Source organism: Bacillus sp. JJ1764 (assembly GCF_036962145.1).
Taxonomy (GTDB): domain Bacteria; phylum Bacillota; class Bacilli; order Bacillales; family Cytobacillaceae; genus Neobacillus.
The window spans coordinates 5,797-57,751 of the sequence record NZ_JBALNY010000035.1 but is presented as its reverse complement, the minus strand read 5'-3'; the positions used below and the strand labels follow the sequence as shown (position 1 = coordinate 57,751).

Sequence of the window (51,955 nt, the reverse complement as noted above, 5' to 3'; positions counted from 1 at the left end):
AACATAGCCTAAGAATTATAAATGAAAAAGATAATAGGTGATAATATGATAGACCATGACTTGATGAAATTAAGCCAATTGATTTATCATTACTGCGGATTAAATTATAGTGGAAGACTTCTGGCACTAAAAGATAAACTTGCGAAAAGGGTAGGCGAGCTTGGTCTTTCTTTTGGGGATTACAGCAGTTATCTTGCAAAATTCCCGGCTGAATGGGATCTACTCGTAGAAATCCTAACCATTAATGAAACATATTTTTATCGTGAAGAACACCAACTAAATGAATGCTGCCATACCGTATTGCCAATGTTAAAAGAAATGAAGGGCAATCGTCCAATAAAAATTTGGAGTGCTGCCTGTTCAACAGGAGAAGAGCCATATACATTAGCCATGTTGATTCAGGAAACCAGAAAATTCCCTCAAGGATCGGTAGAGATTATTGCCACTGATATTAATAAAAAAGTTCTCCAAAAGGCAGAAACAGGCTGGTATCATAAAGGGTCTTTTGCTTTCCGCAGAATCCCTGATTTGTTCATGAAGAAGTACTTTCAGGAACAGAATAATGGTTTTAAAATCGATGATTCCATTCAAAAAATGGTTACTTTTCGACATTTGAATTTATTAGAAACCAGTCGGTCTAGTTTCTTATCAGACATCGACGTTGTATTTTGTCGGAACGTGTTAATTTATTTTGATCAGGATACGACCAAAAAGGTGATTATTCACCTGCATCGTAAATTAGCACCAGGAGGCTTTTTATTTCTTGGCCACGCTGAATCCATTACAGAATTGGGATTAGGGTTCCAAAAGGTGGATTCTCACAAAACTTTTTACTATCGAAAGGATACAGATACTAAATGAAAAAGTTTGGAGTACTAGTTGTTGATGACTCTGCTTTTATGAGACGAGCTCTTAGTCAAATGATTGAAAGTGATTCGCAGCTTTATGTGGTGGGGATTGCCAGAAACGGATTGGACGCAATTGATAAGGTAGAACGATTAAAGCCGGATATTGTTACCATGGATATAGAGATGCCAGAATTAAATGGGATTGGTGCATTGGAGCAGATTATGAAGACCAATCCGGTACCAATTTGTATGATTAGTTCCTTAACAAAAGAAGGGGCTGCAGAAACAATCAAGGCGTTGGAATTGGGTGCTGCTGACTTTATGCTAAAGGACACCCTACTGAAGAGTGAGATTGGCAGTGAACTGGCATTAGAGTTTCTGCAACGATTAAAAAGCATTGCGGAAACTAAATTTGCGAATAAAAGTACGGAAATAAAACCGGTAACAAACACAATCGTGAAACCACCACCCGTCATGAGTGCAAAAAAATTAAATAAATCAAAAACGGATCTTGTTTTTATCGGCTGTTCTACAGGAGGGCCATCTGCTTTACAAGCTATTCTGCCACATTTTCCTAATGACTTTCCGATACCGGTTGTCGTGGCGCAGCATATGCCGCTAGGCTTTACAAAGCCACTCGCAGATCGGTTTAATACGCTATGTCATTTACAAGTAAAGGAAGCACAGAATGGTGAAGTTTTGAAAGCTGGGACGATTTATATCGAACCGTCAGGAAAACAAACGAGATTTGAAAAAAGAGCGGACGGAACCGTTGTTTTCCAAATTGATAATCAGGAAACTCCGAAAGTACTATATAAACCATGTGTAGATATAAGTTTGGCATCGGCTGCACCGATTTATTCGGACCGACTTTTAGCCATTATTTTGACTGGAATGGGAGTAGATGGAACTCAAGGCTGTTCCTACGTGAAAAAATATAATGGAAGAGTTTTGGTTGAGGCAGAAGAGTCATGTGTTGTATACGGCATGCCTAAAGCTGTACTGGAAGCAGGTTTTGCTGATGGGCAATATTTGTTAAGTCGCATGTATCAAGAAATTATCGCAATCATATAATGATTTGCTAAATATTACTATATTTATATATCATTTGTCATAGTTTTGATATACCAATCAAAATGATCCTTTTTTTAAATGTTTCCTATCAAAAAAATGTCATGACGAATCTAGAGCAAATAAGTTATAATGGTTAATAATTGGAGTTTATTAGTTAGAAGGAGGGAAACCTTTTTTGGATGTCACTCAAACAATCAAAATAAATCAAAATAACAACATTGATACAGGGAAAAATAAAGCTGCAGATGTTCCAGTCAATTCCTTTGATCAAATTTTGGCATTGTTTAATATGGGACTTGCATCTAGTACGAGTGACCAGTCAGCTTCCCCTCAGAAGTTAAGTGCGGATACAACTGGAGATGGAAAAATCAATTCACTATTAAATCTAACGGCGAATCAGATTGGTCCAGTTCAACTATCGTCATTAATTAATGGTGGAAATGTGAATCAAGATGTAAGTGAGACTAATCAAAATATAGACCTTGGAAGTACTAAAGCTGATCAATCAACTATTACTGAACAAGATTGGCAACAGTTAGAGATGATTCTTGCGTCCTTACTAGCAAGTTTACAGCAAATCCAAAATTCAGGATCAACATCCCCTGATGGATCAAATATTTCAACATCAAAAGGTGATGAACAAAAGAATAATCCCTTGATTTTAAATAATGTAAATGAACTACAGGAACAACTGACAAAATGGTTTCAGAAGGTAAATAGTCAAAATCAACCACCTATTGATCTTGGTAAGGTGTTTCAGGATGTTTCGCAACTCATGAATCAGACATCGGACACGAACAATTTACATGATATTCAGAAAAAAATTTTACAAAAAATCCAAACAGAATTAAATGGAATTAATTTTGACTCACAAGTTGTAAATGATCAATTGAAAGAGCCGTCAATGAAGGCATTGGATTCATCCAATAGACAAATTAGCTTGGATAAGGACCAATTGTTTTTAACACCGAACAATGGGATTCAAGCTAGTCAGTCTATACAAAATATGAACCATGCAGATTTACCGGAAGCTGGAACACCATCTCCAGTTTTAACTGTATCGGAATTTGCGCCAGAGATTAGTGAATGGATTGGACGATTTGTAAAAATAACGGATGGTCCTGTTGGAAGCACCGAAGCAAAGTTTTCCTTATATCCTGAGCACCTTGGTCATGTTGAAGTGAAAATTACATCACAGCAGGGGATGGTTACGGCGCAAATTGTCACGGATACGTCAATGGCGAAAGAAGCATTAGAAGGTCAGTTACAGCAATTGAAGCAATCCTTACAACAGCAAGGAATCCAATTGCAAAAAATAGACGTCGTTCAAACGCAAACCACATCAGCCAATCAATCAAGTTTATCTTTTGCTCAAAATGGTCATTTTAATTCTCAAAGAGACCAAAGGAATCACGTACCAAGTCAAGAGGATGTAAAGAGAAAGAAAAATTCTGATTCGTCAGAATTTGAATTAAATGCCATTCCAAATTCTAGTCCAAGTCCATATGGCGGATCATACTCTGGGAAAGTTTCTGTATTAGATTTTACTGTCTAGAAAAGGAGTAGAAAATAAATGAGTAATTGGGTTGATGTTACGGCCGCTTCTAATAACAATTCCATCTTCAATAAAACCCAAACCCAGGAAGAAAAAAGTATTTTAGGAAAAGATGACTTTTTGAAAATTTTAACTACACAATTAGCTCATCAAGATCCATCCAATCCTCTACAAGATAAGGATTTTATTGCACAGATGGCAACATTTAGTTCATTGGAACAAATGACCAATCTAAATAAGGCATTCGAGAATTTTGCTAACAGGCAAATCACGCAATATTCAGTATCAATTGGCAAAGATGTTACCTATACACCTACAGGGGGGACAACACCTGTTACTGGTACTGTTACGGGAGTTTCCTATCAGGATGGCAGTTACTACTTTTTAGTTGGAAAAGATAAAGTGTCGGTTGATGATGTGACTGAAATCAAACAAAGCCAAACGGAATCGAAATAACTAATCTCACCTATATTCAAGGAGGAATAATGTAACATGTTAAAATCACTATATTCAGGTGTTTCCGGTATGAAAGGCTTTCAAACAAAATTAGATGTAATTGGAAATAACGTTGCCAATGTCAATACTGTTGGATTTAAGAAAAGCCGTGTTATGTTTCAGGATATTATCAGTCAAAATATTTCTGGTGCAACAGCTCCAACCACATCAACTGGTGGGGTAAATCCTAAGCAAATCGGGCTTGGAACAAAAATTTCAGCAATTGAAACAGTGAATACGCCAGGATCTCCGATGACAACCAACGTAGGAACTGATTTAGCTATTGATGGTGATGCTTATTTCGTTGTTTCCCCAGATGGAGCGAAACAGTATTTAACGAAAGCTGGTAATTTTACCAGAGATCCCAATGGTGATCTTGTTAACTCAAATGGTTATTATGTTCAAGGGGTAATTAATACTGGAGCTACCACGACACCTGTTAATATTAATATAACAGCTGATAGTAAAACCAATAATAGTTTTACATCTTATTCTATTGACCAGTATGGGTATATAAATGTAGTCGATTCCAAAGGTAATTCGGGTAAATTGTCTACTACAGATGGTAAATCCTTCTATCTAGATGATGGAACGGGTAATGCGAATAATAATATTCAAATTGCAACAACTGTTGTTACCAATCCAGGGGGATTAAAAAAGATAGGTAATACCATGTTTGAGGCAACCGGTAACTCAGGCAAAGCTGATGTAAGGCGTGTTACCGAAAATAGTGGAGGAACTATAAACGCAGGTATTCTCGAAATGTCAAACGTTGATTTAACCGAAGAATTTACTGAAATGATTGTGGCACAGCGTGGCTTCCAGGCGAATGCCAGAACTATCTCTACTTCTGATTCGATTTTAGAAGAAATTGTAAACTTAAAACGATAGGTTTTTAGATAAATAGAAATTAGTTTCAATAACTCATGGAAGAGTTAGGGGGATGCCATTTGGCAGATGTATTATCGCAGCAGGAAATCGATGCCTTATTATTGGCCTTAAATAATGGCGACCTGCAAGCATCCGATGTATCAGAACAAAACGATAAAGTGAAGGTATATGATTTTAAACGTGCCATGCGTTATTCGAAGGAACAATTACGAAGCATAACGCGTATTCACGAAAACTTTACCCGGGTGTTAACATCCTATCTATCCGCGCAACTAAGAACATTTGTGCAAATTGAAATCGATTTAGTTGATCAGGTAACCTATAGTGAATTTATTTCATCCATTCCTTCTAAAACGATTCTCAATGTCTTTGACGTAAATCCAATGGATGGAAAAATGGTATTAGAAGCAAACCCTCAAGTTGCCTATGCCATGATCGAGCGTTTACTTGGGGGCCAAGGGGATCCTACTGAACGGGATGGGTCTTTAACAGAAATCGAAACAGCTTTAATCCAAAAGATCATTGCTCGTGGTTTTGAAGTATATGATGATTCGTGGGAAAATATCGAGAACATTCATGTGAAATGGGATGCCATTGAATCTAACCCACAATTTTTGCAGATTTCATCGCCGAATGAAACGGTTATTATTATTGCCTTTCGCACGACCATTGGCGAAGTCTCTGGAAGAATGACATTATGTCTTCCACATATGATCATAGAGCCGGTCTTGCCAAAGCTCTCAGCACAACAATGGCTTACCTCGAAGTCTAAAGCTGATGATCCGCAACAAGATAAAATCAAGCAGAATCTGGATGCCGTTCATGTTCCAGTCATTGCCGAATTGGGAAGTGCCACACTGCCGGTTTCAGAAATAATGAACCTGCAAGTGGGTGATGTGGTAGGGATTGAAACCGGGAAGATCAAATTAAAAATCGGAAAATCCACCAGATTTTTAGGGAATCCAGGTGTTAAAAAGGGACATTACGCTGTCCAGATAGATCAATTGGTCCAAATGGAAGGAGATGAACGATTAGTATGAGCGATATGCAATTGTCTCAAGAAGAGATCGATGCACTATTCAATCAGAATGACAGCAAACCGGCAATATCACTTGAAGATTTCCTAAGTCCAATCGAACAGGATGCACTTGGGGAAATCGGAAATATTGCTTTAGGTAGTTCTACAACAGCTCTTTCCACATTGTTAAATCAAAGAGTTGAAATAACGACTCCCACAATGGCTGTCATTGAACAAAAGAAAATGGAAGAGTTAATCAAAGAGAGTCATGTGGCTGTCCATGTAGATTATACAACGGGAATCCGCGGTAAGAATCTATTCATGATTAAAGAACATGATGCGAAAATTATTGCCAGCTTAATGATGGGTGGAGATGGCACGGTGCTGGAGGATGAATTATCAGAGCTCTCTTTAAGCGCTGTCCAAGAAGCGATGAATCAAATGATGGGTTCTGCCGCTACTTCCATGTCAACTATTTTTCATGAAAAAGTAGATATTTCACCACCTACAGTAGATGTACTTGGATTTCCACCAAAAAAACTTGAAGAACTAGATGAAGAAATTATCATTGAAGTTTCCTTCCATTTGAAAATTGGTACTTTAATTGATTCCAATATGATTCAGTTCATACCACTATCTTTTAGTAAAGAAATGATTCATCGAATACTTTCCGGTGGAAGTCAGCCTGAACCGGCTCCTGTTGTTGAAAAAATGGTGGAAACACCAGTTCGGCCGCAAACTCCGCCACCTGTTCAATCCATGAATGAACAAGGTTATTTAGGAAATGGTTCAACTGCGAATGCTGCTTCGGGAGCAGCTCAATACAGTGCACCACCAGTACAAGCTAATGTTCAAAAAGTTGAATTTACGGCATTTGCAGAAACAAATCCTGCAAGTTCTGCACCAACAAACCTTGATTTGCTTTATGATATTCCATTGAATATAACCGTTGAACTTGGAAGAACCGACATGCAAATTCGTAAAATTCTTGAATTGGGGCCGGGTGCTGTTATTGAATTAGACAAGCTGGCCGGAGAACCGGTAGATATTTTAGCGAATAATAAATTAATTGCCAAAGGTGAAGTTGTTGTCATTGAAGAGAACTTCGGTGTCCGAATTACCGATATCATCAATCCTATGGATCGACTAGCAAGAATGACTAAGTAAAACCATGAAACTGTGGGAGGAGATTTAATTATGACTAAAGTACTAATCGTTGATGATGCTGCATTTATGCGCATGATGTTAAAAGATATTTTAGTAAAAAATGGACTTGAGGTTGTTGGTGAAGCCGTAAATGGTGCAGATGCCATTGAAAAATATAAGGAATTAAAGCCAGATGTGGTAACAATGGATATTACCATGCCGGAAATGGATGGTATTACCGCAGTAAAAAATATTAAAGCTATAGATCCAAAAGCAAATGTCATCATGTGCTCTGCCATGGGACAACAGCCGATGGTATTAGAAGCAATCCAATCAGGGGCAAAAGACTTTGTCGTGAAACCTTTCCAAGCTGATCGGGTAATGGATTCAATTTCAAAAGTTTTAGGCCGGTAGGTTCGTGAATGCACCTCGAACTAACTAAGAATGGAAAGCCTGATTTATATATAGCTGTTCTTAATTAGTGATGAAAGCGAGATGTGTATGGGTCTTTTCCGGTCACTCTCGCTTTTTTTATAAAGATCGTAGGCTAGAAACGGATTCCTATATACAAGGGGAGTTATACATGGATTTTAATAATTATCGAGAGTTGTTTATTGAGGAATCAAAGGAACACTTGCAAGCGATAAACGACCAACTATTAAAATTGGAGGCAGAACCCGAAAATATCCCAATTATTAACGAAATTTTCCGTTCAGCTCATACACTTAAAGGTATGGCCGCTTCCATGGGCTTTGAAGACCTTGCGTCATTAACGCATGAAATGGAAAATGTCCTGGATTTGCTTAGAAATGATAAATTATCAATAAACGAAGAAATCATGGACGTTATATTTATGTGTGTGGACCTCATTGCGAAAATGGTCGACAACATTGAACTAGGTGGAGAAGGAAAGGAAAATGTAACTGACATTGTCGTAAAACTTAAGCAAATTCAGGATCCATCCTTTTCTGCACCAACGGAACAGGCCGCTGCGAAGGATGAAGTAGCAGCTGCGGTGGAAATGGTCGTCGATGAGTATCAATTAGCGGTCATTAATGAGGCTAAGAAAATTGGTAATCATGCTTTTCAAATCACCGTACAATTGAGTGAGAATTGTGTTATGAAATCTGTACGGGCATTTATGGTTTTCCAAGCCCTAGAGGATTTGGGTGAAGTCATTCAAACTGAACCTTCTGTTGAGTTAATTGAAGAAGATCAATTTGGAAATTCATTTTCGATTTTATTACTTTCGGAACTCGATGAACAAAAAATTAAAAGTCCCTTATTAAATATTTCTGAAGTGGATGCTATTTCGATTTCAGAGAAAAAGACGTTAGAAAGTAAACCTGAAATTAAAGCGGAGGCTCCTGCTGCAAAGGCAAAGGCATCAAGCAGTCAAACATCCACAGCCACACAAGCAGAACAGCCAGATGCAAAGAAAAAACAGCGGTCTAAATCAATACGGGTTGATAGTGAAAAATTAGATCATCTAATGAACCTTTTTAGTGAATTAATCATTGATCGCGGCAGATTAGAACAAATCGCCCGTAGAGCACAGCTTACGGACTTAACGGAAACTGTTGAACATATGACACGGATTTCCACTGATTTACAGGGCCTGATATTAAACATGAGAATGGTGCCAGTAGAGCAAGTGTTTAACCGCTTTCCACGTATGGTACGTGATTTAGCGAGGGAACTCAATAAAAAGGTCAATTTGGTAGTTGAGGGCGCCGAAACAGAATTAGACCGTACAGTCATTGATGAAATTGGTGACCCATTAGTCCATTTGCTACGAAATGCCTTGGACCATGGTCTTGAATCTACCGAGGATAGAATCGCTAATAATAAGCCGGAAGAAGGTACCGTATTATTAAAGGCATATCATAGCGGAAATCATGTGTTTATCGAAGTAATTGATGATGGTGCCGGTATTAATCGTGATAAGGTATTAAGTAAAGCAATTGAACGTGGTGTTGTGAAACAAGAGGAAGCTGATTTACTTTTAGATCAACAGGTTTATGAATTAATTTTATCGTCAGGGTTTAGTACCGCTGATAAAATTTCTGATATTTCCGGCCGCGGTGTAGGTCTTGATGTCGTGAAATCTAAAATTGAATCATTAGGCGGTACGATTTCCATTGATTCGACATTGGGAAAAGGTTCAGCCTTCCGAGTTCAACTTCCATTAACTTTATCGATCATTTATTCGATGTTAGTGAAGGTTCAAAAGGAAACGTATGCTGTTCCGTTTAATTCGATCGTTGAAATTACAACTGTTGGAAAGGATGAGGTTTCACTCCTCCATGGGCAAAAAGTGATTCAGTTTAGAGGCCATGTAGTACCATTGGTATTCTTAAATGATGTGTTCCATGTCCCTCAAGTAGAATCGAATTCAGAAAAACACCAATTATATGTTGTCATCGTAAGAAAAGGTGACAAAACGATGGGATTGGTGGTTGATACTGTTCTAGGACAACAAGAAATCGTCTTAAAACCTTTAGGACGCTATTTAAATCAATTATATGCCATTTCCGGAGCAACCATCCTTGGCGATGGAGAAGTTGCCTTAATTATTGATACGAATCAGTTTTTTGTGTAGAAAGGGTGTATTTGGACAATGGAAACATTTAAAATCGTCATTTTTAAATTAGGAGAAGAAGAATATGGTTTAAACATTGACTATGTTCAATCCATTGAGCGGATTCTTCCCATAACAAGGGTTCCAAACACCCATGAGTATGTAAAAGGTGTCATCAATTTACGGGGGAATGTGACTCCGGTTATTGACCTCCGAAAACGATTAAACCAAGGAGAAACCCTTTATTCAGATCATGCTCGCATTATTATTTCAAAATATGATGATATCGAGCTTGGCTTAATTGTCGATCAAACTAGTGATGTGATGGATATCTCCAATGAGGATTTAGAAGAAGCTACAGCCACTGGCATTGATTTTGATGCTTTTGGCGGGGTTGTCAATAAAGACGGACGATTAATTATATTAATCAAATTGGATGAGCTAACAAAAACGGCTCTTATCTAAGAACTTTTTAGATTCTTAGATTCTGTTGAAATGAGGAATGGCTTAATGAAGGATTTTAAAGCATTAGTTTTTAAAATAGGTCAAGAAGAATATGCCGTTCATATTAATCAGGTCATTTCTATTGAACGTATGGCGGAAATGACACCCTATCCTAATCGCTTACCGCATGTAGTAGGAGTAGCAACTATACGTGAAGTCGTAACGCCTATTGTCGATTTACGGGCAGCCTTAACTGGAATAAAGACGGATGTATTAGACGAAGCACGTATAATCGTTGTTCAAGTGGAAGGAAATGAAGTTGGCTTAATCGTCGATGCTGCAACAGATGTATTAGATATCCCTTCAGAGACCGTACAGCATCCCAACCTATTAGAAACGAGAGATGTTTCGTATTTAATTGGAATCTCAAAATTAGCAGACCGACTGTTAATCCTGTTAGATATAAATAAATTATTAAATGAAACAACTAACTTAGAGGAATTAAATCAAATTAAGAATCTAATCTAATCCTCTAATAAAATAAAATCAGGAGTAAAATTGTGAAAAAACAGGAACTATCTGAACTGGCTACACTGATACGAGAATATTGCGGTATTGATTTCAGCAGTAATCTCACCAGCTTGGATTTAAAAGTATCCAGACGGCTAATGGAATTAAACCTAAATATTGATGAATATCTGTTTTATCTGCAAAAAAACCGCACAGAATGGGATAAACTTGTTGAGTATATTACCATTAACGAGACATATTTTTTCCGGGAATTTAACCAGCTTCAGGAATTTCAGAACTTACTTAGGAAGACATCCGGAAAAACCATTCAAGTATGGTGCGTCCCATGCTCTACCGGAGAAGAGGCTTATTCATTAGCTATGCTAGCAAAGGAAATGGAACCTTTAACAGGAAACCGAGTTAGAATCATGGCTTCCGATTTAAATAAAAAGGTGCTGGACCAGGCAAAATCCGGCTTTTATTCTAAGAACTCCTTTTCATTTAGAAGATTTCCTGAAAATAGTAAGTACCTGAATAAATATTTCATTGAACACGAAGATGGTTATGAAGTAAAAAATGAAATTAAGCAAATGATTACTTTTGAGGCATTTAACCTGGCAGATTTTTACCTGTATTCAAAATTTGGCCAATTGGATTTTATCTTCTGCCGTAATGTGTTGATCTACTTTGATGAAGACATGAAAAAATCAATTGTTAATCAATTTTATAGCACTCTGAAAAAAGATGGATATTTATTCCTGGGGCATGCAGAATCTATTTCCAATATTAAGAGCCAGTTTGTTCCAATTTACACCAAAGATACGTTCTATTACACCAAGTCGGAAGAAATGGTTCCAGAAACAGGAATTTCGCGATTGAGTTTTTGATATTTTGATACTGACTCTTATCTTGATGATAAGAGTTTTTTTATTTTTTATGCTTTTTCCTATAAATATTAAATGAATTTTATTGACTTTTAAGGTATAATTACAAGAGATTTTGATATTTTTTGATTGAAGGTAAGAGGTGAATCCCATTTTGAAAATTCAAGATCAGACAAGGTATAATATGGGCGACCTTCGTGTTATCCAAAACGAACGTTCCACGACAAGCTCAACATCTTTTCAAAAAATCATGAGCTCCTATTCAAAAGAGCTTACCCAGGATCACCTGCAGCAGCTTCTAGAAGAAATTGATCAACAGGGTCAGAAATTAAACGACAAACCCACTTTTCAGGAATTAAGAAAATACAAGGACTTAGTTAAAAAGTTTATGGGTGAAGTCACAAACAAAGGCATGAATATTTATCAATCTGAAAGCTGGGACCCGTACAGCGGTAACAAAACCCTCAAAACCGTTCAAGTAATTGACAAAAAATTAGTTGAATTAACGGATCAGGTATTAAATCAACAAAATAACGGTCTGTCTATTTTAGAGCAAATTGGAGAAATTAAAGGATTATTGATTAATTTATACACGTAAATAGTTCAGAAGGGAGATGTCGATTCTGAATTATATATTTATCGGACTATTATCGGTGAATTTAATTGTCCTGTTGATCGTGGTATTAAAAAAGAAACCACAACAGGATACAGGAACACAAATGATTCTGGATCAAAAAATCTTAGAAAATCAAAGAGACATGATGAATGAAATGAATGAGCTGAAGATTGAACTCAGCAAACAGCAGAAAATCCTATTAAAGAAAATGGAGGAGTTAAGGGTCGAGAAACAGGTGACTTATGCTGCTCCGAAACCAGTCGAACCGGTGAAAAAGGAACCTTCCTTATTTTTGAATGACCGCTATAAAGATATTTTTGCATTGCACCAGCAGGGTATGACCATTGATGAAATTGCAAAAAAACTAGAAAAAGGTGTCGGAGAGGTATCATTGATTTTGCAGCTGGCAAATCAAGATGATGCCTAGGAGAGGAGTATACACATGATTCGAGGATTGTATTCTGCTGCTTCCGGGATGTTTTCCCTGGAACGAAAACAAGAGACGCTGGCAGATAATTTAGCCAATGTTCAAACACCAGGTTATAAAAAAGATGATGCAGTACAACGAGCCTTTCCCAAACTACTACTGCAACGGATCAACGACTTCCAAAATGGCAATGTAGGGAAGGTTCCTGGTCAAAAAGCTCAAATCGGCGAACTGGCTAATGGGGTTTATACACAAGAGCGAATTCCTAACTTCACACAAGGAACTCTCGTGCAAACCAGCCAACCACTGGATGTGGCTATTGAGGATTCTGGTCTTCCATTACAGAATGTCAATGGCAAGCTAGTAAAATCATCTGCATTTTTTACCGTACAGTTGGCTAATGGTTCTATTGGGTATACCAGAAATGGGAAATGGGACTTGGATGCAAATGGAAATTTGGTAACTTCTGAAGGGTACAAAATTCTTGGTTCCAACAATCAACCAATTCAAATAACTGATAGCTTTAATAAAGAAGATCTATCTATTAGCAATGACGGACAAGTTACTTTATTTGGGAATGACCCTGCGAAAACGAAAGTAGTAGGGCAAATTGGTGTAGCAATGGCGCAAAATCCAAATGATTTAAAACGAATCGGCGGAAACGTATATCAATCTGACACTCCGCTGCAATATGTTCAAACTGGTGTGACTAATCCCGGTTTTTCGCTGCAGCAGGGTTTTATGGAACAGTCAAATGTTGATGCTGGTCAAACGATTACGGACATGATGACAACAGTCCGTGGCTATGAGGCCAATCAAAAAGTAATCGGAGTCTATGATACATCTTTACAGCAACTGTTTTCAGTAGGAAAAATCAACGGATAAACCGTAGAGAACAGGAGATATGATACTTGAACACTTCACTATATATTTCGTCAGGTGCCTTACAAGCATATCAGCAAAAAATTGATACCGCCGCCAATAACGTAGCTAATGTCAATACCAACGGTTTTAAACGCAAAGACATGAGTTTTTCTGAAGTTCTCGCTTCACAAATCAATAATCAAGGGCGGACTAGTCAAGAGGTGGGCCGAATGACCCCAAATGGAGTTCGTCTGAGTTACGGAGTCCGAGTAGGCCTTACTCAACTTGATACAGCACAAGGTCAAGCAGTCCAAACAGATAACCCGTTCGATTTTATGATTCAAGGCAAAGGTTTTTTTCAAATTGGATATCCCGGTTCTAATGAAGTGAAATACACAAGAGATGGAAGCTTTCATTTAAGCCCGGACCCAACAAGTCCAGGAAACTATCATTTGGTCAATGCGAACGGCGGTTATTTACTTGATCAAACTGGATCCCCTATTGAGCTTAATGGGAACTATGAAGTAAGTTTTGATGATAAGGGACAAATGCAATTGCGCGATAAATCAGGCAATGGCGCACAGTTTATATCACCACAACAGGTTGGTATCGCTGATATTCAAAATCCTCATGTTTTACAAAGTGTTGGCGATAATGAATTTGTGATTGATACTAGTGTGTTGCCTGCAGGAGCGAATCCGGCCAGCTATGTAAGAGTAATGGCACCAGGCGAGGCTCAGATTGCATCTGGCTATTTAGAGGGTTCTAATGTGGATTTAACACAAGAAATGACAGATTTAATGACTGCACAACGCAGTTTCCAGATGAACACACGGGCGATTTCTTATGCAGATCAAATGGTGGGCATTGCGAACGGCATTTTAAAATAACAATTTTGAGGCGAGCACTTCGTCTCTTTTTTTCTATTACGAAACTGGAAAAATTCTCTTAACTTATTTTTTTTTGAGCCGATAATGTTAAATAAATGCTAATTTATATGTTTATGTAGGAGTGATATAAATGGTTAGTACCAATACCAATACCAATACCAGCAATACTTTAAGAGTAACTGGTCTTGCTTCGGGGATGAATACAGATGAAATAGTCTCAAATTTGGTTAAAGTAAAGAGTGCCCGATTATTCAAAATGCAACAGTCTAAAACTTTAGCAACTTGGAAACAGGATGCTTATCGTGATGTGAATAAAAAGATTGATGAATTTCGGAAATCGATGGAATCTTTGCGGTTGCAATCAACATTTAATAAACAGACAGTGACATCAGGTGATTCACGTGTTGAAGTTTCAAGTGGCGGAACAAGTACTCAAACCGATTTTGTCATATCAGAAGTTCAATTGGCTACCTCCGCAAAACCGGCAATGGTTAGTTTTAACAGTGGTGGTGCAGCTCTAAATGAAGACATGACATTATCATTTACCAACGCAGATACATCAGTTGAGAATATTGATCTTACAGCAAATATGTCTTTAGATGATGTGATTTTGGCAATAAACAATCATACTTCAAATACTAAAATAAAAGCAACCAATGTTTCAGGGTCATTAGTACTTACTGCTACAGATAACACAACTGCTATTAATTTATCTACTTCTGATATTGATAATACCAACTCATTAAAGATCGCGAATTCAATTGCGACAAGTAAAAATGCTGAACCGGGTAAAGTTGTCATAAATGATACTACCATTTCTTTATCCTCTAACACCTTTACCTTTCAAGGGGTTACTTTTAATTTAAAAGGGAATGTTGCACCAAATAGCAACATTTCTGTACAGGTTGCTAGTGATACTCAAGGGATTTTTGATAGTATTAAGTCTTTTGTAGATAAATACAATGAACTTATTGCTGACTTAAATGGGAAATTAACAGAAAAAAAATACCGGGATTATCCGCCACTTTTAGATGATCAAAAGAAAGATATGAAAGATGCTGATATCAAACTTTGGGAGGATAAAGCCAAAAGTGGTTTATTTCAGAACGATTCGACTCTTAGTACGTTCCTAACACAAATGCGCAATAGTTTGTCTAACAGTGTTGATAGCGGTTCTGCAGGTTTTACATCATTGAAAGATATCGGGATAAATCTCTCTACCAACTATAAGGATAATGGTAAATTAGTAATTGATGAAGATAAACTTAAAGGGTTCCTTAAAACTAATCTTGAAGATGTGAAAAAATTATTTACAAATAAGGGCACTGGAATCAATAGTACTTCTACCACAGTAACTGATACCGATATGCACAAAAATAGCGGCTTTGCTTGGAGGATATATGATCGGGTAAATGTGACGATTAGTCAGATTAGTGATTTATCTGGCTCATTATATTCAACGGGTGATACGAAAAGTTATTTATATAAACAAATCCAATCATTAGACACTAACATTGATAAAGAACAGGATAAAATTAGTGCCTATGAAAACAGATTATATAAACAATATGGAGAAATGGAAAAGGCAATACAGAAAATGAACTCACAAAGCAGCTGGCTTTCACAACAGTTTAGTTAATAAGACAATATGGCACTGTTGAATTTTGATTTACATAATTCAACAGTGTTTTTTTTTATGAAAATAATTCAAAAAGGACTAAACATTTTATAAAGATGTTCGATAAATATTGATAGATGGTATTTCTAAAATTAAATAGTTTCCAAAAGAAATACTACAATGTGTCCTTCAACGAAGAATAAAAAATTATCGGTAAGAACTAAACTAAATAGTTTAACAACCGATAATTTAAAAAACAAGGAATTCCTTGGATGACACAATTAAGAAAAAATTAAAATTCTTCTAAACCATTCTTGAAATCATCCGATAATAAGAATGTAAGGAAAAAAAGAGTTTGGAGGCTGTTAAGGTGCTCATCGTGGGCAGAGAGATTGGACAAGCTGTGATTATTGGTGACAATATTAAGGTTACCGCACTACAATTAGGTTCAAAGCTTAAACTCGCCATTGAAGCGCCAGAAGACATTCAAATTTCTCGGGTAATACCAAATCAAGATACTCGAGATAAGTTAAAAAAAAGAGCAAGAATCATAGGCGACACTCTTTTAATCGGAGAAATGATAAAAGTAACAATTCTTCAAACTGACTCAGGTTTAGTTCGATTTGCAATCGACGCGCCAAAAGAAATCAGTGTTTATCGGGAAGAATTGTTATACGAGAGAAGACTAACGGAAAATCAAACTGTAATATGAATTGATTTCAAGTTAATTCACTCTTGCTCAGTAAGTTCCTTAATTTAATAGTAGACCCATAGGGTTTATTATAGATAATTCAAAAAAATAAACTTTTTATAATTTAAGGGAGGAAAAATCACCATGCAAATCAATCACAACATTGCGGCACTTAACACTTACCGTCAATTGAACAGTGCATCAAATGCACAAAGCAAATCAATGGAAAAATTATCTTCAGGTCTTCGTATTAACCGTGCAGGAGATGACGCTGCAGGTCTTGCAATCTCTGAAAAAATGCGTGCACAAATTCGTGGTTTAGACCAAGCATCTGCAAATGCTCAAGATGGTATTTCTATGATTCAAACAGCTGAAGGTGCTTTAAACGAAACACATTCAATCCTTCAACGTGTGCGTGAACTTGCTGACCAATCAGCAAACGGAACAAACACTGCTGATGACCGTAAATCGATTCAAGATGAAGTATCTCAATTGAAATCAGAAATCGACCGTATCGGTAATACAACTGAATTTAATACTCAAAAATTATTGAATGGTAATTTAAGAGGAGCGGATGGAGTAGCTTCAACTTCAAATTCTACAATTGGTAGTACAGTTGCAAAATTAACTGCTGGACAGATGACATCAGCAACTTCTATTAAAGCTGATCATTCTGCAGCAACATTCGGAACAGATACAATTACTGTTGATGGACAAAAAATTGATGTAAACTGGGATAATTTATTATCACAAGACCAAAAAGATTTATTGAAGTCTAACCTATCAACAGCTAGTTCTACAACAGTCAAAGAGGTTGGAGACATTTTAACAAATGCAATCAATACTGCAATCGATGCATCTGGTAAAAACGTAGGACATGTAACAAGCTACACAGATGGTACTGATAAACTTGTATTAACAAGTAGTACTACAGGAACAAAATCAGAAGTAACATTATCAAATAACGCAGCTGCAACTTCTATTGGAGCAACATTCCTGTCTAATACAGCTGGTAATAAATCTGCTGCTGCTAACGTAGGAACTAGCACATATAATGGAACAGACCTTGCAGGAACTGGTAAATTTGATGTGTATATTGGTGATAAGTTAATCGGAGTAGGTGGTTCAACAACTCCTATGACTGGTAATAATGGTGACGCTATGTCTACTGTAGCTACTACCCTTGCTTCTTCAATCAATGATGCTATCTCAACATACAACACTTCTACTGGAAAGACAGCTGGACAAGATGGATTTATTCAGAATGTTACTGTATCCGTTTCAGATGACGGACGTTTTGTAATTAAAAGCGATTCTGGAGAAATTTCTCTTAAAGATTTAACTGGAGAAACAACAATTAAAGATTTAGGTTTAAGTGATGCTCAAACTCAAGCATCTGGTAATGGTGGAATGACATTCCAAATTGGTGCAAATAAAGGTCAAACCATTACTTTTGGAATTAATGATATGCGCTCTTCTGCACTAGGAATTTCAGGTGTTGATGTTTCTACACAAGCTGGAGCAGCTAATTCTTTAACATCTTTGGATTCAGCTATTAAGAGTGTTTCCTCAGAACGTTCAAAACTAGGTGCTGTTCAAAACCGTCTAGAACATACAATCAACAACTTGAGCACATCTTCTGAAAACCTAACTGCTGCGGAATCTCGTATCCGTGACGTAGATATGGCGAAAGAAATGATGAACCAAACTAAGAATTCAATTCTTGCACAAGCTGCACAAGCAATGTTGGCTCAAGCTAACCAACAACCACAAGGAGTTCTTCAACTTCTTCGTTAATTATGATATTAGTAGGGGCTTTGTTCAGACAAAGCCCCTTTTACTTTTACTATACTTTATTTCATTAACTATGTTATCGCATATACTCTTTAACTAAAAATACTTATTATTAATAAATTTTCCATCAATCCCCTCCATTAACTAAACAATTCCTCCCTAATACCGATAAAATAAAAAGAAAGTATGAAAAAAGGGTGAGAGGAAAAATGATCGACAAATTATCCAATTTAAATACCCAAGCCACAGATTTTCAGGTAAAACAAGTAGATCCCGTAGAGCAAACGGAAAAAACAAAAGAAGTTTCACTAGATCAGCCGCAAGATCAGTCTAAACAAAACCAACAATTAACCAAAGAAAAAACTGAAAAAGTCATTAACAGTTTAAATGATTTCTTGAAAGCATCTACGACACATTTGAAATTTCAATATCACGAAGAATTACAAAAATATTATGTGGCTATTGTGGATGACCAAACCAACGAAGTCGTAAAAGAAATACCTCCGAAAAAATTGCTGGATATGTATGCGGCGATGGAGGATTATCTTGGCTTATTAGTAGATAAAAAGGCATAACAAGAATAGCTAAGCTCTAAAGGCGGTGATTTCATGCATTTACTTCAAATTCGATTGCATCAAACCTATGCACAGATTGGAATGAGGACGATACAACCTGTCCAAGAAATTAAACAGGTTCCTGCGGATCTTTCCATTAAACAAATACCATCAGAAATGAATATAGAGCGAACACCGTCGAAGCTAGTTGTTGATCAAGAGGAAGCATGGGAGCAACTCGGGTTTAAATCACTTACTGTTCTAAAGGCAGAGTTTATTGATAATGCCAAGCAGGATGGTCTACAGGCCATTGCCGAAATAGCCGAAAAAGGGGACCAAATGGCTGCTATTCAGAATAAAACGGATGCTATTGTGGCTCAGGCAGCTGAAAAGGCAAATCCACAGCCTGCTGATTTCAATATTACTTTTATACCTAGTCCAGGATCAGTAAAAATTCAATTCACACCTGCAGAGGTACATATTTCCTGGAAACCGGGCGGAGCTGAAATAAATTCTATACAAAATAAGCCCATCCATAATTATACTCCCGGTAAAACCGAAATCTATCTGCGGCAGAAGCAAGGATTGGAGATTGATTTTGTTGGGGGAAACATCGATAACACGAGGTAACCCAATAGAACCAGTATTTAACAGGTACTGGTTTATTTTTGTTTATTCAAATCAATTAAACTATTTAAATATTATTCCGATAATAATAATAATATCATCATACATACCTATCAAAAAATGCTTAAAAAGGAGGCATTAAGATGGAAAAGGATCAAAGAACTACATCAAAATATAAATTTAAGAGTACAAAAACGAAATTGATTGCAGGAATGACGGCAGTGGCAATTGTTCCAACGATATCGATTGCGATCATATCAAATATCTATACTCAGGATGTCATGTCCAATCAAGTATCAAAATCTACTTTACAATTAACAAAAGAGGCTAGTAAAAGTCTTGAATTTAAGATTCAAGGGGTAATCAGTCAGCTTGATTTATTGTCAAACAACATTGACTTTACGGATTATTACAAAATCCCAGAAGCGCCAAAATATGCAAACGATTTATTGCAAGAGACGCTAAAAACAAATAAAGAATATGCTTTTGTCTATTTCGCGAATATAAAAAAGGAAATGTTAAGTGCACCGAATACGGAACTTCCCGAAGGCTACGACCCTACTTCACGTGATTGGTACCTTGGTGCTGTCAAGAAAGACGGCCAGGTATTTTTTAGTGAACCATACAAAGATGAGGGGACTGGGCAATTAGTGTTAACCCTTTCCAAGGCTGTTAAGGATCAAAATGGACAATTGGTCGGGGTTGTGGGGATCGACCTTGATATGGGCAATTTTTCAAATTCTATGAAAAATATTGTGATCGGGGATAAAGGTTTCATGACCATTATTGGTGGGGACGGGAAGTATATATTCCATCCAAATGCCAAGAAAATAGGTGCTGATGCAAGTAAACTATCTGTTTGGAATCATATCCAAAAAGAAAATGAAGGCTACAGCAACTATAAATTGAATGGAACCGAAACTTTTTCCGCCTTTACTACAAATAACTCAACCCATTGGAAGTTCGTTTCCCAAATGGACAATGCGGAAATTACCAAAAGCTCTGATCAAGTTCGAAATATTGGTTGGCTGTTAACAGCTATATTTGGGGTATTGTCCGCACTTTGCGCGTATTTCATCTCAAGAGGCGTTTTGAGAAATATTCTTGCTGTTAAAAATGCCTTGCAAACAGCGTCCAAAGGGGATTTTTCCGCAAGGGTATCTGTAAAAACGCAAGACGAATTTAAAGAATTGGAAGAAAGCTTCAATCACACGATGGAGCAATTATCTAACTCACTTCAAAAAGTGGATGATACCTCGAAACAGGTATTATCAACATCCGCTCAATTATCCGGAATGACTAAAGAAACAAGTGCTGCCATTTCAGAAGTGGCGATTTCCATTGAACAAATTGCTCAGGGTGCCGGATTACAAGCGAAAAACGTCCAGGTTGGCTACGATCAAATGAAAGGTCTATCGGAAAAATTAGATGATATCTCTTCCGCAACTGCCAACATGAACCATGTATCCCAGCATTCAATGGAATTAAGTAATAAGGGATTGGAGCGAGTTGTTCTTTTAACTGATAAAGCAGCGGAAACAAAATCTTCTACCCTTGAAGTGGCTTCGATTATTAAAGATGTTGATGTGAGAATGGAGGAGATCAATACCATCATTGATGCGATTACGAAAATTACCGAACAAACCAACTTACTTTCACTCAATGCCTCGATTGAATCGGCAAGGGCTGGTGAACACGGCAGAGGTTTTGCAGTGGTAGCGAATGAAGTAAGAAAATTGGCAGAACAATCTAAAGCGTCCGCCGATGAAATTAAGCGAATTGTCGATAGCATTAAAGGGGTTGTCAAACAAGCAGTTGAAGCGATGGATCGTACGAATCTCGCCGTAAATGAACAAGACCAGGCAGTAATAGAAACAAAAGCCATCTTTCACGACATTCTAACCTCCGTTCAGGATTTGACTCAAAAGGTTGTGAATGTTGAAGTTTCAGTAAAAGAAAGTCAAACCAATAAGGATACCGTTAGTCACGAAATCGATAGTATAACGGCTGTTTCAGAACAGACCGCTGCCGCAACGGAAGAAGTTTCTGCCTCTGCCGAACAAATATCAGCTACCATGATTTCCTTTACCCAACATGCAGCAGGATTAAAAGAATTATCCGAACGGCTTGAAGAGGAGTTAAAGAAATTTAAATTGAATTAACCCCCCTTTAAATATTATTAACAACAAGAACATACAACTAGGAGGTATACCATGAAACAAAATAGACAAGGAAAAACCAACTCAATTTTAAAAAGTGGTAAGTTTAAGTTAATAACGGGAATGACGGCTGTATCTATTATTCCAACTATTTCAATTGCGCTGATCTCTAATATGTATACACAAAAGGTGCTCCACACAGAGGTTACGAATTCTGCTTTGCAAGTAACCAAGCAATCAAGTGTTGGATTGGATTATAAAATTGATGGAGTGAACAGTCAGTTACAATTGGTTGCCAACAACATCAACTTCACGGAGTTCTATCAAAACCCGATGAATGCAACCTATGGATCTTTCCTATTGGAAGGTACGCTAAAAACCAATCATGATTATCAAAGTGTTTATTTTGCCTCATCGAAAAAGGACATGATTATTGCACCAAAGCAACAATTGCCAGAAGGCTATGATCCAACCGTAAGAGATTGGTACACAGGAGCAATAAAAAATAATGGTAAGCCGTTTTATAGTGAACCCTATGTGGATGCTTTAACCAAAAAATTGGTCTTAACCATTTCACAGACCGTCTTAGATAAAAATGGCCAGGCGGTAGGGGTTGCTGCTGTGGATTTGAACATTGATAATTTTTCGAAATCCATCAGCAGTATTAAGGTTGGAAAGCACGGCTATATGATCATAGTTGGTGAGGATGGTAAAATTATTGCCCATCCAAACATTAATAAAATCGGCTCTGATTATGTGACCAAACTATCTTTATGGAAAGATTTGGAGTCTCATAAAGAAGGTCAGAGTCAGTATCAAATGAATGGTGTAGATAATTTTTCCTCCTATACAACCAATGATAAGACAGGATGGAAATTTGTTTCAGCACTTGAAGAATCAGAGATCATTGAGAGTGCCAATAAAATCAGAAATATCGGTTGGCTCTTAACCGCCATCTTTGGGTTGTTAACAGCATCCTTTGCCTTCTTCTTTGGCAGTAAAATGGCTAAGAATATTAGGATCGTTCGAGATGCATTGGATACAGCTGCAAAAGGAGATTTTTCTGCAAGGGTTGCTGTGGCCTCCAATGATGAGTTTAAAGACCTTGAAAACAGCTTTAATGACACCATGGAGCAATTATCATCTTCCTTGCAAAAAGTTGGTGACACTTCAAAACGGGTATTGGAGACATCTTCACAATTATCCGGCATGACCAAGGAAACAAGTGCTGCCATTTCAGAAGTGGCCATTGCGATTGAGCAAATTGCACAAGGTTCTAGTCTTCAGGCAAAAAATGTCCAAGTTGGGCACGATCAGATGAAAGATTTATCACTGCAATTGGATGAAATATCCGTTGCAACTGGCAATATGAATCATGTTTCTAATTATTCAATGGAATTAAGCAACAAGGGTCTAAACCAGGTAGAACTTCTTACCGATAAGGCAGCTGAAACAAAATCTTCCACGAATGAGGTAGCTTCGATTATTAACCAAGTGGATGGAAGAATGGAAGAAATTAATACGATTATCGAAGCCATTACTAAGATTACCGAACAGACTAATTTACTTTCACTTAACGCTTCAATCGAATCAGCGAGAGCAGGGGAACATGGCAGAGGCTTTGCGGTTGTCGCTAATGAAGTAAGAAAGTTAGCGGAACAATCAAAAGCATCAGCTGATGAGATCAAGAAAATTGTTGATAGTATTAAAACAGTCGTGAAACAAGCCGTTACGGCCATGCAACGAACCAATCAAGCTGTTACCGAACAGGATGTGGCTGTCGACGAAACAAAAGCGATTTTTCAAGAGATTTTGACTTCGATTCGCGAACTTGCGCAAAAGGTTCAGGATGTTGAAGTATCAGTAACGGACAGTCAAACGAACAAAGAAACAGTGAGCCAGGAAATCGAGAGTATTACGGCTGTTTCAGAAGAAACAGCGGCAGCAACGGAAGAAGTTTCAGCCTCTGCTGAGCAAATTTCTGCAACGATGAGCTCTTTTACCCAGCACGCTGCCGGTTTAAAGGAATTATCTGAGCTGCTGGATCAAGAATTGAACAAGTTCAAACTTTAAATAGGAAAAAGAGGAGTAAATTTCACCATACTCCTCTTTTTTCTATATTTACGTGAAAAATGTTTATTATTTTGGTAAAATGTTTAAGGAATGAAAAGGATAGTAAATAAATAAAGCCGAAATGACATATTGGACTAAACTTTATTTTAGACTTGCCGATAATAGTAATATCAGGAATAGGAGGGGACTGTCAAATGAGAATAAATGACACGAGATACGGTTTTTATTCCTACCAAAATCAACAGAACCGTTCAAATATAACTAATATAAATAAAAAATCAACTACTTCAACGAATGTAACGATCTCTTCAAAAGGAATGGAGATTTCTCAAGCGATGAAGTCTGAACAAACATCACGACAACAACGAATTCAAGATATTAAACAGCAAATTGCTGACGGAACTTATCAGGTAGACAGCAACAAGATTGCTGAAAAAATGCTGGATTATTGGAAAACTTCTGAGTGAGTGATAAAAAAATGGATCCCATAAAATTGATTATCCAAACACTTGAAGCTATGGTGGGTGTTCACTCTCAGTTGCTTGATTTAGCAAAAGAGAAAAGAAGTGTACTCGTGGAAGGGGACATCAACCAGCTTCAAAATATAATTTATCGTGAGAGCTCTTGTACGGAAGAAATTCAAAAACTTGAAGAGCAAAGAAAAGCTCTGGTAAAAGTGTATTTGGTAGGGAAGGGACTCCCTGAAAAGGACTCTACTATAGAGGAATTGTTGAAGGTCCAGGGAGATGTGGAATACGGAACTAATTTATCAGGGCTAGCGAAACAACTTCGCAGCTTAATTCGTGAAATCTCGCAGTTAAACGAGAGTAATCAACAATTAATTCAGACCTCTCTCTCCTATACACAGTTTATGATCGGGATGCATGTAAGGAAAGAACCATCCATTGGATATGGACCAAAAAGTAAAAATCGTTATTCTAATTTGCTAGATGCAAAAATATAGACACATATTGATTGGGAGGGGAATTAGTTGACTTCAACGTTTCATGGTTTAGAAATCGGAAAAAGAGCTTTATATGCCCAACAGACTGCACTTTCTACAACTGGACATAACATTTCCAATTCAAATACGAAAGGATATACCAGGCAGAGGGCTGAGTTGCAGGCAACCAAAGCGATTCCCGTTCCGAGCATGAATACCACTACTTCCCCTGCACAATTGGGGACAGGTGTCGAGGTTAATAAAATCGTACGTTTAAGAGAAGATTATCTGGATGTTCAATATCGTGGTGAGAACAAGAATTTAGGCTACTGGGAAGCAAAAGGTGACACGTTATCAAAAGTGGAAGAGTTGTTAAACGAACCATCAGAAACCGGATTATCACATGTAATGGATCAATTTTGGAATAGTTGGCAGGAATTAGCGAAGAACCCTGATAGTGCTGCGGCACGTGCTGTAGTAAGACAAAGTGGGGTTGCAGTGGCAGACACCTTTAATTATTTTTCCAATTCATTGACCCAAATGAAGACAGATCTTAACACAGTTATTAATACAAAAACGAATGAAGTAAATTCTTTGGCAAGCCAGATCGCGAGCCTAAATGACCAAATCTCACGGTTAGTGCCAAACAATTATCAGCCAAATGATTTATATGACCAACGTGATCTTTTATTGGATCAATTATCAAAAATAGTAAATGTCAATACTGTGCCTGATAAAAACGGCATGGTGACGGTTTCTATCGGCGATGGGGTATTAGTTTCAGGTAATAAAGCTAGTAAACTTACCATCGGATTTGATTCTGCCACTAATCTGATCGATCCCCAAAATATTAAATTGGTCGATCCAGATCAAAATGAGAAGACGGTTACATTAGAATCGGGAGAGTTAATGGGTCGAATTGAATCATATGGGACTACTAAAGGTGGTATCATTCCCGATATTCAAAGCAAATTAAATGAAATGGTGAATGAATTTGCAACAGCGATCAATAACCAACATGCTGAAGGATTAAATTTAAATAATATAAAAGGTGATAAAACGCCAGTTGTTCCGTTTTTCACAGGAACAACAGCAGATACAATTTCTGTTAACTCTGACATTATGAAATCATTGGACTTAATAGCAGCTGCCTCCATTGAGGTAACAAATGCTGATGGCACTACCACATCATCTAGCGGAAACGGGAAAAATGCTCAGGCTATTGCTGATATCCGCTCCAAGAATACAATTGATTTAAATGGAACAACAACCACGATAAACGATTATTTTCAAAATATTATTGCCCAACTTGGCATAGACTCGCAAGAAGCAGGACGAATGGTGGGCAATTCAGATGTCATCATGAAACAAGTAGATAATCGCCGACAATCGGTCTCTGGTGTATCACTTGATGAGGAAACTTCTAACATGATCATGTTCCAACAAGCTTACAATGCCGCAGCCCGGATGGTATCGGTCATGGATGAATGTCTTGATAAAGTCATTAACGGCATGGGCCGAGTTGGGCTGTAATAGGAGGTAGCATATGGGTACTCGAGTTACACAAAGTATGTTGAATTCAAATATGTTATTTAATTTAAACCGGAGTAACTCTGTAATGGAGAAATATCAAAACCAAATGTCTTCCGGCAAGAAAATCAACAAGCCATCTGATGATCCAGTTACCGCCGTACGAGGCATGGTTTATCGTTCGTCATTGAATGAAATTGGACAATTTAAGAGAAATGCTGATGATGGTACATCATGGATGACTAGTACGGATGAAGCTTTGAATGAAGTAAATTCTGTGCTTCAACGGGTTAGGGAGCTGACAGTCCAAGGTCAGAATGGAACAAACAGTGGTACAGACCGAAATGCCATCGCAGATGAAATCCATCAAATGAAAGAGCATCTTGGAGAAATCGCCAATACACAGATTGCAGGTAAATATATATTTGCTGGAACCGATGTTAAAAATCCACCCTATCGGAAAGATACCAGTGGTGTTGAAGGATTTCAAAACAACAATAACGAAAAATTGGAAATGCAGGTAGGACAGAATAACAACGTTCAAATCAACATTTCGGGAACCAATATATTTAAATATAATGAGGATGGTTCAGGCGGAATTTTTCAGGTTTTAACTGATCTAGTAGATAATTTTAAATCATCAAGCCCCTCAGATTTTTTAGAGAAATTGGATACCCAAATCGATAATGTAATCACTCAACGCTCTGAATTAGGAGCGAGAATGAATCGAATGGAATTAAGTACCTCTCGACTGGACGGATTGGAAATTTCGACTACCAGCATGTTATCAAGCGAGGAAGATGTAGATGTTTCCAAACTAATTATTGATTTGAAAGCGCAAGAGAATGTACATCAAGCCGCATTATCCGTGGGTTCTCGCATTATTCAGACAAGCCTAGTTGACTTTTTACGATAATGTTTGTTTTGAGAACACCACGAACTTTCACTTCTGTGGTGTTCTTTATTTTGTTTATATAAAATAATAAAAATCATGGCAGGTGTCGCAAAATTGTATCCCAAGGTGAATCAAAAGATTATCATCGATTTTAAAAGTAAAGATCAAACTTATAAATCAGTAGTGGCCGAAGTCAGTGATAACGAAATTCTAATCGGAGTACCAGTAGACAACAGTGTTATTGATCTTGTCCTTGCACAAGAAAAATTAGAAATTACCTTCGTGGAAAATGATGTGAAATATAAATTCGAAACCGAAATCATTGGACGAAAGCAGGACAATATGCCTTTGTTTCGAATTTCAAAGCCAGAAGAGGATGAAATCGTAAAGATTCAGCTTCGTGAAAATTTCCGTGTACCAGCGAATCTTCCTTTAAAGGTAGATAAAACTACGTTAATGACTGTCAATTTAAGTGCTGGTGGTGTGCTAATGTCCTGTATGGTTGAATTAGATCTGCATGAAGGGGAAGAAATATCCGGGACCATTTTGCTTCCAGGTTTGCAAAACAAAGAATCGGAATCCATCGATTTTGTAGGGGAAATTAAGAGAATTTATTGGGTTGAAAATCAAGATCGAAAAAATGTAGCGATTGAATTTAAACAGATGGATAAACGGGATCAATCCAAAATTATTCAATATTGCTTTGAAAAGCAAAGACAAAACCGATTAAAAGCACGTAATTAAATCATTTTTAACAAAAAACCTCTTGATAAAGAGGTTTTTTTACTATTATTTGAAAATAGTGCAAATTAATTTACATATACTTACATTATAAGTATAATTAATTTTAAGAAAGACAGTCAAAAACAGTAAAGGTAATGCGAATCATTTGAAGAGAGTAATCAAAAACATAAACATTAAATCCATAACAGAATTATTTCATACATAAAATCTTCATTCTCGGATTCAAATTAGGAGGTATTCGCATGAGTTTAAAAGCTGCACTTTTTGAGATGAAAGAAGCACTTACCAACAAATCTAATAAACAAGTTACGGATGAATTCATTCAAAATTTGGAGAAAAAGAATGAACTATCTCCAGGTACATTAGTGTATTATTTCAATCATTTATTTATGTTTTATCAAAAAGGTTCGAAATCGACGTTAGAAGAAGGCAAAAAAATAAACCGGAAATGGTCCAAAAGCGAAATTGATTTTATGTTTCAATATATTCTTGACCGGCAGGCAGAAGGTTGCCTGAACATTACCGAAATTCTTGATGAAATTGGGCAATTATTAAATAGGGGATATCAGTCTGTTAACTACAAGTATTATTCACTCGTAAAAGCACAAGAAAAACAAGAACCTAAAAGTGGAAATCAATATCATTTTACGACCATTCAAAGACCTGAAATTCCTGTTGTTTCCACAGAAGTTATAAGGGAAATACCCGAGCCATCACAAGTAATAAACAATCAAACACAACCCGAAGATTTATTGGATATTTTGTCTGGGTTGATTACAAATGTTCAACAGCTTCCTGGAATCCAATTAAACAACTTGCTTGGCAGTCTATACCAATTAACAAATATGGCTTTACAAAACCAACAAGTGATAGAACAGGTCGAAGCCATTAAGTCTGAGAGCCAAATGGAAATGGTTAATCTAAAAAATAAGCTTATGGACAAAGAAAAACAATTATTAATGGAAAAAAAGAGAAATGATGACCTTCAGATGGAAGTGGCTAAATTAGCTAAAGAAATAACCGCCTTCAATAAATTAGGCGACGCGGCCAAAATACAAAATTTAAAATCATACAATCAAAGATTAAACTATATTATTGATAATTTTGGAATTGTTCTTCAAGTTGGCAGCTAAAATACAACGATATTTTTGCGAATTCCTCTTAACTCTTCTGCAAATAATCCGATAATCAACATAGAGAACTTGAACGAGAGAGGAGAAATCTAAATGTTAAATAATCCATATCAAACGTATCAAAAACAGGCAGTCAATACATCAAAACCTGAAGACTTAACATATATGCTATATCAAGGTATAGTGAAATTCATTCGTCTTTCCAAAATAGCGATTGAAAACAACAATTTTGAAGACAGTCATCATTATAATTTACGTGCACAAGATATCGTTAGCGAACTCATGATTACCTTAAAACAGGAATTTGAAGTATCCAAGCAATTGGCTTCGATGTATGATTATATGAAACGACGCCTTATGGAAGCCAATCTAAAAAAAAGTACAGAGATATTGGAAGAAGTTGAAGGCTATGCCGTGGAATTAATGGAAGCTTGGTCAGTAGCAATGAAATCAAATAAGGCAACAAACTAAGGTTGATGGTGTATGAAAAACTTATTGAAATCCATTTTTGAAGTAACCTTGGACATGAAACAGGCTCTTCATGAAGAAGAGTACGAAGAATATTTGAGTTTATTAGATCAGCGTGCTAAACTTATGAGCCTTGTTGATGAGCATAAAGCGGATCATCCAGAACACTCATATGACGAGCAGGAAAAGGAGTTGCTAAAAGAAGCTCAGCAGCTCGATGAAGAATTAAACAATGAACTAAAACAAAATCTAAATAAAACGGCCATTGAATTAAAACAAATGAAACAAACGAAACAAGTTTCATTAAAATATCAGCCATACAGTAAACAAACAAACGGAATTTTTATTGATTCCAAAAAATAGTGAAGTTGGCAGTAAAAAAGCATGAGTATGTAAATCCTTGCATATTCGTGCTTTTTTTGTGTTTTTCGACAAAATCAGTAGAATTGTCACTTGTTTAATTCATTTTTTTCGATAAAATATAAATATCGACTTTTTAATAGTATTTTAATATAAATGTAAACATATTTATTCACTGTAACAAACTTGTAAACTTCGCAATAATTAGTATATCTATTTTCTCAGAAGAGGAATCATGATCATAATGAGCAAACAAGCATCCAAGCCACCAAACCTTTACTATTTTAATGAGTATAAAAAAGACAAGCCATTTTATAAAAGGCCAATGAAAATTAGGGTTGATGACGCTGCTACCAACACTTATTTTATGGTGAAAAATCTGGTCTTCCAGAACAAACAAATTCTGGCATTGAAAACAATGAAGGACCCTAATACCATTGTTCTTGTAGAAGCAAAAATTGAGGATGGACAATTGAAACACATTTCGATGATTCCTGAACCATTTTTGCAAGAAGTTAGCAGGTTAGTAGAATTAAATATGTAAGATTTTTTTAATAACTAAAGGAAAGGAAGATCAAATTGCTAATTGGTGATGATTGGTTTACAAAAACCATGTTGATCAATACGTTAGCTCGTACGGAGAAATTACGATCACAACTGACAACGATTTCACAACCTGAGAATCTCTTTTCCGATATTCTAAGCCAGTTGCTATCTGAAAAGGACACACAAACGGATGCAACTAGCAAACAAACTGATTCTATTTCAAATATGCTAATGGGAAGTATCACTCAAACACCATCTACTCAAATTCCAAATATGTTGATGGGAAATATCACTCCATCCATTAATGAACCATTGCAATACCAGGACATTCAATCAGAAAAAATAGATCAGGTCTTAGGCGGTAAATTATCTGGTATGGGCGAAGTGTTTGTCCAAGCAGGCAGACAGTATAATCTTAATCCAGCCCTCCTGGCAGCTATTGCACAACATGAATCTGGAAATGGCTCTTCGAGAGCTTCTCATGTAAAAAATAATATCGCAGGGATGATGGGATCCAATGGGTTAAAATCGTATGGGTCGATTGGAGAAAGTATCATGGATATGGCAAGGAATTTAAGTAAAAATTATTTAGGAAAAGGTCTAAATAGTATATCCGAAATTGGCGCAAAATATGCTCCAATAGGTGCAACCAATGATCCGACTGGCTTAAATAACAATTGGGTTAAAGGTGTGACACGATTTTTTAACAAACTTTTAATATAATGAAAAAATTTTAATAGATTCGCAATGGATTTTTTAGTATATTATTTAAGGGTCAACATTCTTTTTGATTCTTTTTGAATAACATCAAACTATAGTTGAGGTGAAAGGAGGAGAGTCTTTTTGAATACAATTGGCCTCCTGCAATCAGCATTAACGGCATCGAGTTTACGACAACAAACGATTTCAAATAATATTGCCAATGCTGAAACTCCTGGTTACAAAGCAAAAAAAGTGGTGTTTGAAGATATTTTGAAACAGCAATTATCTAATCAATCAAAATTTGTTGGGAATCGGACTGATCCTCGACATTTTGTAATTGGCCAGGCTTCGAACATACCGAACGCAAAAATTGTCGAAGACGCAAACAGTGTTATGCAGAACAATGGAAATAATGTTGATGTGGACTCTGAGATGACTGAGATGGGTAAAAATTCGCTTTGGTATTATACACTGACACAACAAGTCAATAGCGAGTTTCAAAATTTATCAATTGCGATAAAAGGAAGGAGTTAATGTAGATGTTTGATTCTTTGAATATTAGTGCATCTGCCTTAACAGCACAACGTTTAAGGATGGATGTTGTTTCCTCTAACATCGCCAATGCATCTACCACGAGAGGGAAAATAGTGAATGGGCAATGGGAACCATATCGCCGTAAAATGGTTGTGATGGAACCAAGAGAAAAATCCTTTAACCAAGTTTTACAAGGTAAGCTGCAGCAGCAAAATCAGACGCAATTGCAAGGCGTTCGTGTGACAAAAATAGCTGAAGATCGTACGCCTTTCAAGACTGTGTATGATCCTACTAATCCAGATGCCAATGCTGATGGATATGTTTCAATGCCTAATGTTGATTTATCAAAAGAAATGGTTGATTTGCTATCAGCATCTCGTTCTTATGAAGCCAACATTACTTCGTTTAATACAGAAAAATCCATGATGCTGAAAGCCTTAGATATAGGTCGTTAGGAGTGGGATAAATGGCAGTTACAGGAATTAATGGGTCATCATTAATCAAAATCAATCAAAATCCGTTTATAAAACCGGAAACAACGAAAACAAACACTTCGTTTTCGAATGTGCTTCAGGGATATTTGCAAAATGTCGATAACACCGTAAAGCAGGCTTCGGATCTTTCAGTAAAAGCGGCTGCGGGTCAAATCGATAATATACATGATGTAACCATCGCTTCACAAAAAGCGAAGGTGGCGCTTGAACTAACAGTTACTGTAAGGGATAAGGCCATTGAAGCTTACCAAGAAATGATGAGAATGCAAATATAATGAATGACGAAGGCTGGGCGGGGTGAGTAATGAATCGATCATGGACAGATCAACTCAAAAAAACAACTGAGCGTTTCAAAGAATATTGGAATGCACGATCAAAAAAACAAAAGTGGTTCATTATTGGATCTTTTTTAACAATTATCATTGCCCTTTCCATCTTTATTTTCGTGGCTTCCCGCCCACAATATATTCCTTTATATACGGGTCAATTAAGTCAACGGGAAGTTGGGGATATCAAAGCTGAACTGGATAAAGAGGGCTTTACAGATTATCAGGTGAACGATACGGGTACGATGTTGCTCGTTCCGAAGAAGAATGCTCCTGATTTATTAGTAAGTCTGGCTGCTGCCGGGTACCCGAAAGACAACAAAATTAATTTTGATATTTTTAGCCAAAACCTTACTTTTGGGGCGACCGATAAACAGTACGATATTCTTGAAAAAGAAGCTTTACAGAATAAAGTGGCTGATGTCATCAAAAATGTAGATGGAATTAAAAACGCTGAGGTTATTTTGACCTTACCTCAAAGCTCTGTTTTTGTTCGTGATGACAATAAAGAAGAGGCCAGCGCTTCAGTGATGGTTGAAATTGAACCGGGGACAAAATTAAATTCACAGCAAATCAAGGCTTTATATACGCTCGTTTCTCATAGTGTTCCTAATCTTCCATTAGAAAATATTACGATTATGAACCAATATAGTGAAACTTTGGCGCAAAGTGATGTTGACAGTGAAGATGATCAGTCCTTAAGTAAATACGAAGAACAACGCAAGATTCAACAGGATATTCAACGGGATATCCAACAAAACTTACAAAGTTTACTTGGAACGATTATTGGTTCTGAGAAAGTGTATGTTAATACATTTGTAAAAATGAATTTTGATAAAGTGAAAACCCAAGAAAACTTGGTGAAACCTACAGATGATAACAATAATGGAATTGTCATCAGTTCTGATAAAAGCTCTGTCACATCTACAGGAACAGGAAGCAGTTCTGGTGGAGTAGTAGGTACCGGTGAGACAGACGTTCCACAATATAGCAGCGACACGTCAGGCGGTAACAGTAATTATGAACAAACACAGGAAAAAGTAAATTACGAAGTGAACCGCATTAATAATGAAATTGTTAAAAGTCCTTATGAAATTGACGATATTACCATTAACGTTGGAGTCGGGGCGAATTCTAATAAATTGCCTAAAGCCACTGAACAAAATATTCGTAACATTGTTTCTAATACTGTAAGGACAGCCCTTGGTCATCCAAATTTATCTCAAAAAGAAGTGGACCAGCGGATTACTATATTCCCGCATGTCTTTGCCAAGAATACGGATGCTCAATCATCAACATCTACAAATTGGCTCTATATAGCCGGTGCAGCTGTTGCTGGTATGCTGTTAGTGGGAACGCTTATTTGGTGGTTGGCGAGACGCAGAAAACAAGACGAAGACCCAGAAGTTGAGGAAATGTTTACTGCACCAATTATTAAACCTGAAGATTTTGACGAACAAGACATGAGTGTTGAAAGTCAGCTTAGAAAAGTTCTGCACCAGAGACCGGAAGATTTTTCAAAAATTATTCGGACGTGGCTGCATGATGAGGAGGCGTAATTCCTATGGCTACTGAAAAATTGACTGGAAGGAAAAAAGCAGCAATTTTATTAATATCAATGGGAAAAGAAGCTTCAGCAAAAATTTTCAAACATTTGCCGGATGAGGAAATTGAACAACTTACTCTCTCGATAGCAAGTATTAATAGAGTGGATCATCATGAAAGAGAAGAGATTTTAAAGGAATTCCATGAAATGTGTATCGCCCAGGATTATTTGACCACTGGGGGAATTAATTATGCACAAGAAGTATTGGAATCTGCTCTTGGTAGAGATCGGGCAACAGAAATTATTCAAAAATTGACGGTTCAGCTCCAAGTGAAACCGTTTGATTTTGCACGAAGAGTGGACCCTATGCAGATCTATCATTTTTTGCAAAATGAACATCCACAAACTATTGCTCTCGTCTTGGCCCATTTAGATCCGCAGCAAGCATCATCTATTTTAGTTTCTTTACCGGATGAGCTTCAATCTGAGGTAGCCAGAAGGATTGCCTTACTGGAACAGACTTCACCAGAGGTCATTAAAGAAGTGGAATCCATCCTAGAGCAGAAACTTTCTGCGACCATTCGACAGGACTTCACCGTTGTGGGCGGAATCGACTCTGTGGTTAGCATCCTGAATGGGGTAGACCGTGGAACAGAGAAGAGCATCCTAGAACATTTAGGTCAGCGGGATGAGAAGCTGGTAGACGAAATCAAGAAACGGATGTTTGTCTTTGAGGATATTATTAATCTGGATCGCCGTGCTATTCAGCGTGTTATTCAAGAAGTTGATAACCAAGACCTCATGTTGGCCCTAAAAGCGTCCAGTCCGGAAGTCAAAAAGGTTATTTACGAAAACATGTCTACAAGGATGGTCGAAACGTTCGAAGAAGAAATGCAATATCTTGGACCTGTACGGGTTAAAGATGTTGAGGAAGCACAAGGCCGGATTGTCTCTGTTATTCGCCGCTTAGAGGATTCAGGTGAAGTCGTCATTGCTCGAGGTGGTAGCGATGAAATCCTATTCTAAGGTATTTAAAGCTTCACACCTTTCCATCCTTAACGATGTAAAAGTGGTCAATCAGCCATTTATACCGAATCAAACACAAACGGGTGATCAACAGCCCGTTTTTAATCATGATGAACTAACAGAACAAGTACAACTTGTCCAACAGCAGCTTCAAGAAGCTGAGGAAAAAGCGGCTACGATTGTTATGGAAGCAGAAAATTATGCGCAATCCTTGAAAGCAGCTGCCCAAGAAGAAATCAATTCATGGTGGGAAGAAAAACAGTTCCACCTTGAACAAATGATGATGGAAATGAAGCAGCAAGGATATCAAGAAGGTTTTGATCAAGGAAAAATGGAAGGCGTTACAGCTGTCGAAGAGGATTTTCAAGAAAAAACGGCTTTAGCGCAGCAGGTATTGGAACAAGCCTACAGTGAAAAAAAGGCCATTGTCGCTGAAGCTGAACCATTTCTTTTAGAAATAAGTACGGCTATTGCGACTCAAATTCTAAAACAAGAGTTAGAAAGCAAGCCTGATAAACTTATTGAACTGATTAAACAGCATATTCTGCGCTTCAAGGAGAAGGAATTTATTACAGTTTGTGTTCATCCGGATGATTTTGATTTTGTTTTATCACAGCGATTGCATCTTGTTGCAGTAGTCAATGGTGAAACGGAAATAAAAATTATTCCTGATCACTCAGTGACCAGTAAAGGCTGTGTAATCCGAACGGCATACGGCAGCGTAGATGCCCGTATTGATACCCAAATGGAGGAAATTAAAAAGGTCATATTGGAGGCAAGAAGGGAGCCGGAAAATGGTGCTGTCAGCTGAGAAATATGTCAAGCTCATTCATAACATTGACCCAGTCAGGGTAAACGGCAAAATCACCCAAATTATCGGTCTTACTATTGAGTCACAAGGTCCGGATGTCCGAATTGGTGAATTATGTTCGATTTACCCGTCAAATTCTCAAACTCCGATTCAGGCAGAAGTGGTCGGTATTAGAGAAAATAAAGTGTTGCTAATGCCTCTGGGTGAAGTAAGAGAAATTGGCCCTGGCTGTGATGTTGTGGCAAGTGGAAAGCCGATGACGGTCAAAGCTGGTAATCAACTGCTTGGAAGAATCTTGGATGGATTGGGACAACCTATGGATGGCAAACCGCTTCCATTAGGATTAGAAGAAGTCCCGACACATGCAGCACCACCTAACCCGTTAAGCCGACCGCGAATACATTCACCACTTGGTGTCGGTGTCAGGACGATCGATGGATTACTAACGATGGGAATGGGACAGCGCGTTGGGATTTTTGCAGGAAGTGGTGTTGGTAAAAGTACCTTGCTTGGGATGATATCCCGTAATACTACTGCCGATGTAAATGTGATTGCTTTAATTGGTGAACGTGGCCGTGAGGTGTTAGATTTCTTAGAGCAAAACTTAGGTGAAGAGGGTCTGAAAAAATCGGTTGTCATTGTTGCTACATCCGATCAGCCAGCATTAATCCGTATCAAAGGAGCGTTAACAGCTACATCGATTGCTGAGTATTTTCGTGATCAAGGCAAAAACGTTCTGCTGGTCATGGATTCAGTTACTCGTTTTGCGATGGCTCAACGGGAAATTGGCCTGGCAATCGGTGAACCGCCAACCACTAAAGGGTACACTCCATCGGTTTTCGCCATGCTTCCACAACTGTTAGAACGTGCGGGTACGGGACCTAAGGGATCCATCTCAGCCATTTATACTGTTCTGGTAGATGGTGATGATATGAATGAACCGATTGCAGATGCAGTCCGTGGTATTTTAGATGGACATATCGTTCTTAATCGTGCTATTGGCGGGAAGGGGATCTTTCCAGCCATTGACGTCCTCTCCAGTGCAAGTCGTGTTATGACTGAAATTACCGACAACGAACACCAAGCCGCGGCAGTTCAATTCAAGAAATTATTAGCGGCCTATAATGAAGCAGAGGATCTCATTAATATCGGTGCCTATAAAAAAGGTTCCAATCGTGATATTGATTTGGCAATGAGGTTAAAACCGCAAATGGACCAATTTTTAAAACAGGGAATTTACGAACCTTCACAGCTGGATGATACTAAATCCTTCTTAATTTCACAATTTGGAGCGATGATGTAATGAAGTACAATTTTTCTTTTCAAAAAGTACTAGATGTTAAAGAAAAAGAGCAAGAGCACGCCAAACATGAATATGGATCCATCAAACTCCGCCAGATTGAGCTTCAAGAACAAATGGAAGGTTTGGAATTGGAAAAGAAAGAGATATTCAGCCAGTATAATCATGTTGATAGAAAAACTATTTCTGAGATAATAGAAATGCAACAGGATATCGAACATGTGAATCGACAAATGAAAGTGTTAGAACAACAATCCAAACAAGTTCATTATGAAATGGAATTAAAACATCAAATTTTGATAGAGAAATCAAAAGAAGCGAAAATGTGGAATCAATGGAAGGAAAAATCTAAAGAGGCTTTTATCAAACAGGTGAATCAAAAAGAACAAGCTTTCTTAGATGAACTAGCCGTTTTACGCTATACACGAAGGGGATAAGGAGCTAAAACAATGGAAGAGAAAAAAAAACGTGGTAAAATCAGAACCTTTTTCATGTTTGGTATACCATTAATTGTTACAGCAGCTTTAGCTCTGGTTGTATTAAATTTTTTAGGGTACCCTGTAATGAAAACTGTGCAAACATGGGGAAATAAAGTTCCTGTATTGAACACTATTTTCCCTGATCCTAAATCAAATTCTTCAAATGATTCAGCTGAAACAGATGAGTGGAAGCAGAAATACGTGCAAAGTAAATCACAATTAGCTGAAAAAAGTCAAGAGATTAGTGACCTAACTAAACAGCTAAAGGCCAATCAAAATGCTTTAGAAAAAATGAAGCAAACGAATCAGGATATTCAAACAGAACTTGATAAAAAACAATCAAACACGAATCAAGCGCAAATGAAAAAAGTTGCGAGTATCTATAAAACAATGACTCCTTCAAAAGCTGCAGCGATGTTTGCGACGATGTCACTTGAGGATGCAACGATTACAATGTCGCAATTAGACACGAATTTGCAAAGCTCTATTTTAAGCAGCATGAAGGATGCGAAAAAGGCCGCACAAATTACGATGTTATTAAAAGATATGTCTGGGGTTAATAGTGAAGATCCCGCCATTATGAAAGAACAGTTACATGAATTGGTACAAAGTCAACAAACACCGACTGAGACACTCGCTGAAACCATCTCAGCTATGTCACCATCACAGTCAGCGGTCATCATTCAATCCATGATGTCCACAAATCAACAAGTAGCTTTGGATTTACTGAAAAATGTCAGCACAGATAGCCGTTCACAAATTTTAGCCGCCATTTCTCAACTTGATGCCAAAATGGCTGCACAAATCACTGCCAGCTTAAATTAATTGAAATAGCTCCATGGAAGGAGAAAATCATGAAACGCTTAACACTATTATTTGTTGTGTTTATTTATATATTTTCCAATCAACCCGCAGTCTTTGCCGCAGGCGCGTCAGCTTCCGGCGATTCTTCTGTATATGATACGATCCAGCATGGGGATAAAAAAAGCTCTTCATCTGTAGATAAAGCAACAGTGGATCAGCAATCATCTTCTATATTTCCCTTATTTCTCAAATTTATTTTCTCCTTCGCTTTGGTTATTGCTATTTTAATTTTTATCTTGCGATATATATCAAAAAAAGGCCGTACGATGCAATCAAACGGTCCAATTCTTTCACTAGGAAGTCAAATGCTTGGCAACAATCGTTCCTTGCAAATTGTGCTGATTGGTCAGACCATTTACATTCTTGGTGTTGGTGAGGACGTTACACTTCTAAAAACGATTTCTCAAGGTGAAGAGTATATGCATTTACTCGAAAGCTTTGAAGATCCAGGTGAACCGGTATCTCAGAAATGGATGAATGTAGGTACCTCTAAATTAAATTGGAAGTCCGTTTTTCAAAAACATTTGAAATCGATGCAAAAGGATCATGGAGAGGAGTAGTAAGATGCTAAAAAAACTAGCTTTGCTTGTTCCGCTCCTTACAATAGGTATTTTCTCAATGACCCATGGTGCAGAAGCGGCTACACTTCTTCCTGGCATTGATATAGGTGATAGTAGTGACCCTAATAAAGTTTCCAATACATTAAGGATTATTTTATTAATAACGGTTTTGTCCATCGCACCAGCTATTTTAATCCTAATGACGTGTTTTACCAGAATTGTCATTGTATTAGGTTTTGTACGTAATGCCTTGGGAACACAAATGATTCCACCAAATCAGGTATTGATTGGACTAGCTTTATTTATGACATTTTTTGTAATGGGCCCGACTTTTACGGAAGTTAATCAAAATGCCCTACAACCATTTATGGACGGGAAAATGTCACAGGATGAAGCTTATAAGGCCGCCAGCATCCCTATGAAGGAATTCATGGCCAAACAGACACGTGAAAAGGATTTAGCTTTGTTTTTGGATTATGCCAAATTGGACAGACCCAAAAAGGTGGAAGAAATTCCATTAAGAGCTTTAGTCCCTGCCTATGCAATCAGTGAATTAAAAACGGCGTTTCAAATGGGATTCATGATTTTTATCCCGTTTTTAGTGATTGATATGATCGTGTCGAGTGTTCTCATGTCGATGGGTATGATGATGCTCCCACCGGTGATGATTTCATTACCGTTTAAAATTCTATTATTTATCTTGGTAGACGGATGGCATTTAATCGTTGAATCACTGCTCAGGAGTTTTTAAAAGGAAGTGTTAACATGACCACAGAAACAGTTTTGAGAATTGCTCAAGAATCTATTTATACAGTTTTAATCGTGATTGCTCCTGTTGTAGGTGTGGCACTTGTTGTCGGATTAATCATTAGTATTTTCCAAGCGGCCACTCAGATTCAAGAACAAACCTTAGCGTTTGTACCAAAAATTGTAGCAGTGTTTTTGGCCATATTATTTTTTGGTTCATGGATGTTGCGTCACGTGGTGGAATTTACCCAACACCTTTTAGGTAACCTCTCTAACTATATCGGGTAGGTGATGCAAATGGATGGTTCACTTTTATGGAGCTTTTTACTCATCTTTGTAAGGGTTACATCGTTTATGGTTTCAGCTCCGATTTTTTCAGGGCGGCAAATTCCGACACCATTTAAGATTGGTTTGAGCGCTGTTCTTAGTATTTTATGTGCAGGCTTAGTAAAGGAGCCGATCGTAGATCCCCCCCAATCGCTGCTATTTATTCTAATCTTAAAGGAAGTACTCGTTGGGATTGTATTGGGGATGATTGCCACGATCATGTTTTCAGCTGTTCGATTTGCAGGGTCACTTTTGGATTTGCAAATTGGATTCTCAATGGCCAATTTATTTGATCCCACGTTTCAAACAAGTACACAGCTCACCGGGAGCTTCAAAAATATTTTAGCGATTTTATTTTTACTGACAACAAACGGGCATCATTTATTGATTCAAGGAGTTCTGGCCAGTTTTGACTGGGTGCCGCTTAAAGCTACTGTTCCAGCTTGGATGGATGGAAGAATCTCGACTTTTATTTTACAGTGTATCATTCAAATGTTTATGATTGGTTTCATGATGGCAGCCCCGATATTAGGAACGATGTTTGTGGTTGATATTGGCATCGGGATTATTTCGAGAACAGTGCCACAAATGAATATTTTAACTGTAGCTCCGCCATTAAAAATGTTGTTACACTTTATGATGTATATTTTTCTTTTACCAAGTTTTTTTTACTTGTTGAAAATTCTATTTGATAACATGTATAGTTCCATGTCATCAATTTTAAATATTATGGGGGCTTAGGCATGCTGCTTCGTTTAGATTTGCAATTGTTTTCTGGTGAAAAAACGGAAAAAGCAACGCCCAATAAACGACGGGAAGCCAGGAAAAAAGGTCAGGTAGCAAAAAGTAATGAGGTTACTTCAGCCATGATCTTAATCCTCTCATTCGGCGTACTGTTAATTTTCGGGAAAACCATGGTAGAGGGTTGTTTAAATATTTACCGCCAAAGTTTTCATGAGTATATGCTTTGGGACCTTTCGATTTCAAGTGTTGCATTAATGTTTAATCAGTTATTATGGCAATCGGTGAAGTTAGTCGCTCCCATCCTGGCTGTTACCATGGTTGCCGCTGCTGTAGGAAATTATATGCAGGTTGGCTTTATGTTTAATTTTGAATCCTTGAAATTTAACTTTAGCAAAATGAATCTGCTAACCGGATTAAAAAATATGTTCTCGATGAGATCACTAGTGGAACTTCTGAAGGCTATGCTAAAAATATCGATTATTTCTAGTGTGGTATTTATGATAATTTGGAAGCAGAAGGACCAATTATTAATCGTTGGCCAAAAAAGCATTTATGATTTTGCTAGATTAATAGGATCTTTGGTTATTGAAATTGGACTAACTGGTGCTGGAAGTTTGGCTGCTATTGCAGCCGCAGATTATCTATATCAAAAACTTTCCTTTGAAAAAAAGATACGGATGTCTAAACAGGATATTAAAGATGAATATAAGAAAACGGAAGGGGATCCGCATATCAAAGGGCAACGTAGGGCAAAGCAGAGACAGATGTCGATGAATCGTATGATGCAGGAAGTACCAAAGGCAGACGTGTTGATTACAAACCCTACCCACTTTGCTATTGCGATCCGCTATGATATCGCAACAATGGATGCGCCTCAAGTGATTGCAAAAGGTCAAGATTATGTGGCGTTAAAAATGAAAGAAATTGCAAAAGAACATAAAGTGATGACAGTTGAAAATCGACCGCTTGCAAGAGCGCTGTTTGCTGCAGTTGGAGTGGGAGATTCGATTCCGGAAGAATTGTTCAATGCAGTTGGAGAAATTTTGGCTTATGTTTACTACCAAGAAGGTCGGTATAAGGAGATGATGAGATGAAGGCAAAAGACATATCGGTTTTGCTTGTCGTAATATTAATTGTTACGATGATGATTATACCACTGCCAACAATGTTACTGGACTTTTTATTAATTATAAACATCTCCATATCATTACTGATCCTGTTGGTAGCAATGAATACAAAAGAACCATTGGAGTTTTCCATTTTCCCTACAGCTCTATTACTTACAACGCTGTTTCGTCTAGCTCTGAACGTTTCAACGACGCGTTCCATTTTATCAAAAGCAGATGGTGGTCATGTTATTGAAACGTTTGGTTCGTTTGTAATCGGGGGAAGTCCAGTTGTTGGTTTTGTCGTGTTCTTGATTCTTGTCGTGATCCAGTTCATTGTCATCACGAAGGGATCGGAAAGGGTGGCAGAGGTCGCTGCCCGCTTTACGTTGGACGCGATGCCAGGTAAACAAATGAGTATCGATGCTGATATGAATGCCGGACTAATCAGTGAACAGGACGCCCGGCAACGACGCAGAAAAGTAGAACAAGAAGCTGATTTCTACGGTGCCATGGATGGTGCGAGTAAATTTGTTAAAGGGGACGCCATTGCTGGTATCATCATCCTGTTAATTAACGTCATCGGTGGATTTATCATTGGTATCGTGATTCATGGAATGGGTTTTACTGAAGCGGCAAGCACCTTTACCCTGTTATCTGTCGGTGATGGTCTTGTCAGTCAGGTGCCAGCCTTACTGATTTCAACTGCTACCGGTATTACGGTAACTCGTGCCGCTTCTGACGGTAATCTGGGCACGGACATTGTCACACAAATCTTTAATTATCCAAAGCTGCTGTACATTGTTGCAGGAACGATTTTTCTATTTGGATTATTCACACCAATTGGATTGGTATTAACCATTCCAGTATCAGGATTATTGGCCTACGGGGCCTATTCTATGAAAAAATCCATGGATAAGGAACAGCAGCAACATGAACAAGCAGAAATGGAAGAGGCGGAGGAAGATGTTCGGAGTCCAGAAAAAGTCATCAACCTGCTTCAACTCGATACTTTAGAGTTAGAAATCGGTTATGGACTTATTCCATTAGCGGATCAAAAACAAGGCGGGGATATTCTCGATCGGATTGTGATGATTCGAAGGCAATTTGCAATTGAACTGGGGTTAGTTATTCCAACCATTCGGATTCGCGATAATCTCCAGTTACCGCCAAATGAGTATGTTCTGAAATTCCGCGGATCAAAAATTGCTTCCGGTGAAGTGTATCTCGATCACTTCTTAGCCATGACTCAAGGAGCAGATGCTACCGGCATTAATGGTATTCAGGTTATTGAACCTGCCTTTGGTTTACCGGCCATTTGGGTTAATATAGAGGAGAAACAAAAAGCTGAACTCATGGGGTACATGATTGTTGATCCACCATCTGTTATTGCTACCCATTTGACAGAAGTATTAAAACGTTATGCATTTGAGTTATTAGGAAGAGAAGAAACAAAAGAGCTCATTGAAAATATCAAAGAAACACATCCTAATCTTGTGGAAGAGCTTGTACCAAATTTACTGTCAGTTGGCGATATTCAAAAGGTATTGCAGAGTCTGCTTCGTGAACAGATCTCTATCCGTAATTTACCGACGGTTTTTGAAACATTGGCTGATTACTCACAATATACGAAAGAGCCACGGGTGCTTACAGAGTATGTTCGCCAATCCTTAACGCGCCAAATCACAGAGCAATTTGCCGAACAAGGTGTTATTCAAGTTTTGACGGCTGGGGCAACATTGGAAAAAGGTATCTCAGATTCCATTCAGCAATCAGAAGCAGGAGTTTACTATTTATCAATGGATCCAAACCTGTCGAGAAGAATCGGCGAAGAATTACAGCATGAAATCAGCCGGGTCATTCAAGCTGGCGGTCAGCCTATTTTCCTCACAAGTCCAAACATTCGGATGTATTTAAAACAATTTGTCGATAAAATCATGCCTACCGTGCCTGTCTTGGCATATACAGAGCTTGAGCCGGATGTTGAGATCCAAAGTATTGGAGTGGTTAATATATGAAAACAAGAAAAATAATAGCCGACACGATGCCCCTTGCCTTAAAAAAGGTAAGGCAAGAACTAGGGGAAAATGCTATCATCGTCAATACTAGGGTGATCAAATCCGGTGGTTTGTTAGGCCTGTTTACTAAACAAAAATATGAGGTAACAGCGTATTCAATTGATAAAAACCAAAATGAAGTAAAAGAGGTTCTGCCAAAAACGGAACCACCAAAGAAGGATCCTGTTGAGGTCAAGCGGGGGGAGCAAGAACCTTTAAATTCGGGTTTCCATAAAAAACCGCAAAATTTATATCAGTTTTACTCTCAGCAACCTTCAAAGCCTGAAGCCATCATTCCTCCAACTCCCGCCGTCGAATCAACTAAACATGATACGACGATGTTGGATGAATTGACCAGCCTAAGGAAAATGATGATGACTTTCATGATGGGAGAAAATCAAGGAAACGTTCGACCAGCTGCTCTATCAAAGATTGTAGAGCATTTGAAAAAACAAGGTGTTGAAGAAACTGTAGTGGAACACATTGTTTCAACCATTATGAAAAAATATGATTCCTTAAACGAATTAACAGAAGCTACCATTAAAACTGAAATTCTTACTATCATAATAGATCTAATTACCAAACGTGTTCCGAAAACGTTTGCGATTTCCGATCAGACACGGATTATTAATGTGATTGGCCCAACGGGAGTCGGCAAAACAACTTCCATAGCTAAACTGGCGACTGAGCAGGTGTTAAAGCAAAAACGGAAAGTGGCCATGATTACAACGGATGTTTATCGAATTGGAGCGGTTGAACAATTAAAAACGTATGCAGGCATTTTAAATGTTCCAATTGAAGTTGTTCGTTCCGGGGATGAATTAGCGAGTACCTTGGACAAGCTGAAGAACTATGATCTCATTTATATGGATACAACTGGACGAAATTATAAGGAAGAAAAAAACAGAGAATCCATCAAAGAGTTTTTATTTCATCCGCCTGAAAGTGACAATTATCTGGCCATCAGCTTAACAACCAAATATGAGGATTTGCGTGTATTACTTGATGAATTTTCAAAGAGTCCGGTTCAAAAATTAATATTTACGAAAGCGGACGAAACCTCAAGCTACGGCACCATTTTAAATATAGCCTATCAGTATTCGTACCAATTAGCTTATATCACCACGGGACAAAGTGTACCAGAGGATATTATTACTGTTGATGCAGAAAGTCTAGCGAAGAATTTGGTCGGAGAGGAAAATTAAAATGGATCAGGCACAAAGTCTTCGAGAAAAGATGAATCGTCTCCAGGCCGAGCGTCCACAACAACTGCAGGATCCCCTACAGAAAACCCAATACCAACACCATCCTTCATCACGTGTTATTACGATTACTAGTGGGAAGGGTGGAGTTGGAAAATCTAATTTTTCTCTTAACTTTGCACTTGGGTTAAAGGCAGAAGGAAAAAAGGTCGTGATCCTGGATCTCGATTTATCAACCGCTAATCTTAACATTCTGATGGGGATCTCGCCCCGCTACTCGTTGGCTAATGTCCTTTATGATCAAATAAGGATTTGGGATGTCATTGAGAAAGGGACGGAAGGAATTGAGTTTATACACGGCGGCTTTGATTTGCAGCATTTAATGAACTTTGATCAAAGCAAGCTCGATTATTTCTGGAATCAATTAAATGAGCTTCAATCCTACGCAGATTATATTTTACTTGATACAGGTGCCGGAATTTCCAAAGAGTTAGTCGATTTTATTTTAGCATCAGATGAAACCATTATGGTGGCAACCCCGGAGCCGACATCGATTGCCGATGCATATACGGTTTTGAAAACGGTTATGAGCTATACCACAGAGCAGCCAAAGCTCCGTCTGGTCATCAATCGTGCACAAACGTATCAAGAGGCAGTAGAGACATCCAGAGCTTTCCAGCATGCCTGTAAAACCATATTAAAACTGGAGATTCAGACATTGGGTTATTTACTTGAAGATCTACATGTTCGCCAATCGGTTAAAGCTCAAAAGCCGTTTCTGGTGATGTATCCAAATAGTACCGCTGCCAAAAATATGAAACAGATCATCTATTCTTATCTGCCTGAGTTTACTCGGTCAGGCCCCTCTTCTTCAAAAGGAATACGGGGATTTTTTGAAAAGATATGGTCCCGTCGTAAATAGATATAAAGGAAGTTTGTAATATGACAATAAAGTGGAAAATAAGTGCCTCATTAGGACTGATCGCTGGCGTTATCACCTATTTTTTTTCATATACCAATAATACTTGGGTCATGTCTTTATTCTGGTCAGTGATCGGCTTTCTGCTATTTTGTGTCATGGGGGTTTTATTTCAAACACTGTTACAACATTTGAATAATAGTACTCTAACCAATAAAATGGGTCCAGAAGAAAGATCCGAGCCAGTCAATATACAGCCGAGTTCAAATTCAGAAGATTCAATAGAGGAAACAGACTTTCAAAGCATTCCACTGACTGCATTGCATCAAAGTGGGGAAATGCAAGACTCTGAGAAAATCGCAAACACTATTCGTAGTTGGACAGAGTAAAATCAGGAGGGATAACATTTGAGACCTGCTGTTAAAGAAACCATTCCCCATTATCCATTATGGAGAAAGTACCGGGAGACTCGTGATTCATTATTACAGGAAAATCTCATTAAGCAATATGGTCATTTGGTAGAACAGATGGCAAATAAATTAAGTATGACGATTCCACAGCGTATTATACCTAAAGATGACTTAGTTGGCTTAGGATACATTGGATTAATTGAAGCGATTCAAAAATTTGATTATTCAAAAGGCTATCAATTTGAAACCTATGGACTTTGGCGAATCAAGGGGGCTATGTTGGATGGAATCCGGAAAATGGATTGGATCCCCCGCGGTTTGAGGGACAAAGCAAAAGCATTAAATAATGCCTACCGTCATTTGGAACAAACTTTGATGAGATCACCATCTGAGGAGGAATTGAGTCAGTTTTTAAACATTTCTCTTGAAGAAGTGGATCATACGATGGCGGCCGTTTCCTTATCAACCATGTTATCTTTGAATGAACCTGTTAATGCTAATGAAGATGAGGGGAAGCAACAAAGTAGAGTGGACCAAATCTGCGACGATTCTATAAAACCTCATGAAAGTAATTTACAGAAGGAAGAATTTCGGAAACTGATTGCAGCAAGTATTGATAAAATGCCTGAGAAAGAAAGGCTTGTGGTCTCTTTATTGTATTATGAAGGGCTTTCCCAAGTAGAAATTTCTGAGATTCTAGGTGTGACAAAAGGGCGAATCTCTCAAATCCATTCGCAAGCTATTCTTCGGTTACGCCGTAGCTTTGAAGATAAAGGGTTTTCATTGGATTCATTTATATAATATTTATGTTGAACACACTCGATTTCTTGATGAGTGTGTATTTTTTTTTGGTCAATAAAAGAGTTAAACTTATTTTGATTTCTTCCGATAAAATAAAAAAGAGTATAACTATCAAAATGGATCCAAAAAAATTTTAGGAAGAAATGGTGTTGTCCGTGAAAACAACGTTTGAAACAAATTCACTTTTCAAAATTTATAAGTCACTTTTTGATGGTCACCATGATGCCTGCTTTGCTTTGGATTTGGAAGGTAATTTTATACAAATAAATGATGCTGCGGCAAGACTAACAGGATATTCACAAGAAGAAGCATTGCAAATGTCTTTTGTTTCGTTAATCCATGATCATGATTTGGAAAATACCTTTAAATCCTATAATCAGATATTAAAGGGCAATCGCGAAAATTTTAATGTAACTATTCAGGATAAACAAGGGAACCCTTTGCACCTATCCTTAACGGCTTACCCTATTTATAATGGGAATCTTGTATACGGAATCGTTGGAATTGCCAAGCCCAGGCAAAGGAAACCTGATTTAGAAAATTTATTAGTTGAACAAAATCAAATCCTCGAAATGGTGGCCAAAGGTCGTCCCATTTCAGATATTTTAGACAATATTGTTTTTCTTGTTGAAAAATATATTGATGGCGGTTTGGTTTCCATTCTTCTTAAGGATGAACACCAACCAATCTTACACTTAAGATCAGCACCAAATGTACCTCAAGGTTACAAAGACATTATTAATGTAATGCCTATTGGCCCAGCCGTGGGTTCCTCTGGTACAGCTGCATACTATAATAGAAATATTATTACGGCTGATATTGCCACGGATCTGCTTTGGAGGGATTATCGGGATGATGCATTAAAGCACGGTCTTAAATCATGTTGGTCAACACCAGTTTGTAATAATCAGCATGAGGTGATCGGGGTTTTAGCAATTTATTACCAAAAAGCATTTACTCCTTCAGAAGCGGAGGAGCAAATCATCAGCAAGGCGAATCATCTAACCAGTTTGGTCATTCAGCACTATTTAATTCAAGAAAAAATAAATTACTTGGCCTATCATGATGACTTAACCGGCTTGCCAAACAAGAAAATGTTTGATGAAAAAGTCAATATTGCCATCAATTTATTTAAAAATTCTGAAGGAAAATTGCTTGGATTGATGTATTTTGATTTGGACCGATTTAAACTAATCAACGAATTGCTAGGGTATAAAATTGGTGATCTGTTATTAAAAGCTGTTGCGAAACGAATTACCAGCTGTATTAGAAAAAATGATATACCCTCTAGACAAGGCAGTGATGAGTTCACCATATTGTTAGATCATGTTTCCAAGTCTGAAATTAATCAGATTTCCCAAAGAATATTAGATGAATTTGCTAAACCTTTTTCGATTGAAGGCAATGAAATGTTTATCACCCCTAGTATTGGCATCAGTTTATTCCCATCTGATGGCAAAAATGCGGATGAATTGATTCGAAAAGCGGATGTCGCTATGTATCATGCAAAGCAAGAGGGCAGAAATACTTTTAAATTTTACTCAGAAAGTTTGGATGATAAGAACTTTAACCGTTTGGAAATCGAAACAGAACTTCGGAAAGCGATTGAAAAGAATGAATTTATTCTCCATTATCAACCAATCGTGGATCTGTCCAAAAATGAAATTAAAGGTGTTGAGGCGCTCATTCGTTGGGATCATCCGCATCGTGGAAAGGTTCCGCCTGATCGCTTTATTCCAATAGCCGAAGAAACAGGGATGATCATCCCAATTGGAGAAATGGTTCTTAAAGAAGCGTGCAACCAATTAAAACGATGGCAAGAAAGCGGTTTACCTATGCCATCTATTTCCGTTAATATTTCTCTTCGGCAATTTTATCAAACGGACCTTGTTCCAATGATTCAGCAAATTATTAAGGAAACCAGAATTGACCCCAAATGCTTGACGATTGAAATTACGGAAAGTATGACAATGGATGTTGAAAAGGCCACCAGCATTTTGCATGATTTGAAAAATCTAGGGCTTACGATCTCAATTGATGACTTTGGAACAGGCTATAGTTCCCTTAGTTATTTGAAAAAGTTCCCGATTGACTATTTAAAAATTGATCGCTCTTTTATTCGAGATATTGCTACTAACAAAGATGATGAAAATATTGCAACGACTATTCTGTTAATGGCACACAATCTTGGCTTAAGTGTGATTGCTGAAGGAGTAGAAACAAGTGAGCAGCTCGGGGTACTTAAACAGCATAGCTGTAATGAAGCGCAGGGTTATTTGTTTAGTAAACCATTGTCTGATCAGGAATTACAGCAATTTCTAAATAATGTTTCTTCTAGTCATCTTAAACTTAGAAAATAATATTTTTTGAAACTCTACTTGAAATCATATATAATTCTTTTTATGGAACCCCTAAATTAGGGGTTTCTTACATACTTTACTTAGGTTAGGAGCAAAAAAATGGAAAAAGCACTTATTTTCGGTCATAAGAACCCGGATACAGACTCAATTTGTTCAGCGCTTGTTTACGCTGATTTAAAACAACAGCTTGGTCAAGATGTAGAGCCTGTCCGCCTTGGTCAGGTAAATAGTGAAACACAATATGCATTAAATTATTTTAAGGTCGATGCCCCTCGTCAGGTGGATACAGTAGCCAATGAAGTAAACTCTGTCATTTTAGTAGACCACAACGAACGTCAGCAAAGCGCCAATGATATATCGGAAGTACGAGTGTTGGAAGTCATTGACCACCACCGAATTGCCAATTTTGAGACTAGCGATCCATTATATTACCGCTGTGAGCCGGTTGGATGTACAGCAACGATCTTAAATAAAATGTACAAAGAACATGGCAAGGAAATAAAAAAGGAAATCGCTGGCCTTATGCTTTCTGCGATTATTTCTGATTCCTTATTGTTCAAGTCACCAACCTGCACTGACCAAGACGTAGCAGCAGCTCGTGAATTAGCTGAAATCGCTGGTGTAGATTCTGAAAGCTATGGTCTAGAAATGTTAAAAGCTGGTGCAGACGTACGCGATAAATCAGTTGAAGACCTTTTAAGTCTTGATGCCAAAGGGTTTGAAATGGGCTCCAGCAAAGTGGAAATCGCTCAAGTTAATGTGGTTGACGTACAAGATGTGCTAGCACGTCAAGCAGAATTAGAGAATGCCATTTCTCAAAAAATTACTGAAAAAAATCTTGATCTATTCCTCTTTGTTGTTACTGACATTTTAACAAACGATTCTGTAGGTCTTGCTTTAGGAAGCAAGACGGCTGCAGTTGAGAAAGCTTACAACGTTACGCTTTCTAATAACACCGCTACCCTTAAGGGCGTTGTTTCCCGTAAGAAGCAAATTGTACCAGTATTAACCGATGTATTTAATAAAGGCGTATAAGCCCCTAGTAGAAAAACCGTTTGAGTTTCCGGACTTGAACGGTTTTTTTGTCATTTTGGCAGTTGATCATTTGTTCCTGATTTTCTGCCTTTTTCTGATTCATTAAGAAGAAAGTAAAGGGTTGCTTGGAGCCTATCATGAGTTTATACACGTTGGAGGAGGTGACTCGATAACCTTCCTTAATTTTTAAGGCAAGGTAGTTGGTTCGTTCAAAGATCATCGGACGGATATGATTATCTCCGCTCCTTAAAACCATTTCTATTGTTTATGCCGGGCCAAATGTTAGGGGATATGGGCTTGCACTAGGAAAAAATAAACAGCTATAATGAGGAGTAGTGAAAGGGGGAGGTAGGGTAATGAATCGATGCGGCTGGGTCAATCAAGATTCAATATATATAGATTATCATGATCATGAGTGGGGTGTTCCCGTATATGATGATCGGCTGCTATTTGAGTTTTTAAACTTGGAGGGGGCACAAGCTGGTTTAAGCTGGTATACGATTTTAAAAAAACGGGATAACTATCGAAAAGCGTTTGATGATTTTGTGGCAGAGAAGATTGTTTTATATGATGAGACTAAAATACAAGAGCTTTTACATAATGAGGGAATCGTAAGAAATAAGCTAAAAATTAATGCAGTTATAACGAATGCTAAAGCCTATTTACAAATTGTCGAAGAATTCGGTTCGTTTAGCAAGTATATTTGGTCATTTGTGGATGGAAAGCCGATACAGAATCATTTTATGGAGTTAAAGGACGTTCCAGCCTCTACAGATATTAGCGATCAAATGAGCAAAGCGTTAAAGAAACGCGGATTCAAGTTTGTTGGATCCACTATTTGTTACTCGTTTATGCAGGCATGCGGTATGGTAAATGATCATCTGGTGAGTTGTGACTGCTATGAAAAAACAGCATTGTTATCAAAATAAAGAAGGTCCGGCACAAATTGTGTCGGACCATTTTATAATTCGAATATTTTATTGTGATGGATTCTCCGCAGAAAAATCTGCTACCGGCAGCGAAATCACTTTGCCGCCAATTTGAACGTGAACGGTATCGTTAAAAATGGCTTTTACAATCCCTTTAAGTGAAATGGTGGAATTAACTGAGATTTTCTTGGATTCAGATTTTTTTGCCATATGAATCAACACCTTTCAAATAATAGTTGGAAATATATATTAAAAAATGGCTCTGTTAAACTTGTCTGTTGATTTCCACTCCAGGTGC

Annotated in this window: 55 protein-coding genes and 4 pseudogenes; 58 read left to right on the top strand and 1 reads right to left on the bottom strand. The window is 37.6% G+C overall.

The features are described from left to right. Positions 1 to 21 precede the first annotated feature (21 nt). From V7083_RS05455 to V7083_RS05185, 58 genes and pseudogenes are all read left to right on the top strand, one after another. The gene (locus V7083_RS05455; RefSeq protein WP_335476185.1) at positions 22 to 861 is read left to right on the top strand and encodes a CheR family methyltransferase; all 840 of its coding nucleotides are present in this window, start codon (positions 22 to 24) and stop codon (positions 859 to 861) included. Next, on the top strand, positions 858 to 1,922 hold the full coding sequence (locus tag V7083_RS05450; protein WP_335476183.1) for a protein-glutamate methylesterase/protein-glutamine glutaminase: 1,065 nt from the start codon (positions 858 to 860) through the stop codon (positions 1,920 to 1,922). The genes V7083_RS05455 and V7083_RS05450 overlap by 4 nt, the downstream gene beginning before the upstream one ends. A gap of 175 nt (positions 1,923 to 2,097) precedes the next feature. Continuing rightward, positions 2,098 to 3,477 (top strand): flagellar hook-length control protein FliK, encoded by a 1,380-nt coding sequence (locus tag V7083_RS05445; RefSeq protein WP_335476181.1) that lies wholly within the window; start codon positions 2,098 to 2,100, stop codon positions 3,475 to 3,477. A gap of 18 nt (positions 3,478 to 3,495) precedes the next feature. After that, positions 3,496 to 3,933: a flagellar hook assembly protein FlgD gene (flgD, locus tag V7083_RS05440; RefSeq protein ID WP_335476179.1), complete on the top strand. Its 438-nt coding sequence runs from the start codon at positions 3,496 to 3,498 to the stop codon at positions 3,931 to 3,933. 36 nt (positions 3,934 to 3,969) lie between these two features. Further along, positions 3,970 to 4,863 carry a flagellar hook-basal body complex protein gene (locus tag V7083_RS05435; protein WP_335476177.1) on the top strand — a complete coding sequence of 298 codons (894 nt, stop codon included), beginning with the start codon at positions 3,970 to 3,972 and terminating at the stop codon, positions 4,861 to 4,863. Between the two features lie 59 nt (positions 4,864 to 4,922). Next, positions 4,923 to 5,903 (top strand): flagellar motor switch protein FliM, encoded by a 981-nt coding sequence (gene fliM / locus V7083_RS05430; protein ID WP_335476174.1) that lies wholly within the window; start codon positions 4,923 to 4,925, stop codon positions 5,901 to 5,903. Beyond that, positions 5,900 to 7,048 (top strand): flagellar motor switch phosphatase FliY, encoded by a 1,149-nt coding sequence (gene fliY, locus V7083_RS05425; protein WP_335476172.1) that lies wholly within the window; start codon positions 5,900 to 5,902, stop codon positions 7,046 to 7,048. Before fliM ends, fliY begins: the two co-directional genes overlap by 4 nt. A 27-nt stretch (positions 7,049 to 7,075) precedes the next feature. Next, a complete protein-coding gene (locus V7083_RS05420) occupies positions 7,076 to 7,441 on the top strand; it encodes a response regulator (RefSeq protein WP_335476191.1) in 366 nt (121 codons plus the stop codon). Positions 7,442 to 7,610: 169 nt separating this feature from the next. Further along, positions 7,611 to 9,629: a chemotaxis protein CheA gene (locus V7083_RS05415; protein ID WP_335476170.1), complete on the top strand. Its 2,019-nt coding sequence runs from the start codon at positions 7,611 to 7,613 to the stop codon at positions 9,627 to 9,629. An 18-nt stretch (positions 9,630 to 9,647) separates the two neighbouring features. Further along, on the top strand, positions 9,648 to 10,073 hold the full coding sequence (locus V7083_RS05410; protein WP_335476168.1) for a chemotaxis protein CheW: 426 nt from the start codon (positions 9,648 to 9,650) through the stop codon (positions 10,071 to 10,073). Between the two features lie 45 nt (positions 10,074 to 10,118). Continuing rightward, a complete protein-coding gene (locus tag V7083_RS05405) occupies positions 10,119 to 10,580 on the top strand; it encodes a chemotaxis protein CheW (protein ID WP_335476167.1) in 462 nt (153 codons plus the stop codon). A gap of 32 nt (positions 10,581 to 10,612) precedes the next feature. Then, a complete protein-coding gene (locus tag V7083_RS05400; RefSeq protein WP_335476165.1) occupies positions 10,613 to 11,449 on the top strand; it encodes a CheR family methyltransferase in 837 nt (278 codons plus the stop codon). A gap of 151 nt (positions 11,450 to 11,600) precedes the next feature. After that, positions 11,601 to 12,044 carry a YaaR family protein gene (locus V7083_RS05395; protein WP_335476164.1) on the top strand — a complete coding sequence of 148 codons (444 nt, stop codon included), beginning with the start codon at positions 11,601 to 11,603 and terminating at the stop codon, positions 12,042 to 12,044. A 16-nt stretch (positions 12,045 to 12,060) separates the two neighbouring features. Beyond that, positions 12,061 to 12,489, top strand: a complete 429-nt coding sequence (locus tag V7083_RS05390) for a DUF6115 domain-containing protein (protein WP_335476162.1) — start codon at positions 12,061 to 12,063, stop codon at positions 12,487 to 12,489. A gap of 15 nt (positions 12,490 to 12,504) precedes the next feature. Next, on the top strand, positions 12,505 to 13,374 hold the full coding sequence (locus tag V7083_RS05385) for a flagellar hook-basal body protein (protein ID WP_335476160.1): 870 nt from the start codon (positions 12,505 to 12,507) through the stop codon (positions 13,372 to 13,374). Between the two features lie 26 nt (positions 13,375 to 13,400). Further along, on the top strand, positions 13,401 to 14,243 hold the full coding sequence (locus tag V7083_RS05380; protein ID WP_335476158.1) for a flagellar hook-basal body protein: 843 nt from the start codon (positions 13,401 to 13,403) through the stop codon (positions 14,241 to 14,243). A gap of 130 nt (positions 14,244 to 14,373) precedes the next feature. Beyond that, complete coding sequence (fliD, locus tag V7083_RS05375; protein WP_335476156.1) at positions 14,374 to 15,882, top strand: flagellar filament capping protein FliD; 1,509 nt, start codon at positions 14,374 to 14,376, stop codon at positions 15,880 to 15,882. A gap of 349 nt (positions 15,883 to 16,231) precedes the next feature. Beyond that, complete coding sequence (locus tag V7083_RS05370) at positions 16,232 to 16,573, top strand: carbon storage regulator (RefSeq protein ID WP_335476154.1); 342 nt, start codon at positions 16,232 to 16,234, stop codon at positions 16,571 to 16,573. Between the two features lie 123 nt (positions 16,574 to 16,696). Continuing rightward, positions 16,697 to 17,053 (top strand): annotated as a pseudogene (locus tag V7083_RS23740) (flagellin); the annotation flags it as partial. A gap of 1,041 nt (positions 17,054 to 18,094) precedes the next feature. Next, a pseudogene (locus V7083_RS23735) lies at positions 18,095 to 18,349 on the top strand (flagellin); the annotation flags it as partial. A gap of 206 nt (positions 18,350 to 18,555) precedes the next feature. After that, positions 18,556 to 18,921: a flagellar protein FlaG gene (flaG, locus tag V7083_RS05360; protein ID WP_335476151.1), complete on the top strand. Its 366-nt coding sequence runs from the start codon at positions 18,556 to 18,558 to the stop codon at positions 18,919 to 18,921. A gap of 33 nt (positions 18,922 to 18,954) precedes the next feature. Next, a complete protein-coding gene (locus tag V7083_RS05355) occupies positions 18,955 to 19,530 on the top strand; it encodes a DUF6470 family protein (protein WP_335476149.1) in 576 nt (191 codons plus the stop codon). A gap of 140 nt (positions 19,531 to 19,670) precedes the next feature. Continuing rightward, positions 19,671 to 20,744: pseudogene (locus V7083_RS23730) on the top strand (HAMP domain-containing protein); the annotation flags it as partial. Next, positions 20,742 to 21,689, top strand: a complete 948-nt coding sequence (locus V7083_RS23725; RefSeq protein ID WP_438823697.1) for a methyl-accepting chemotaxis protein — start codon at positions 20,742 to 20,744, stop codon at positions 21,687 to 21,689. The pseudogene V7083_RS23730 and the gene V7083_RS23725, both read left to right, overlap by 3 nt. Before the next feature lie 51 nt (positions 21,690 to 21,740). Next, positions 21,741 to 22,817: pseudogene (locus V7083_RS23720) on the top strand (HAMP domain-containing protein); the annotation flags it as partial. Further along, a complete protein-coding gene (locus V7083_RS23715) occupies positions 22,815 to 23,759 on the top strand; it encodes a methyl-accepting chemotaxis protein (RefSeq protein ID WP_438823696.1) in 945 nt (314 codons plus the stop codon). The pseudogene V7083_RS23720 and the gene V7083_RS23715, both read left to right, overlap by 3 nt. Before the next feature lie 194 nt (positions 23,760 to 23,953). Then, on the top strand, positions 23,954 to 24,226 hold the full coding sequence (gene flgM / locus V7083_RS05340) for a flagellar biosynthesis anti-sigma factor FlgM (protein WP_335476144.1): 273 nt from the start codon (positions 23,954 to 23,956) through the stop codon (positions 24,224 to 24,226). Positions 24,227 to 24,237: 11 nt separating this feature from the next. After that, complete coding sequence (locus tag V7083_RS05335) at positions 24,238 to 24,723, top strand: flagellar protein FlgN (protein ID WP_335476142.1); 486 nt, start codon at positions 24,238 to 24,240, stop codon at positions 24,721 to 24,723. A gap of 27 nt (positions 24,724 to 24,750) precedes the next feature. Then, complete coding sequence (gene flgK / locus V7083_RS05330) at positions 24,751 to 26,235, top strand: flagellar hook-associated protein FlgK (RefSeq protein WP_335476140.1); 1,485 nt, start codon at positions 24,751 to 24,753, stop codon at positions 26,233 to 26,235. A gap of 13 nt (positions 26,236 to 26,248) precedes the next feature. Continuing rightward, on the top strand, positions 26,249 to 27,148 hold the full coding sequence (gene flgL, locus V7083_RS05325; RefSeq protein ID WP_335476138.1) for a flagellar hook-associated protein FlgL: 900 nt from the start codon (positions 26,249 to 26,251) through the stop codon (positions 27,146 to 27,148). A gap of 93 nt (positions 27,149 to 27,241) precedes the next feature. After that, positions 27,242 to 27,871 (top strand): flagellar brake protein, encoded by a 630-nt coding sequence (locus V7083_RS05320; protein WP_335476136.1) that lies wholly within the window; start codon positions 27,242 to 27,244, stop codon positions 27,869 to 27,871. 242 nt (positions 27,872 to 28,113) lie between these two features. Further along, the gene (locus tag V7083_RS05315; RefSeq protein WP_335476134.1) at positions 28,114 to 29,004 is read left to right on the top strand and encodes a hypothetical protein; all 891 of its coding nucleotides are present in this window, start codon (positions 28,114 to 28,116) and stop codon (positions 29,002 to 29,004) included. Between the two features lie 93 nt (positions 29,005 to 29,097). Beyond that, a complete protein-coding gene (gene fliS / locus V7083_RS05310; protein ID WP_335476132.1) occupies positions 29,098 to 29,475 on the top strand; it encodes a flagellar export chaperone FliS in 378 nt (125 codons plus the stop codon). 12 nt (positions 29,476 to 29,487) lie between these two features. Then, positions 29,488 to 29,835 (top strand): hypothetical protein, encoded by a 348-nt coding sequence (locus V7083_RS05305; protein ID WP_335476131.1) that lies wholly within the window; start codon positions 29,488 to 29,490, stop codon positions 29,833 to 29,835. A 241-nt stretch (positions 29,836 to 30,076) separates the two neighbouring features. Continuing rightward, the gene (locus V7083_RS05300; protein ID WP_335476129.1) at positions 30,077 to 30,376 is read left to right on the top strand and encodes a hypothetical protein; all 300 of its coding nucleotides are present in this window, start codon (positions 30,077 to 30,079) and stop codon (positions 30,374 to 30,376) included. A 35-nt stretch (positions 30,377 to 30,411) separates the two neighbouring features. After that, the gene (locus tag V7083_RS05295) at positions 30,412 to 31,101 is read left to right on the top strand and encodes a glucosaminidase domain-containing protein (RefSeq protein ID WP_335476127.1); all 690 of its coding nucleotides are present in this window, start codon (positions 30,412 to 30,414) and stop codon (positions 31,099 to 31,101) included. 120 nt (positions 31,102 to 31,221) lie between these two features. Next, positions 31,222 to 31,614, top strand: coding sequence for a flagellar basal body rod protein FlgB (gene flgB, locus V7083_RS05290; protein WP_335476125.1), 393 nt, complete (start codon positions 31,222 to 31,224; stop codon positions 31,612 to 31,614). Positions 31,615 to 31,619: 5 nt separating this feature from the next. Further along, complete coding sequence (gene flgC, locus V7083_RS05285; protein ID WP_335476123.1) at positions 31,620 to 32,069, top strand: flagellar basal body rod protein FlgC; 450 nt, start codon at positions 31,620 to 31,622, stop codon at positions 32,067 to 32,069. 11 nt (positions 32,070 to 32,080) lie between these two features. Continuing rightward, on the top strand, positions 32,081 to 32,383 hold the full coding sequence (gene fliE / locus V7083_RS05280) for a flagellar hook-basal body complex protein FliE (protein ID WP_335476121.1): 303 nt from the start codon (positions 32,081 to 32,083) through the stop codon (positions 32,381 to 32,383). Positions 32,384 to 32,412: 29 nt separating this feature from the next. Further along, positions 32,413 to 33,993, top strand: coding sequence for a flagellar basal-body MS-ring/collar protein FliF (fliF, locus tag V7083_RS05275; protein ID WP_335476119.1), 1,581 nt, complete (start codon positions 32,413 to 32,415; stop codon positions 33,991 to 33,993). 5 nt (positions 33,994 to 33,998) lie between these two features. Continuing rightward, complete coding sequence (fliG, locus tag V7083_RS05270; RefSeq protein WP_335476117.1) at positions 33,999 to 35,006, top strand: flagellar motor switch protein FliG; 1,008 nt, start codon at positions 33,999 to 34,001, stop codon at positions 35,004 to 35,006. Then, complete coding sequence (locus tag V7083_RS05265; RefSeq protein WP_335476116.1) at positions 34,990 to 35,817, top strand: FliH/SctL family protein; 828 nt, start codon at positions 34,990 to 34,992, stop codon at positions 35,815 to 35,817. The genes fliG and V7083_RS05265 overlap by 17 nt, the downstream gene beginning before the upstream one ends. Further along, positions 35,801 to 37,120: a flagellar protein export ATPase FliI gene (gene fliI / locus V7083_RS05260; RefSeq protein ID WP_335476114.1), complete on the top strand. Its 1,320-nt coding sequence runs from the start codon at positions 35,801 to 35,803 to the stop codon at positions 37,118 to 37,120. Before V7083_RS05265 ends, fliI begins: the two co-directional genes overlap by 17 nt. Next, a complete protein-coding gene (locus V7083_RS05255; RefSeq protein ID WP_335476112.1) occupies positions 37,120 to 37,554 on the top strand; it encodes a flagellar export protein FliJ in 435 nt (144 codons plus the stop codon). Before fliI ends, V7083_RS05255 begins: the two co-directional genes overlap by 1 nt. Positions 37,555 to 37,566: 12 nt before the next feature. Then, positions 37,567 to 38,421, top strand: coding sequence for a MotE family protein (locus tag V7083_RS05250; RefSeq protein ID WP_335476110.1), 855 nt, complete (start codon positions 37,567 to 37,569; stop codon positions 38,419 to 38,421). Between the two features lie 29 nt (positions 38,422 to 38,450). Next, positions 38,451 to 39,020 carry a flagellar biosynthetic protein FliO gene (locus V7083_RS05245; RefSeq protein WP_335476108.1) on the top strand — a complete coding sequence of 190 codons (570 nt, stop codon included), beginning with the start codon at positions 38,451 to 38,453 and terminating at the stop codon, positions 39,018 to 39,020. 4 nt (positions 39,021 to 39,024) lie between these two features. Further along, the gene (gene fliP, locus V7083_RS05240) at positions 39,025 to 39,771 is read left to right on the top strand and encodes a flagellar type III secretion system pore protein FliP (RefSeq protein ID WP_335476106.1); all 747 of its coding nucleotides are present in this window, start codon (positions 39,025 to 39,027) and stop codon (positions 39,769 to 39,771) included. A gap of 14 nt (positions 39,772 to 39,785) precedes the next feature. Next, positions 39,786 to 40,055: a flagellar biosynthesis protein FliQ gene (fliQ, locus tag V7083_RS05235; protein WP_335476104.1), complete on the top strand. Its 270-nt coding sequence runs from the start codon at positions 39,786 to 39,788 to the stop codon at positions 40,053 to 40,055. Positions 40,056 to 40,064: 9 nt separating this feature from the next. Beyond that, entirely contained in the window at positions 40,065 to 40,835 is a 771-nt protein-coding gene (gene fliR, locus V7083_RS05230; protein WP_335476102.1) for a flagellar biosynthetic protein FliR, read from the top strand. Positions 40,836 to 40,837: 2 nt separating this feature from the next. Then, entirely contained in the window at positions 40,838 to 41,932 is a 1,095-nt protein-coding gene (gene flhB, locus V7083_RS05225; protein WP_335476100.1) for a flagellar biosynthesis protein FlhB, read from the top strand. After that, positions 41,929 to 43,962 carry a flagellar biosynthesis protein FlhA gene (flhA, locus tag V7083_RS05220; RefSeq protein WP_335476098.1) on the top strand — a complete coding sequence of 678 codons (2,034 nt, stop codon included), beginning with the start codon at positions 41,929 to 41,931 and terminating at the stop codon, positions 43,960 to 43,962. Before flhB ends, flhA begins: the two co-directional genes overlap by 4 nt. After that, positions 43,959 to 45,206 (top strand): flagellar biosynthesis protein FlhF, encoded by a 1,248-nt coding sequence (gene flhF, locus V7083_RS05215; protein ID WP_335476096.1) that lies wholly within the window; start codon positions 43,959 to 43,961, stop codon positions 45,204 to 45,206. The genes flhA and flhF overlap by 4 nt, the downstream gene beginning before the upstream one ends. Before the next feature lies 1 nt (position 45,207). Further along, positions 45,208 to 46,125, top strand: a complete 918-nt coding sequence (locus tag V7083_RS05210) for a MinD/ParA family protein (RefSeq protein ID WP_335476094.1) — start codon at positions 45,208 to 45,210, stop codon at positions 46,123 to 46,125. Between the two features lie 20 nt (positions 46,126 to 46,145). Next, positions 46,146 to 46,511 (top strand): hypothetical protein, encoded by a 366-nt coding sequence (locus tag V7083_RS05205; RefSeq protein WP_335476091.1) that lies wholly within the window; start codon positions 46,146 to 46,148, stop codon positions 46,509 to 46,511. An 18-nt stretch (positions 46,512 to 46,529) separates the two neighbouring features. Next, positions 46,530 to 47,333, top strand: coding sequence for a sigma-70 family RNA polymerase sigma factor (locus V7083_RS05200; RefSeq protein ID WP_335476089.1), 804 nt, complete (start codon positions 46,530 to 46,532; stop codon positions 47,331 to 47,333). Positions 47,334 to 47,488: 155 nt separating this feature from the next. Continuing rightward, positions 47,489 to 49,693: a sensor domain-containing protein gene (locus V7083_RS05195; RefSeq protein WP_335476189.1), complete on the top strand. Its 2,205-nt coding sequence runs from the start codon at positions 47,489 to 47,491 to the stop codon at positions 49,691 to 49,693. A gap of 99 nt (positions 49,694 to 49,792) precedes the next feature. Beyond that, complete coding sequence (locus tag V7083_RS05190) at positions 49,793 to 50,728, top strand: manganese-dependent inorganic pyrophosphatase (protein ID WP_335476085.1); 936 nt, start codon at positions 49,793 to 49,795, stop codon at positions 50,726 to 50,728. A gap of 356 nt (positions 50,729 to 51,084) precedes the next feature. Continuing rightward, the gene (locus V7083_RS05185) at positions 51,085 to 51,657 is read left to right on the top strand and encodes a DNA-3-methyladenine glycosylase I (protein WP_335476083.1); all 573 of its coding nucleotides are present in this window, start codon (positions 51,085 to 51,087) and stop codon (positions 51,655 to 51,657) included. A 48-nt stretch (positions 51,658 to 51,705) separates the two neighbouring features. Here V7083_RS05185 and V7083_RS05180 read toward each other — a convergent pair whose 3' ends face one another. Beyond that, entirely contained in the window at positions 51,706 to 51,867 is a 162-nt protein-coding gene (locus tag V7083_RS05180; RefSeq protein WP_335476081.1) for a hypothetical protein, read from the bottom strand. Between the last annotated feature and the right edge of the window lie 88 nt (positions 51,868 to 51,955).

Coding starts and splice junctions, on each gene's coding strand:
- flgD (WP_335476179.1), top strand. CDS start 3,496: ATGAGTAATTGGGTTGATGTTACGGCCGCTTCTAATAACAATTCCATC.
- flhB (WP_335476100.1), top strand. CDS start 40,838: ATGCTGCTTCGTTTAGATTTGCAATTGTTTTCTGGTGAAAAAACGGAA.
- V7083_RS05355 (WP_335476149.1), top strand. CDS start 18,955: ATGCATTTACTTCAAATTCGATTGCATCAAACCTATGCACAGATTGGA.
- V7083_RS23725 (WP_438823697.1), top strand. CDS start 20,742: ATGGAGCAATTATCTAACTCACTTCAAAAAGTGGATGATACCTCGAAA.
- fliF (WP_335476119.1), top strand. CDS start 32,413: ATGAATCGATCATGGACAGATCAACTCAAAAAAACAACTGAGCGTTTC.
- fliQ (WP_335476104.1), top strand. CDS start 39,786: ATGACCACAGAAACAGTTTTGAGAATTGCTCAAGAATCTATTTATACA.
- V7083_RS05210 (WP_335476094.1), top strand. CDS start 45,208: ATGGATCAGGCACAAAGTCTTCGAGAAAAGATGAATCGTCTCCAGGCC.
- flhA (WP_335476098.1), top strand. CDS start 41,929: ATGAAGGCAAAAGACATATCGGTTTTGCTTGTCGTAATATTAATTGTT.
- V7083_RS05190 (WP_335476085.1), top strand. CDS start 49,793: ATGGAAAAAGCACTTATTTTCGGTCATAAGAACCCGGATACAGACTCA.
- V7083_RS05455 (WP_335476185.1), top strand. CDS start 22: ATGAAAAAGATAATAGGTGATAATATGATAGACCATGACTTGATGAAA.
- V7083_RS05245 (WP_335476108.1), top strand. CDS start 38,451: ATGAAACGCTTAACACTATTATTTGTTGTGTTTATTTATATATTTTCC.
- V7083_RS05390 (WP_335476162.1), top strand. CDS start 12,061: ATGTCGATTCTGAATTATATATTTATCGGACTATTATCGGTGAATTTA.
- fliY (WP_335476172.1), top strand. CDS start 5,900: ATGAGCGATATGCAATTGTCTCAAGAAGAGATCGATGCACTATTCAAT.
- V7083_RS05405 (WP_335476167.1), top strand. CDS start 10,119: ATGAAGGATTTTAAAGCATTAGTTTTTAAAATAGGTCAAGAAGAATAT.
- V7083_RS05250 (WP_335476110.1), top strand. CDS start 37,567: ATGGAAGAGAAAAAAAAACGTGGTAAAATCAGAACCTTTTTCATGTTT.
- flgL (WP_335476138.1), top strand. CDS start 26,249: ATGGGTACTCGAGTTACACAAAGTATGTTGAATTCAAATATGTTATTT.
- V7083_RS05335 (WP_335476142.1), top strand. CDS start 24,238: ATGGATCCCATAAAATTGATTATCCAAACACTTGAAGCTATGGTGGGT.
- V7083_RS05300 (WP_335476129.1), top strand. CDS start 30,077: ATGAGCAAACAAGCATCCAAGCCACCAAACCTTTACTATTTTAATGAG.
- V7083_RS05410 (WP_335476168.1), top strand. CDS start 9,648: ATGGAAACATTTAAAATCGTCATTTTTAAATTAGGAGAAGAAGAATAT.
- fliI (WP_335476114.1), top strand. CDS start 35,801: ATGGTGCTGTCAGCTGAGAAATATGTCAAGCTCATTCATAACATTGAC.
- flgM (WP_335476144.1), top strand. CDS start 23,954: ATGAGAATAAATGACACGAGATACGGTTTTTATTCCTACCAAAATCAA.
- V7083_RS05180 (WP_335476081.1), bottom strand. CDS start 51,867: ATGGCAAAAAAATCTGAATCCAAGAAAATCTCAGTTAATTCCACCATT.
- fliG (WP_335476117.1), top strand. CDS start 33,999: ATGGCTACTGAAAAATTGACTGGAAGGAAAAAAGCAGCAATTTTATTA.
- V7083_RS05265 (WP_335476116.1), top strand. CDS start 34,990: ATGAAATCCTATTCTAAGGTATTTAAAGCTTCACACCTTTCCATCCTT.
- flgC (WP_335476123.1), top strand. CDS start 31,620: ATGTTTGATTCTTTGAATATTAGTGCATCTGCCTTAACAGCACAACGT.
- flhF (WP_335476096.1), top strand. CDS start 43,959: ATGAAAACAAGAAAAATAATAGCCGACACGATGCCCCTTGCCTTAAAA.
- V7083_RS05415 (WP_335476170.1), top strand. CDS start 7,611: ATGGATTTTAATAATTATCGAGAGTTGTTTATTGAGGAATCAAAGGAA.
- fliE (WP_335476121.1), top strand. CDS start 32,081: ATGGCAGTTACAGGAATTAATGGGTCATCATTAATCAAAATCAATCAA.
- V7083_RS05255 (WP_335476112.1), top strand. CDS start 37,120: ATGAAGTACAATTTTTCTTTTCAAAAAGTACTAGATGTTAAAGAAAAA.
- fliS (WP_335476132.1), top strand. CDS start 29,098: ATGTTAAATAATCCATATCAAACGTATCAAAAACAGGCAGTCAATACA.
- V7083_RS05305 (WP_335476131.1), top strand. CDS start 29,488: ATGAAAAACTTATTGAAATCCATTTTTGAAGTAACCTTGGACATGAAA.
- V7083_RS05205 (WP_335476091.1), top strand. CDS start 46,146: ATGACAATAAAGTGGAAAATAAGTGCCTCATTAGGACTGATCGCTGGC.
- fliR (WP_335476102.1), top strand. CDS start 40,065: ATGGATGGTTCACTTTTATGGAGCTTTTTACTCATCTTTGTAAGGGTT.
- flaG (WP_335476151.1), top strand. CDS start 18,556: ATGATCGACAAATTATCCAATTTAAATACCCAAGCCACAGATTTTCAG.
- V7083_RS05385 (WP_335476160.1), top strand. CDS start 12,505: ATGATTCGAGGATTGTATTCTGCTGCTTCCGGGATGTTTTCCCTGGAA.
- V7083_RS05315 (WP_335476134.1), top strand. CDS start 28,114: ATGAGTTTAAAAGCTGCACTTTTTGAGATGAAAGAAGCACTTACCAAC.
- V7083_RS05185 (WP_335476083.1), top strand. CDS start 51,085: ATGAATCGATGCGGCTGGGTCAATCAAGATTCAATATATATAGATTAT.
- fliP (WP_335476106.1), top strand. CDS start 39,025: ATGCTAAAAAAACTAGCTTTGCTTGTTCCGCTCCTTACAATAGGTATT.
- V7083_RS05435 (WP_335476177.1), top strand. CDS start 3,970: ATGTTAAAATCACTATATTCAGGTGTTTCCGGTATGAAAGGCTTTCAA.
- V7083_RS23715 (WP_438823696.1), top strand. CDS start 22,815: ATGGAGCAATTATCATCTTCCTTGCAAAAAGTTGGTGACACTTCAAAA.
- fliD (WP_335476156.1), top strand. CDS start 14,374: ATGGTTAGTACCAATACCAATACCAATACCAGCAATACTTTAAGAGTA.
- V7083_RS05450 (WP_335476183.1), top strand. CDS start 858: ATGAAAAAGTTTGGAGTACTAGTTGTTGATGACTCTGCTTTTATGAGA.